Genomic DNA, 57,671 nt, shown 5'->3' with positions numbered 1-57,671 from the left:
ACGTGCTCGCAGGGCAGCGAGTATAACCATAGCGTACTTACTTTCGACTCGACCCAATAACTCGTCTAATGATGGTTTATTGATGTATATCAACCTCCTTAAACTAGGACGGACACCATTCTAGTTTTCGATGTAACCCGAGTATTTAATCAATAAACACCTCAAAAGCTATTAATTTCACTAGCCTTTCCCTAATTATTTCCATACCTATCAACCCCGACCCCACAGAATGCCCTGTGTACCTTTGAAAATGATCAGCTAGGGAAAGAAATAGAAAGCATCTAAACGGTTATCTTCTCCGGGCAATCATTTCGATTTCAACTTGTGCACCTAGAGGTAATGCCGCTACTCCAATTGTTGTACGAGCAGGATACGGTGAAGAAAAGTGTTTTGAATATACTGCGTTCATTGCTGCAAAATTACCCATATCGGTTAAAAACACATTTACTTTTTCAACATCGTCATGTGTTAAGCCTGCTGCCTCTAGTACATTGAATAGATTTTTAAAGCATTGTTCCGTTTGATTAGTGATATCACCTTCCACAAGTATCCCTGTTTCCGAATCTATAGGCGTTTGCCCTGATAAAAAAATCAAATCTCCAGACTCAACTGCATGTGAGTATGGTCCAACTGCAACAGCTCCGGCAGCACTAAAAGTCTTCCTAACCATAATGAAGATCCTCCATTTTGCTAAAATTTATCACCATTCTGAATCCATGATATCAATTAATCACCATATGTTCAAATACTCATTCCAATAAATCTGCCTGTTGAGAAACAATCTTATGTAGATACATCAGTCCTAAGTTTGGCCGCTCATCCAAGAGCGGATTTTTGATCTCCAGTTCGGTTCGGTCCCTTCCGGTTAACGGAAACATTATTAGGCAAGCAGTTAGTTAACATCTAGAAAAACCGCCCACCCTCATGGCCTTTCCCGAGACGGGAGACGAAATGGCCGTGAGAGATGAGCGATTGTACTGTTATCATATTCGATAAGACAGGGTACCGTTATTAAACCTAATTATTTCCTTGACTCGTGAAAACCGATTCTGAGTAAACAACTCTTTATCTTTTTTGTTTGTCACTATCTGATTTAGAAAACTGATGTCTCCTCGCGGGTTTTGCCAAAAGGGTAGATGGGAGTTCTGTTCGTTCGAGGGTACCATCCTGCTCTTCAAACCATAACACTGTCAACATTATCGCTCTCATTACAATCGCTATGCCCAGGATGATCAGGAAGGTATAGTAGTACCTCCAGGTATAAAGTTGAAGAATTTCAAGAGAAGAGAGTAGCGGTAGAAAAGCAAAACATAACACCGCGTTAGCGATAACCGAACATACAAGGAAGGATTTCCATGTTGAACAGTATTGGTACACCAACATAAACGTTAATGGAAACACTGTCAAATCATTGAGAAACAATGCATGACCAAGAGAGATAAGTCGAATAGCATACACAAAACCGCCAACTGATGCTCCAAAATCATCCATGATAATCCGTGAGACTGCGATGAAGGAACCAAAAAGTAGAATGTTGGATAGTCTATGCTTATCCACGTATTTCCACCAAATCGCATAGCAAATCGCAATGACGCTGGCTATTAACCACCAACGAACCGAAAAAAGATCAGCTCGCCATTGGGGGTAAATAATTCCCCATAACTGTAGTCGGAGATCACGAATCAGATCTGTGTAATACACTTATTTCCTCCATCAATAACGCGAATTGGAGAAGCATAAGGAATGTTTATATGATGACACAAAATGACTTTTTTATGACAACACTGGACTAAATATTTCCGTGGAGGTCCTTAACTCCCCCGCCCCACCTTATCAACCTGTACACTCTCACAGAAAAAACAACCGCCCCTCCCCACTGGCCTACCAATAACGTGGCTTATCAGGTAGATCGTGAAGAAGGGCGGTTTACTGTTATTCTAACCGGCAATTTACCTGGCTATTAGCTGTTCATTGCCTATTTCACCTAATTATTTCCTCCATCCTTCAAACCAGACCCCACAGAATGCCCTGTGTGCCTTTGAAAACGATCGGATATATCATTCATACGGAATTGGGGGTCTAATTGGATGTGGGGCGTTACAGCGGGTGTGGTGGGATATAGTCATTTTTAGGCGAAAATTAAAGGCGTTTTTCAGAGATTTACCGCTTCTGTCACGACGAAAATGAATAACAGCCCGTCCATTTGATGGACTGCTCGCACTCGCTATCATACAACGCTGTATATCAACGGACCATGCTCAATTAACGAAATCGTAAACCAGAAAGTCGTTCCTTTCCCAAGTTCGCTGTGTAATCCGATTGTACCGCCCATCAATTCAACAAGCCGTTTGGAAATTGATAGTCCTAAACCAGTCCCTCCATACATTCTGGATGTGGATCCATCGACTTGAGTAAATGGTTGAAATATCTGCTTTTGATCTTCTAATCTAATTCCTATGCCGGTATCTATAATCTCAAATCGAACTATTTTACCGGAGTCGATAGTTTGCTCTGTCCAGACACGAAGTAAAACTTCTCCTTCTTGAGTAAATTTAATCGCATTGCTGACTAAATTAAGGAGTACCTGACGTAATCGAAGAGGGTCTGTCATTAAGACACAGTGCTTGTCGATGTTAATAACAGTGTTTAATTTAATACCTTTTTCTATTGCTTTAAACCCCATTAAATTAACAACAGAAGATATTGTTTCTTCAAGACTTACTTCAACAAATTCCATTACTAATTTGCCCGACTCTATTTTAGAGATATCCAAAATATCGTTTATTATAGTCAATAGTGCTTCGTTCGATTCACGAATAGTTTTTGCATATTCATATTGTTCTTCTGTGAGTTGTGTATCCATCAAAAGTTCTGCCATACCGTAAATTGCGTTCATTGGAGTTCGAATTTCATGGCTCATATTAGCAAGGAATTGGCTTTTCGCTTTATTAGCAGCATCAGCAGCTTCTTTGGCTTGTTCAAGTTCTTCTATTGTTTTTTTCTGCTCTGTCACGTCTCGTTCAATACCAAAGTGCCCCAAGATTCTTCCTTCATTGTCATAAAAGCACCGATAGTCCGCCTCTACAAACATATCGGTTCCTGCATAAAATTCGTATTTGAGCTTACCCTCATCCAAAAGACGTCTCCACAATAATTTACCCAAGTCAGGGTTACTTGAAAAAATCATCCTCGGTGTCATACCTATCAAATCTTCACGGGTAGCTCGATAATGCACGAGTATTGCGTCATTCAATTTTGTTACTCGTTCATGATCGAATACATACTCCAAAGTTTCTTCTTTGTCCACTGTATCATTCCAATGAACTGGCTCATCTAACATCATATAGAAAAACCCATACATTGATTGCGAGAAGAACATCTCTAACTTTTTTTGGCTTTCCTCTAACTCGTTAATAATTAGTTTGTATTGAGTTATATCTCGAACGATCCCTATTAAGCCACAAATTTTGCCATCCTCTTCATAAAAAGGGCTCTTAATGGCTTCAAAGTATAACTTTTTTCCATCTGGATAGGTTATCGACTCTTCATTCTTTCTTGGTGCTTTTTCATTTAAAACCAAACGGTCCTGTTCACAAAAAAATTCAGCGGCATCTTTTGGAAATAAATCATAGTCAGTTTTGCCAATTACATCGGTTTTATCAAGCCCTATAAAATTACAAAATGCTTGGTTACAGTAAATCCAAACTCCATTAACATCCTTAATAAATACCAAATCTGATACAATATTAAGAATTGTATTAGTAATGTTATTTTTATTCAATTTCAAAGTGGCCTGATGTTTTAACAGTAAGTAGTTGTGCTCTTGCTTCAATAACTCTAATTCTTCAATTAATTGCTCACGACTTTTTTGTTCGACGTCTTCCATTAAAATAACCACCTTCATGACACAGCTAAACAAAATTTAACAGCTATACCACAAATATTATTGTAACATAATTTAGAATTAGGTCTATAATAAAAAAATATATTTATGTACATCACTGCCTTAGACCAACGACAACACCACTGCAATCACCGCCAAATCTTCGCATTAAAAGCTTCCACTTGACTCCCCTCCCTTTTCAATCAACACTGTCCACTGACCCAACTAAACATCGGGAAGGTGGACCTATCATGACCAAACGCACCAACGGTGAAGGCAACGTATACCAACGAAAGGACGGCCGATGGGAAGCCCGTTTCTTCCACACTGACCCCGCCACCGGCAATAAAAAACGCTACAACTATCTCGGTAAGTCCCACGAAGAAGCCTACAACAAGATGATGGCAGCGAAGGCACAGATCATTACCGGTAATTTTGTAGAACCTACGAGGATGACCGTTAAAGAATGGATGACTTACTGGTTGGCGGAATGCATCGAACCTAACGTGAAGCCCACGACATATTCGCAGTATGAAACGATGACCAGAGTCCACATCATCCCTACACTGGGCTCACTAGCCCTACAGAAAATCCAGACTTCCGATATCCAACTGATGTACAACGCTAAACTGAAACCCAGAGCTGATAACGGCAGATCCCTAGCTCCCAGGACTATCCGCCACATTCATAACGTCATTTCCGGTGCCTTCGAACAAGCAATCAAGGAAGGCAAACTGTTGAAAAACCCAGCCGATGCTGTAAAGCTCCCGAAAAAAGTAAAGCCGGAAATCCGTCCATTGAAGTTGGATGAAGTCCGGCAGTTCTTGAAGTCCATCGAGGACCACAGATTGTACGCTGCTTTCCTATTGGAGTTACGGTTGGGCTTACGGCGAGGGGAACTGTTGGGCCTCCGCTGGCAAGACATCGATTTTGAACGGCGGATACTGTACATCCGGCAGACCTTGCAGCGTGTTCAGAAGCCCGATGATAACGGCAATAGAACCCAGCTGGTTTTCCAGACGCCAAAGACCCAGCGAAGTAAACGCCCCCTACCGATACCAGCTGATTTAATGATAGACTTACATAAACATAAACTCAGTGTTGAACAGGATAAAAAAATTGCTGGTGGGAAGTACCTTAATTATGACCTCGTGTTCTGTTCAAATGATGGTCGGCCACTCGATCCCACATCGTTCACCCGGATGTTTGAGAAGCTGTTGGACAAAGCTGGTCTACCGAAGACGACTTTCCACAGCCTACGGCACACAGCCGGACTGTTTATTCTGGATGCCACGAAGTCCATGAAGGTCGTACAGGAAGTCTTGGGACATACGACCATCCAGACTACGGTTGACATCTACCTCGATCACATCGGTGTAGATGAGATGGCCAAAGCTCTCGCTCAAATGAACGGAGTTCTCTTGACTAAAAAAAGTTCTTGTGAAACTCTAGAAAAGCCGGTTTCATCATGAAAAAACCCCGAATGTTAGGTGACGCCTAAACTAGACGCCTACGGGTGACGCCACGGGAGGTTTGACGCCATGATGACGCCAGTGGGTTTAACTGGAGAAACCATTGACGGTGCGGTCTGACCGGGTTAGAATAAATGTACACCCCCCTTATAAACTCACAGTTTGGTAGCGTGCTTGGTTCGGGACCAAGAGGCCGCAGGTTCGAATCCTGTCGCCCCGACCATGGTTTAGCTGAGGTTTATAAAGTCTGACAGTGGCTATGGTTATGATTTGACGCCTGCAGTGACGCCTACGGGGGTTTGAAGAGTTAAAAGTTGAGAAATCAGTTAAGGCCAGGATGAGAAGTCCTGGCTTTTTTGCGTACGTACGGCATTTGCTTTTGAATGGAATTGCTTTACAATTAATAGCATGCAAGCTATTAACGCTGGAAGGTGCAGATATGCTTACAGAAAATCAAGGACAATATATCCGGAGTATCCGACTACGCCAAAGTGAAGTACCTACATTTTCGGAATATCCGTTTTCACTACCTGCGGTTAAAAGATTAAACGAAGTCAATCTCCATTCTAAGGTTACTTTTTTCGTAGGTGAAAACGGCACCGGTAAGTCAACACTTCTAGAGGCTATTGCCATCGCTGTTGGATTTAATCCCGAAGGCGGAACAATCAACTTTAATTTTTCAACACGGGATTCCCATTCAGAGTTGCACCGTTACCTTACAATAGTCCGTAATCACAAAAAACCCAAAGATGGGTTCTTTTTAAGAGCAGAAAGTTTTTACAACCTGTCTACAAATATTGATGAGCTAAACGTAATTAGTTCATATGGTGGCAGGTCTCTCCACAAACAATCCCACGGCGAAGCTTTTTTTGCCACTTTCATGAATCGTTTTAGTGGATGTGGAATTTACATATTGGATGAACCGGAGGCAGCCCTTTCCCCTACCCGCCAGATGGCGATGGTTTCTCGAATCCATGACTTGGTTCAACAGAATTCACAGTTCATCATCGCTACCCATTCCCCTATTATTATGGCGTATCCGGATGCGTTGATCTTTCATTTTTCAGAAAGTGGTATCGAAGTGGTTGAATACGAACAGACCGAGCATTACCGGGTGACTAGAGAGTTTCTGATGAACAGGAAAAAGATGTTGGATATTTTAATGGAGTGAGGCGACAACCCTGTGACGAAACAGTAGTAAAGAGGCCGCAGGTTCGAATCCTGTCGCCCCGACCATGAGTTAGCTGGGGTTTGTGATGTTAGCTGTTGGCTAAAGTTAGGATTTGACGCCTGCAGTGACGCCTACGGGGTTTGAACAGTTAAAGATTGAGGAAATAGTTAAGGCCAGGATGAGCAGTCCTGGCTTTTTTGCTGATAAGTCATGGTCGTCCTATAGTTTTTAAGGTAAAATATTAGTGAGGGGGCGATCGGAATGGAAGAACAACTGCTTAGGCAGATATTGACTGAGATTCAAGCGTTAAAGGCTGGTCAGGAAAAAATGGCTGGCGATATCGATGAGATTAAAACAGATGTTCATTCGCTAAAAGCAGGCCAACGAGAACTTTATGATCTGACTAAATCTCTAGAACATCGTCAGGAAGAAACCACAGCTCAGTTAACCACAATGGCTGAGGATATCAACTTTATTAAAGGCTCTGTTAGCCGACTTGAAGAAGGGCAACAAAAGACTCAAGTTGTAGTCGATGCTCTTTGCCGTCGGTCGATTGAACAGGAAGAAACGCTTCGGCGAGTTAAATAAGGTGAAGGTAACGTCGGGCCAATGGCCCGGCTTTTGTTTTGCTGTTGTAAGGCTGTTGGTGGCGACGTAATGGCTGCCGATTTAACGGTTGGGCAATTATAGCAGATATTACCGTTGGAGGAAACGTGGGCCGGTACGGCCATCGCCTGTGGCCCTCTCCCTGCTCTGCTCTGTACCGGTAGTGAAACAACAGTAAAGAGGCCGCAGGTTCGAATCCTGTCGCCCCGACCATGGTTTAGCTGGGAGTTTATACAGTCGGGCGGTTGATGCAGTTAGGATTGACGCCTAACTTGACGCCCACGGTGGTTTGAAGTGAATAAATTTAAGGCTCAGGATGAGAAGTCCTGGGCCTTTTTAGTACGGTAAGTTTATTTGTTAGAAAAGAGTGTTCCTTGATTCTTCCTATATGAAGTCATCTTTCTTATGTTTATTTTTTCATCACCATTTAGTTTACCATAAAGAAGTGGAGATTTTTTATCATGCAATAAAATATTTTTTTCTACCATTTTTGTATTAAAATTAGCGTAACAATATAAGCATAAGTGTTTACAGGTATTGTACGCTCCGATATCTATACTCTTAACACACCCACATTCTTCACGCTGCGTTGAATCCTTTTCAATATGTATTTTTTCGCCTATTACATCTGATATAATTTTATCATCAATACATTTACCATGATTTATGTTATAATCAGACAAATTTACTAACTCGGAACAAGTTTCTATAATTAAATTATATTTTGCTGCTATTGTCGATAAATTTTCAGCAATTTCGACGATATCATTCTCTTTGAAAGGAATAATGGTATGGCTTGTTAAGTTTCTCTCTGTTTTTGCATATAAATCTAAGAAACTAATGACACATTTATTAGTATAAGAACTTAGTCTCTTGGCGAGGTATTCAAACCACTTAAAATGATATTCTTTTGTAAAAACCTCAGTCAAAAAAATAGGATCGTATCTCCATATAACCTTATTCTTACCAATTTTATTTGATAACTCGATAAAGGTATTAATTAAATAAGTTTTTTTAGGTACACTCGGTTCAATTGTTTTATCATATGAATTCAGAGTAAACTGAAAATAATAGTTATAGTCCTTTAAGTTATCTAGTTTATTTATCATAGGTTTTGGGTTCTTAGTCCAGAATACGATGCAATCGATTAATTCAGGGTTGAGAATTATTTTACTTACTTGCTTAGTGTTCATGGGATTTTTTACCAAGACGAATCCTTCTCTAATTCTGTTAATAAACCAATCGGAGTAAAAAGCTGGAATATCCGTTCTTCTACTAACGCTTAAAATCATTCTTAATACTCCCCCATCATACACTTGGAATAAAAAACTTCATATTTAATATACCTTCCTCTTAGTTTTTAACTCCTCTGTATTTATCTTCAAATTATATAATGGTTATTGACTGGGGGTGCTTGGCAAAAACGTTTTTACTAGAATTTACTCGTCAAGAACTCATTAATAGATAGGTGGGATCCATTTAAGTCTTATTATGTCATATTTAATATACGAGGTTTTTTTCATAGGTCTGCGATTAAGTGATTTACAGTCATCTTCGCAAGAATTATAATTATTCCTTCGATATGTATCGCATGAACAAAGCAATTCGGATACGGCATCATAAATATCTTTTGGATATACAGCCTCTCTGTGAATATCTGAATAGTATTCTCCGTCAGGGAATTCATAATAATTACCAACAGCATCTAGTGAAGTATAATTGTGTACGTTTATAAATGTATTTACAATTGCCCTTAGCCTCGCTACATCATACTCTACACGTGTAGCTCTATAAGAACATAGAATACATATTTCCGTCTGACAAAACTCCGTATTAGAAATAGCTGTAATCAATTTTCCGAAGGTCTCATTGGAAAATTCACCAATTGATTTTGGAAACATAATAATATTGTAACGATCCCAATCAAGACTTGACCAGTTGGTGATATCTGAGATTTCTGGATAACAGCAATCGTTTCCCAAATCATCAGTATACATCCATTCTATCTTATCAAGAGGAGTATAAGACAATCGTTTTACCCGTGTACCCGTGTCTCTTAACGCAAAATGAAGACCGTAATAATCTAGCCAACAACCAGCCCCAATTGATAATACATTAATTTCTTTAGTATTAATAAAATTTAGATTTAACAGTGTCTTGTAAATATCATAATATTCGAATAGATATGCCGGAAAATAACGTAAGAGATAAAGTTGTTGTACCATCGGCAAAGAATAGTCTGGTAAGTTATAACCATCAAAACGAACTTCTTTCAGCTCACAACAATTGCCACCATTTAGTTGTAATTCTAAGTTAAGGTCTTGATAAATGCAATTCATTTTCTCCCTAATAAACTCTCTCATGCAAATCACCTCGACGGAACTTATATGTAACCAGTTCAACGCATTTTGTCCAATTCCTTCCTGAATCGTTGATTTCTTAACCTATTCCCTTAGAGTTTATAACCTAACTTGAAGCCTATATATCCTCAACCAAGTAAAATAAGAGACTATCGACAAACCTCAGAGGTAGTTTCTCTTCATGTCTTGCAAAGGTGGTATTGAAATCCTTGCAATACTTGATTGAGCGTCGCAACATATAACCCCCTTGACTTCCTCCCCCACCAGAGCGATGATGTCACTGCGGTCCTCCATAACCGCCAATCATCAGGATCGCCACTTTGAACCCGGCTTTCCTCAAAATTAAATAGCGACCAACAACGGAAGGACGGCTTGCTGCCTATCCCTTCCCGAATTGAATAGCGATCATTGTCCCATAAACGACAAAAAAGCGGAAAGGCACGTGGCCCTTCCGCAGTGGTTACAATTATCCGTTACGACGCTGTTGTTCACTTAACTCGTATCCACGCCGTAACAATGAGAGCGAATCATTGGCATCAGCTTCCTTCAACGGCACCACTGTAGTCTGCTGCTTTTCCTCTTTCTTCTCCTTCGCTTCCCTTTCCTGGTTCAATCGCTCATACCCGAGGGCCAACAGTTCCAACGAAGTCATCGGCTTCATCGCCACTTCCTCACCGTCTTCCACCATGATCTTCAATAGGTCACCGTTGGCGTTAGGCCTATACTTCCATACTTTACTCATTATTCTTCAACTCCTGTAATCGCTTATTTGCTTTAATACTATCGGATAGCAGTTCCCCGGTCTCGCCATATAATCGAATCCATGGTTGTACCTTGGCGTATTCAAACGCATTGATAATTTCCTCTTCTAATGGTGCAAAGGGAGCATCCATTCCCCCACTGTATGTGCTTAACAATGAAAAAACGGGAATATGGGGAGTTTGGCGTTTATAAGTCAGAAATGGTAATTCATCAAGGTTACAGGCATTGACTGCTTCCATGAACTGGTTATGCACTGCACGGATATCGTTTATTTTCCTTCGCATCTGGCAGTAATACAGCAATAGTTCTGCTTTCAAACGCCGAGCTTCGGGTATCGTTGCTTTATAAACTTCACTTCTCCGATCATACTCACGAAGCTTTGCCTCATTTAATTCCGGCAATCGGGATCTCAGCTTATCAAGTCGCAATTGCCGTACTGCTTCAATACGTTCATCATAATCTGCAAGCTCTTGAGATACCCGATCTAACTCTCGCTTCTTCTTTGATAAATCTGCTTGAGGCACATCGCCTAACAGCATCTCACTGTACTCTTGCTTCAATTCATCTTGACGTTGGTTAGCCTTTTCTTTATCGTGAATGAGACCATCGACCTTCGCTAGCATACGAGCTGCTTCATCTCTAAACTCCTGCATCAACAATTTAAATTCCATCTGTGAATCCTCCCTTACTCATCAAATTTAGCAAGTTCACGTTTCAATTCCTCGATTTCCCGTTCAATGGCCTCATTACTGCGATAATCTTCAGCAACTTGTGTCGCAACGATATTGTGCTGGTCCTTAAGAATGCCTAGGCTTTTGAGCACTAACTCAGCATGTTTCCCCGAGCCATCAACCGCTCTCGCCACTGTTGCGTCCATTACATCCGCCAGCATCTCATTGACACTCTGCAACACTCGCTTCTGGATCTCTTTCTGAAAGTTCTCTTCTGCCCTCCAGCGACGGAGGGTTTTTTCGTTTACGCCACAAATATCGGCAATCTCTTTCAATGTGTGGCCGCCTTTGTTGGGAAGGCTGAGTAACTCAATGGCCTGAAGCATCTCAAAGCTGAACTGCCTACGCCGAATGAGTTGATTGGGGTTTTCTGTAAACATCGTACACCTCCTCGTGATTGTTCTTTCCTATATAAGTGTGCTTAAAATTGAGCGATGACCTTTCTGTGCAACTTGAGGATTTCGTCAACAGTGTCATCGCTGATGGCCAAGGCTTTCCGGATACGCTGTTCCACTTCCGGCAGCAAACGCTTTTCCTCACGTTCAATCGAAGATACCAACGATGTACTGATACCCGATCTCCGAGCCAGTTGGCCCTGTGTAATTCCCAGATGCGTGCGTACGATGCGGATAGATTCTGGAGTTAACATAGTCAGTTGGATCACCTCCTCTCGGTGGCGTGATTTTTAGACTTGCTAGCAAAATAATAAAGAGCCAGTCGAATTGACTGACCCTCTTCGTTATTTCACACACTAGGTTAGCTCGGGGGTAAATATACAACCTTGACTGTTCCTACTTTAGGACCATTTGTGACAAGTAAATGTACGGAATTTGAACCAACATCCCACTATTACATATTGCCAATGATTATTGTATCATTACGATGGTGTATCAGCTCTTTGATAATCAAGTCAACCAAAATCAATTTAATTTAGGTTGAAGAGATAGCTACCCCGGAAATTCCGGGTTACCTCATTAGAGCCTCGTCGGTTTAACCGACTACCCTAAATTTTGATCCTAACTCGGGGTGAGGATCAAATTGCGAATTCGTAATTTCCGGAATTGCAACGTCGGTTCAAACGACGTTCCTAAGATCTGGGAAGGTAACGTCACTTAAAATGACGTTCATTATATTACCCATAGAACAAGTCGACCCCATAGATGACTTTGAACTACTTTTGCACATTACAAATTGTAAGGTGCAAAGTACGCTTCAATTGAAAGAGTCTAATCGGTTTAACCGACAAACCCTGTCCACTAATACTGGACGCCCATCGCTTATGCATTCATCCCGATTGTTCATCTGGACAAGTATATGGTTGATCGTTTGGACAATTGGCCCTGTCGCCCTGCACGTTGGCACACGTTCAATCGAACATATGTTCTAATATAATGCTCCCACCTTTCTCATCAGAAGGGCACACAGGGCAACGTGTGGCCTTACGTGGCATTTCGCATTCATGCCAGCTATTAAGGGTACTGGTATAAGCCGTACCATTGGTACCCGAATTTAATTCGACCACCACTTTATTGGGTCAAAATTAAATCGCCCCCCTTTAGGGAACAGCAACATTGTTAACCTATTACAAAAAGAAATAGGTTACACCCAACTCAGTTCCTCAACGGCCCTCGCCAAGTCATCTTCCCCTGGCATCGTATAACGGCTGGTCATCGCCAAATTCGGTGAGCCATCGCTTTTCATATGTCCCATCAACCGAGCGATCACATCCATCGGGACTTTCCTAATGGACAGCTCATGGGCAAAGGTATGCCGTAGTGTATGGCAGGTCAGATGCTCAATGCCGGTTAATCTGGAGTATTTCTTGACAATGCACTGAACGGCCTTAGTGGTCATCTTTTCCCTTCGCTGGGTATAGAACAGATAATCGCCAGTGGTTTGCCGGGTTTCAAGATAACGGGCCAGTACTCGTCGAATATCAATGTTCAACGGTATTTCCCGATACTTGCCGTGCTTTCCGGATTGGATGGTCAACGTGCCTTTCCGTTCGCTGAGCTTGAGGTCATTCATCCGAATATCACACAGTTCCTGCACACGCACACCACTATGCAGCATCAGTGTAATGATCGCCAACTCCCGGATATCGCCATGTTGCCGTACCATTCTAATGAGAGAATTCTGTTCTTGCCGGTTCAGCCATTTTGGTGCAGATTGAGGAACGGTCAGCCGATCGAGATTTTCAACTGGATTATCTGGAATGTGACCGTGCTGTACCATCCAACGAAATATCACATTTAGATGAACCATCGTCAACGCCAGCGTACTCGGCTTATACAGCTTTGAACCTTGGCGTTTAAAATTTGCTACGTCCAGTTGGGTAGCCATCTGCGGTTCCATAGGCCCCCCGTTGGGGGTGGGGTGGGGGTACTCGATGCCGAACCATGTAGCAAAGCGGTTCCAACTGGATAGATATGATTGCTGGGTCACATCGCTTTTTCCTTGGCGATGGAGGTTATCGATGAATGCTGTGATCATTGCTGTTACGCCCTTTCCACTAACAAGATGAGAGTTAAGCCGGTTAGCCCGACGAAGTTATGGGCTTCGTGGTGCACACTATAACTCTTTTCATCTCGTTATGGAAGGGAACAAGATGAGTTTTAGGTGGCCGATAATTTGACGGCAGCCTTGGTGTTTATCAGCTTTACTTTGAAGCCTTCAGATAAAGGGTACGAATTTAACTCGGACCCTTTGCTTATAGATGGGCGAGGGCGACTCATCAATTTGATGAATTGATTTCTTGTGATGGCATCATCATCGTTAACGGTGCATCACAACACAGAAGGATATGAGGATACTTCACAGCCTCGTGAAGGTCGGGGGAGAAACCTGCAAAACGTTCTAATATATATACTACTTAGAGAATTTTGCAGGTTTGCGTTATTACCGTACTCCTCCCCCGATCTTTTCTAAACGGACTCAAACGGCGGTTCTCCCCTACTTTACCATCTACGGGACCACGGGCTTCATCAGCATACTAACCGCAACACATATGGCATCGTTATTATTTTTTGGATGTTGTACCAACGAAATCATCAACTAATCGGTGTTGTCCGCTGGAGGGAAATATTTGAACGAACAGAAAACACAGCAATCATTGAATACCGTTGATTTCTTAAAGTTATTCCACGACCCCGGCGAGATCGTCCATGCCTTCGTCCGCCAAGAAAACGGTGGTGATGCTGTACGGGATATTCCGTTTGAATATTCACCTACCGCTATCGCTGAAGCCATGACCCAACTGGAGGATTACAACCGCAGAGGCTTTGGCGTTTATTTCGTGGTCAACACTGGCGGTACGAAGGACAGCGAAATTACCGGTATTCGTGCACACTTTATGGAAATGGATGACGTCTCTCTCGATGAGCAGCGGAAACTTATCGACAATTTTCCATTGGATCCAAGTCTGTTGGTCTACAGTGGCGGAAAGTCCTATCACGCCTATTGGTTTGTTCAAGATGCCAAGGTGAGTATGTTTCGCCATATCCAGGAAAGGCTTATAAAAAGCTTCAACAGTGACCCATCGCTAGTGAATTCTGCCCAAAAGATGAGGTTGCCGGGTTTCAACAACTGCAAGCCTAACGGTCACACCTGCGAAGTTATCCATTATAGTGGAAAGGTTTATCGACAGGAAGATATTGTTGCGGCCACGCCTGATGTTTATAGTCCAGTGAAAGTTACCCGCCAGTTTGATTGTGACCAGTCCGAATACGCCGAGTTTCGGGATATGGTAGTGAGTGAGTTAGATAAGGCAAAGGACTATGACAATAAGACATCTTGCCGATGCATCTACCCCGACCACAAAGATCGTAATGCTTCCACTGTGTTCTTTTGGGATAGCGGGAATTATTACTGTCATGTTTGCGGGAACCGGAATATCTTAGATGCGTTGGAATACAGTGGTGACTTCGATGATGCCGTCGACTTCGCAAAAATAAACGGCTTATATCGGTATGGAGATGAAGCCGAGGTCATTCAATCTGTCGGCCAGTCCTTTGAAGAGTACGTGGAAGACGTATGGGACTACGCCCATGTGATGACGGACATTCCAGTGATCAATATCGGTGATCTTCCGGAAATATCTGATCCATTGGCACAGGAAATCGCACGGCTATCTGCTAAAAATACTATCCGCACCATGTCAAAACGAAATAAAGTGGTGCAACTCAGTCATGCCAGGGATGTTGAAAACTTGGCCAGGCTGTTTGGCCATCCGGAACCACTGGGTAAAATTACGGCCATCGCAGGTCAACCTGGATTTAGCAAGACAACATTGATGAAGCAGTTTGGCAGAACGGCCTCAGCTCTAGACCATTCTTTTGGAGCAATTTTTGTCTGCCGAACCAAGAATGATATGCATGATTTAGCCAGTTATCTTAACGGCGTGGCGGATATCGACGGGCATGAGAAAGATAAATTACTTCTGTTAGATGAAGTTATAGAGCAGAAAGCCTTCATCATGGAATCTTGGAACCCGAAATTATGTTCACAGGGCCATAAAGAGTACACTTTCGGTATGTGCTATGGTGCTAACTGCGATAAACAAAGAAATTGTCCGTTGATTAAGCAGTATGGGTTACAGAAAAGATACCCCATTGTCATCATGACGCATGAACGGCTAATGATGGACAACGAACGGGACGGGTATTTTGTTAGCCAATATGGTCAGTGGGAGGATTATCTCGGCAAACGTCACCGGCGGCGAGTTATGATTATTGACGAAAAGCCCGAACTAATTCGCAGCACGATTCTTGATTCTAATTCAATGAAGCTTCTGGTGAAAAAAGTTCAGGATGTTGTAAGTGAACTGAATGACGATGGGAAAAAGTATTATCGTAAGGTTAAGGATATCAATGAGATCGCCAAAGCAATTAACCTAATCGCCCAATGGCAGATATCTGATTCGAACTTGGTTAATGTTTCTTTGGATGAGGAATCGATGAAACAATTGAAGAAGTCTATGCCCGGACTGCGATCTTTTCTGCGAAAGCACATAGGCATGGACGAGTTCAAGCTTTTTTACGATATCGAACATTTGTTCATGAATCGATTTGCAGTAATCACCACGCATCACGGCATAAAAGATGAATCAAAGAATTGGCAGATTAGTTTCGCCCGTTGGAGACCAATAGCCAGCGATTCAATGAACGTGTTCATCCTCGACGGTACATCAGATATTTCTGCTGATTACGCTGACCCAAGAAGATTTCAACGCTATGACTGTGCCGATATCCGTTCATACAAAAACTGGACCATCTACCAAGCCAAGATATCTATCAGTAAAACAAAGCTTTCACAGCCCCAAGATATCGTTGCTGAAATTAACCAGAATGTGGTTGATGTGGTTCGGCGGGATATCCTTCCTAGGCACAAGCGGACCCTTGTCGTCACCTTGAAGAACAACGCCACTTCCCTATCTCGGCTCTTTGCGAACGAAATCTCTGAGGAAAAAGTGACTGTCGCCTATGACGGAAATTTAATTGGCACCAATGAATATCAAGACTACACTTGTGTGGTCTTTACCAGCCGAATCGAATATCCTCCAGCGTTGATTGAAGCGAATCATGCGTTAGTGGAACAGAGCATTCTTGGACGAAGTATGGATGAATTAGGTTACTTCGGAACCTACGGGACATTCCGCTACAGAAATCGAGTTTACTATACATCAGCAAGTATGGAAGCTGTCCGGTTGCTAAAAACGGCAGAAAACATGGTTCAGGGATCGCTACGGATTGACCGAGATCCGAACAGTTCTCAGAAGGTTGAAATGTGGCTATTTGACAAGAACCCATATTTGGCCCAGTTCATCCAACAGAAAAAACTGAAGGGTTGCCTACTAGAAACCGTGGCGTTTGAAGAGTTCAAACAGAAAAAATCTGATGCTGCAACGTACAAACTAGCGGATATTGCTGTTGAAGCGTTACAACAACGAGCCGATGATAAGCTACCGAAGAAAGAATTGGCTAAACTTGCGGGTATTAAGGAACGGGCTTTGGCATGGAACCTATCGAGAGAAGATGTTCAGAAAGCTTTTGAGCAAAAGGGATTAAAAATTTCTCATCGTTATGTGGAGCGGAGTTAGCTGTAAATACTCTGCTCCAGACACCTTTTTATTAAGTCTCGACCTTACAAAATGTAATGTTGTTGATTGTTCCGATGAAGTCAGTTGAATTGACGCTATCTATACTCTGTGAGGGTACCCGAAAATTCCGGATAGCCTTAAGGAGTCAATGAACTACACGCAATTCGCAGATGGTATAACACAGTGTTTGAAACTCAGTTAAACCGAGGTTCAAAGTCGGCCTAAAGATGAACTTATGTCGAGAGTAAACAGCATAGGAAAAACCGATATTGTTATAGAAGGTTTGCGAGTTGAGATGGGTAAAGGTATTTGCGATGGCTATCTTTTTGCGAAGGAAAAAAGTTCACCCACAAATCATCTATAGAAGGCATTACTTTGTGCTCCCGAAATTCGTGAATGCAAAAATAATGCAATTACCGAAGAGGGTATTTTCAGTGTATATACCCTATTGATGACTGGCTAATCTGACGATCTAAATTGATTTTAGGTCGTGCATCTATGTGATCAATTTTTTCGAACTAAAAGGGAGTCCTTATTATCGAACATCCTTCATTATCATAGCCGTAGACCTATGATCGTCAGTTCAACTGACAAAGCTTTTACCATGATTAAATTTGATGAGAGTTGAATGACCCTAAGTTCAATTTAGAGTCATTCTTTAGTGTTTTCGAGTAATCCACCTTATTGACGAGGTTATCGTCTATCAAGCCAGAATGACTGTCAGTTTAACTTACAGTCATTCTAGTCCTGCATCAAAAGAAAAACAGCCCGATAACTTACCGGACTGTGAGTTTTCACCTAATTATTTCCTCCACCCTTCAAACCCGACCCCACAGAATGCCCTGTGTGGCTTCGAAAAAGAGTGGCTATACCATTCATGCCAGTATGGGGGTTGAATTAAACGTGGGGCGTTACAGCGGTCGTGGTGGGAGATGGGGGATTTTAGGTGATTATTCGAGTTCAGTTTTGTAAATAGGGCATATTATCGGTGTACCCTCTGCTCCCACCCAGGAAAACTACCGGAATCACTTCTCTGATTTGCGATAAGGAGCTGACTAAGTGAAACAGCATCAAAAAATTACGACATTCTTAATGTTCTCCGGTAACGCTGAAGAAGCTATGAACTTTTACTGCTCTCTATTCGACCAATCGGAAATTCTAAGTATTACTCGTTACGGATCTAACGATGCCGGTACAGAGGGATCTGTGGTGCTCGCTTCCTTTTCATTAAAAGGCCAAGTATTTATGGCCATAGACAGCAGCATTAATCATGAATTTACGTTTACTCCAGCAATATCGTTATACGTCACATGCGATAGTGAGGAGGAAGTTATTCATTATTATGAAAAGCTTTCTGACGGTGGCACAGTTTTAATGCCGTTAGCTGCTTACCCATTTAGCGAAAAGTACGGTTGGATTCAAGATAAATATGGTGTCTCATGGCAACTCAGTCTTGAAAAGTCTTAGTACGATAAAAACCGCCCCTCCCCACTGGCCTCCCAATAACGGGCTTATCGGTAAGGCTCCGAGGACGGGCGGTTTACTAATATAGTGACCGGCAATCGAGCGATATAAAACACTGACTACCGCTATCTCACCTAATAATTTCCTCCACCATTCAGATCCGACCCCACAGAATGCCCTGTGTACCTTTGAAAACGGACATCTATACCATTCATACCAGAATGGGGGTCGAATTGGACGTGGGGCGTTATAACGGTTGTGGTGGGGGATGGGATTCTTAAGAAATAATTTAATACTAAAAATAGCTTAACCGAGCTATGCGGCCGTATTATTACTTAGATAAACTCATAATTGATGAAATGACTCTTCTAATTCTATTGCTTCGTAACGTTCTTTCCAAAATATTGAAAAACTCTTCTTCGTCGTTTACTTTAATCCATACCGAAGTATCAGTTCCATTAAGTTCTTCATATATGCCACTATCGAGCAGAATTTTAATTGGATAAATTAAGACGTCATGAGTAATAATAAAAACCCGAAATGAATAATCTTCAATAAATTTTCCCTTAATTAAAAATTCGTATTTGAACGGATCGGTAATACTTTTCGCGTTAGCGAGATATTTACCCACCTCTTCAACTTCTGCATGTACTAAATCTCCAGTTAATTTAGGTAAAAAGGACGCTTGTTGCTCCAATGTCTCTTTTGGTGTCGTAATTTTTTCAAAAGTAAATTGTTCTGGCCATAGATTTCTTAAATTCATTCAGGTCACACTCCTAAACTATTGTAAAAAACAAAGGCAAATGATCGCTTATATTAGGAATTCCTCTTTTGTTAACTAGTGACTCTTCTTCAACAAAATTAATAATATCTATACTCTCTAACGGTAATCTATTGATTAAAGAGGGGCGTATTAGCACTTGATCAAATATATGCCAAAAATAGTTAACTTGATTTGAGTTACTGTAATAATACGTTCCAGGTGGGTTGTTTTTATCCCCAAATAGATTCCACATAGGGTTATAGAACATTGAATGATTTAATCCAGAAACTTTTCTTGATTTTCTATTTGCTACATCTCTTGTTGGAACTGCGTGGAAAGCAGATGCAGCAACCATTGCGTCCTCAAATGGATTCATATTAAAATCTCCAACTATTACTGTATTTTTATTATTTACTACTAATTCAATCTGATCAATATCGTTCTTTAATAGTTGTGAATAGAATAAAAAATCTGTTCTTTCCCGATACATCTTACTCGAAAAATGCACAAAAGAAACAATATGATATTTTAATGTTTCATGTGGAAATTGTAAGATGGTGTAATAATCAGTATCCTTAAGAAATTTTATTCTGGCGGGCTTGATATTAGCAATGACTTTTATTCTATCACAACCTATGGACGGTATCTGATAATATCTTGTTTTCTCATCGCTTATGTCATTAATCAAAGATGTTACATTATCTGTATATTCCGCTAAAGCAATGATATCACATTTGCGTCTTCTTATAATTTTACTCAATACACTGTTAACAGGGGTTTTTTTGGTATTCCAAAACAAATAATTCAAATTAATCACTTCAAGTCTGTTTTTACTCTTGATATACGACGCCTTCGATCTTTTTCCTCTATTTCTTTATTTTTATTTCCAACTAGATACCTTTTTTCTTGACTCCCCTCCCCTTTTCAATCAACACTGTCCACTGACCCAACTAAACATCGGGAAGGTGGACCTTATCATGACCAAACGCACCAACGGCGAAGGCAACGTATACCAACGAAAAGACGGCCGATGGGAAGCCCGTTTCTTTCACACTGATCCCGCCACCGGCAATAAAAAACGCTACAACTACCTCGGCAAGTCCCATGAGGAAGCCTACAACAAGATGATAGCAGCGAAGGCACAAATCATCACCGGTAATTTCGTAGAGCCTACGAGGATGACCGTCAAGGAATGGATGACTTACTGGTTGGCTGAGTGCATCGAGCCAAACGTGAAGCCTACGACGTATGCACAGTACGAGACGATGGCCCGAGTACACATCATCCCCACGCTGGGATCGCTGGCCTTGCAGAAAATCCAGACCTCTGATATCCAACTGATGTACAACGCTAAACTGAAACCCAGAGCTGACAACGGTAGATCCCTAGCCCCCAGGACTATCCGTCATATCCATAACGTCATATCCGGTGCCTTCGAACAAGCCATCAAGGAAGGCAAGCTGCTGAAGAACCCTGCGGACGCTGTGAAACTACCGAAAAAAGTTAAGCCAGACATCCGTCCATTGAAGTTGGAGGAAGTCCGGCAGTTCTTGAAGTCCATTGAGGACCACAGATTGTATGCTGCTTTTTTATTGGAGTTACGGTTAGGATTACGACGAGGGGAACTATTGGGCCTCCGCTGGCAAGATATTGATTTTGATCGGCGGATACTGTACGTCCGGCAGACCTTGCAGCGTATTCAGAAACCTGATTATAAAGGAAAGAGAACACATCTTATCTTCCAAACGCCAAAGACCCAGCGGAGCAAACGGCCCCTGCCGATACCAGCTGATTTAATGATAGACATACATAAACACAAACTTAGCGTGGATCAGGACAAAGAAATTGCGGGCGAAAAATACCTTAATTATGACTTAGTGTTCTGTTCAAATGATGGACGGCCACTTGATCCCACATCGTTCACCCGGATGTTTGAGAAGCTGTTGGACAAGGCTGGTCTGCCGAAGACGACCTTCCACAGCTTACGGCATACGGCTGGGCTCTTTATTCTGGATGCCACGAAATCCATGAAGGTCGTACAGGAAGTCTTGGGACATACGACCATCCAGACTACGGTCGACATCTACCTCGATCACATCGGTGTTGAAGAAATGGCCAAAGCCCTAGCCCAAATGAACGGAGTTCTCTTGACTAAAAAAAGTTCTTGTGAAACTCTAGAAAAGCCGGTTTTACCATGAAAAAACCCCGAAATACGGCTGACGCCTCAAACCGACGCCTACGGGTGACGCGATGGCCAACTTGATGCCATGATGACGCTTTTAGGTCTAAATGGAGAAACCATTGACGGTGCAGGGTAGCGGGATTAGAATAGGTGTACAAGCCTCTATGAATCCCTAACCTTTGGTAGCGTGCTTGGTTCGGGACCAAGAGGCCGCAGGTTCGAATCCTCTCGCCCCGACCATGAGTTAGGTGGGGTTTTGTGATGGTAGGCGGTTGATACGGTTGGGATATGACGCCTGAAGTGACGCCTACGGGGGTTTGAAATGATAAAGTGAAGGCCTAGACTGAGAAGTCCTGGGCCTTTTTAATGTGGTTACAGAGATTTTTCGATGATAAGCGATGGAGAGAACTGACGAATTAGGTGAAGCCACTGGGATTTGAAGATATGAGGTGTTGATGACGTCATGCCTATGGCCCGGCTTTGAGACTGAGGGTGCGTGATACACAAAAAAGAACCGCCATAAACATCTGTTTGTAGCGGTCCAATGTTCCAAGGTGATTTGATGGGAACTTTTATTGTGGTTGGGGAGCATCTACGGGACAAACATTAAAACAAGCTCCACAGTCAATACACTTATCAGGATCAATGATAAAAACGTCTCTACCCGATGAAATACATTCAACAGGGCACTCGTTTTCACATACTCCACAATTGATGCATGCCGAGGTAATAAAAAAAGCCATACTTAATTTCATCTCCTCTCCGTTTATTAATTAGGGGGTATTTCAATTTATTTCAGTAAAATGACAAAAATTCCTTCTTTCACTTTTTGCGAAAGGAAAAATATTTGTAACAATATTTGAAGCAACATGATATGGGCCTAGGATAACGTCGGGCCATTGGCCCGGCTTTTGTTTTGCCGGTAAAGGGCCACTGTTTGGCGTGGGATTAACAGTAGGTCAGTTATAGCAGATATTGGCGTTGGAGGGAACGGTGGGGCGATGTGGGTGTCGTGTGGGCCTCTTCCCCACCCCGTTATGTACCGGTAATGAAACAACAGTAATGAGGCCGCAGGTTCGAATCCTGTCGCCCCGACCATGAGTTAGCTGGGGTTTTGCGATGGTAGGCAGTGGTTACAACGGGGTTCTGACGCCTGACGTGACGCCTACGGGGGTTTGAAGTGGATAAAGTTAAGGCTCAGGATGAGAAGTCCTGGGCCTTTTTGTGTTGATATTATATTTTCCTCGATATTCTGTGGAGGAATCTACGTATCACACCAATCGAATTCGGCATAATGGGGCAACCTTATTCCCCTACCCTACCGGAATAAGAAAAAGCGTCAGGCAGTTAGAGGGCCAAACGCTTACTCAATATCCCTTATCGAATTTCAAACACTTCGTTCAACCGAGTGAGATTGAAAATCTCCCGAATAAAACTTCTAGGCTTTATTATAAAAACATTCCCGCCATATTCTTTAGTTCTCCTCAAAATGGACACCAAAGCCCCCAATGCAATGCCGTCAATGAAATCGACCTCGGTCATATCAATGTGGATAAAGTATTGACCATGATCAATAAAGTCTAAAAGTTCTTCTCTTAACCGTCTTGAATTTAACACTGTAATGTGGCCTCTTAACCTAAGGTAAATATCTCTTCCGTCAAACTCTAGTTTGTAAGTCAACTACCTCACCTTTATGTCAAAATTGTCAGAGAATATTTTACCATACTAGTAATGTAAAAACTTGTCGAAACCAGTCGTTCAAAGCCCATCCAAATTTACAATTTTAAACACGTTAAGGAAACAAAGCTACTCCCCTGTCCTGCTGTTATGCAGTGAGACCGCTGTTTGGCGACGTGATGGCGGTGGGATTGCAGGTTGGGCAGTTATAGCAGATATTGGCGTTGAAGGGAATGTTGGGGAACCGAAATAATTAACCACTAAATCGAGCAGACTACCCTACTGATTATAGTTTCAAGGATGTAGTCTAAAATCAGTAATGTATCAAAAAATATTCATCAAAATTATATTGATAGTTACTTCGTAATCACCAGGCTAATCATTATTGATTTGCATAAATTGGGATACTAATTCTTCATATGATATTTTTCCCAATACGAAATCCATACTTTTAATATATATCTTTTCTGTTTTAGTATATGTTCTGGCATGATTTAGAATTAGCAGCTCATTTTCATTAATTAATGGCTTCAATACATGTTGCCTATTAGCAAAGGCTTCAAAATATCGTAAACCAAATTTTCTTTGAGAAATTGCATCAATATGAATACCATCAGGATTAGAAGTTAAACCTGAGGCAGTGACAAAGTAACAATTATCTTGTTCAAAAGAAAATTTTTCCAACTCCTGATTGATGAGATTATATTCGATACAGTTTTTTCCAAATCCTTCTTTGCCTAAAAAATCTCCTAAACCACCAATAATAATAGGAATATCTGGAGCATCCAACTCCTTTCTGAGAGCCTCAATAATTAAAAGTAACTTTTTATAATATACTTTGTAGTTACCATTAACACTATCACTTTCTCCTTGATGCCATAGAATTCCTTTTAACTCACTACTTTGCATTGCAAATTTAGCTTCAGCTATCGCATGTCTAAAAAGCACTTCGTCTACAGCCCACTCATCTAGTGTACTTCCACCTTCAGCACAAGGAATTAAGCCAATAATATCTTTTGCATTTTGACGACACCATGCATCTGCGAATGAACCAGCCAGACTTATTCCCGAAACAGGACGGTCATAATTGATGGGCTCAGTCATCATTTGCCATCTACCATTCCGCAACATTTGTATTCTTTCATTGTAAATCGGGGGTACTTCATGAATAAAGCCCCGTCCAGCCATATTTGACTGTCCTAACATTAAAAACGATTTAACCATTTTTTCTCATCCTTTCTTTTCATTTAATACTTACGAAAGAAACTGTCCTTAACGCCGACCTAACGGATGACACGAGTGTCTATCCTGTCGTAATCTATCTTTCATTCAGTGGCTACCACGTTCTCAAACTTTTTGGAGAATGTTTGGGTAATCGTTTTTTTGGAATGGTATCGCAGCATTAATAGAGTACGTTCACTTTATAACCGGACATATCTTTTATACGGGATGGTTGCACCTTGGATGGTCGTACTTTTCGGATTGGCCACTGTTTTGGATGTTCTATCAATATCACAAGATATTCAAGTTGAAAAAATCAGCAAAATAGAAACAAACGTTCGGCACTGGTGAACAGGACTCTTTCGTTTAAGCCCAATTACTGTTTAGGTAACATCGAACCAAGATTAATTCCGACCCCGATGGCCGCCGACAACATCACAGCGTGAAAAACAAACCACGCCCATTTACCATACCGAAAAGCTTCATCTGGAATAGGTAGACGAGATTCCGGTGGGACTATCTTTCCACCAATCACTTCAAACAAGAGAAAGAATAGCCACCAAGCAGTGTAAGAATCCCAGAAGTCCCAAGCCCACTGATATTTAATTAGATTTGTTTTGGTCTCCAAAATAGACTCTATAAAAATGCCAATATTAATTATCGTCCAATAGAATGGAATCTTGTAAGCCCATTTAGTCGGGCTGAAACGAACCCCGATCAAAACATAAAAAGAAAATACTGTAAGAATAGCGAAGAAGGGGAACTTAAATAATGATGGAAACAACCGAAATGGAAAAGAATAAAACCCAACGGTTACAAAAAAATAACAAACTAATGTGCCCACTACTGAACTGATTAAGAACAAAAGCCCGTATTTTTTCAAATTATAACGAGCGATAAGATAACTTCCTACTGTGGCTATTACGATGGATATAAGCGAAATTACCGTTTCGACATTATTTTGGATATTTATGAGGAAAAGACTTCTCATAATGACGTTCCCAACTTAGAAATTATCTGTTCGCGAAATTAATCTTCAAATTTAAGGCTTCCCAGATAATCTCCCACCCATACCTCGTCAGCCCCCACTCCCCACAGATATAGTCATCGCCATACTTCTTCCGCCACTTCGGGAGCAGTTGGACATGCTGTTCGTACTTCATCCGGTCGAATACGTCAAATGAAACCAAGTCATCTAACGGTGAGTATGTGATCAACGGCCCTGGCCGACGGCAGTTACGCTTGGCCTTCCCCGACATCCGGTCGGATGGCATGACCATGCTGCCGACACGGCCCAGTCGGGAGGCACGACCACGGATGCCGGAGGCTGTGGTTTTCTTTTGTTTTACGTCGGTGAAAAATAGACGTTCGATTCGGTGTCAACTGAGGGCATCTCTTCTCCCCCTTCCGGACGTATTGACTTATCCGTACTCTATTTTGCCCGATGGTGAACAGATTGAAGCGTGAGCCTTTCGATATGGGGCCACGCTTTCCCTTTTCTAAAGCATATTCCTGGTGTATTGGTGGATGTATGGTCTTCGGTTTAACTGCTCTTCAAACTTTAACCGGCAATACTCTTCCCGTAGCCGGTCGACTTCACGGGATACCAGGATTGCTTGATTAATCCTACGGGTCAGTAGGAGTCGGGACGCTTCGTGGCGTTTTTTGTGGATTAATTTCAGAAGTTTATCTGCTTCGCTTTTCATCGTCAGGAACCACTCTCTTCCAACATTTGGTGAGTGATTATTCGATGTGGCGAGACTGATTTCCTTCTTTTTACATAAAAACAAAAGAAAAAGCGTTCGGCAGTGGTCGGGCCGGACGCTTCAACATTTGCAATTAGCTCTTTCCAAAATCTCATTTATTTAAGGTTTAATCTTATCTAATCGGTGTATTAGCTGCATAAAAACACTGTGCTGGCATTATATTAGTTCCACTTTTGGGGTGGTAGTGATAGAAATAAAACGGAATATTTCCATGAATTTCAGGATTTGTATATCCACCACCAGCTAAATTCGCTATAACCATAGCATAACTTTGCGTTTGTCCGAATACGTCTTTTCCCAGTTTAACACGTTCTAATGCTTCGTTGGTGGTAAGACCCGGACCAATATAAGTATGTCCATTATGAACTATGGCACAGTAATAAAACTTAGAATCATATCGATTTAGTACAGCCATCACCCATGGAGTATCTAGGTACATTATGCCATCAGACACAATAATCTGTCGATTGTATTGTTCATCTATAAAAAGGTAAGTAAGCACGGCTTTAATAGCCTCATCACTAATAGGTAAAACTATATCTGATTGTCCAATAACATGTACTTCATTAGTTTCAAGATCGATTAAAGACCCTGATAAAACACCATCAAGAAAGGTCTCTATATTTACCTTGTATTTTTTCTCTATTTTCATGCTATCTACAGTGCTTAATGAAACTTGATAAGCAACAGTATTTAGCTCAGCATAGATTTCGACATTATTGCACACCGTACTAATTTGCCTAATGTTCCCGTCATCTTTTAATACCTTAAATTCGTGGGTTGGGCATGCAAATGCTGAAGTATTAACGGAAAACAGAAAGACCAAACACATTAATAACACAATTGTTTTTTTACTTAAATTCATTTTTTATATCTCCTTTATTTATTAAACATAAGTAACTCACATTGATTTAGGTTTTTATTCCTCCTTTCATAACATCTATTTGTTGAACTCCGATATCAACTCCCCGTTCTGTTAAACATTTATTAGAACCATTTTATTCTATTAGTTTAAATGGGTATACGCAAGCTAAAGTTAAATTTAAGGGATTTAACCTGTTTCATTGTCAACAATATTGGACGGATTTACAACAAGATTCAATCTCCTGCCTACCAAGGTCTGAAAATACTTTGACGCATTTTTCCCTTTACTCAATCTTCTCTTTCATATTCACCCATTGACTTCCTTCCCCACTAGAGCGATGATGTCACTGCGGCGACCGCCCATCAAGGAGGAATGAATATCGAGGAATAACCGGCCCCAACAAAAAATTAAAAATTTAATTTCGCATAAGATTTTTACCGTTGAAATCAACGACAAGCATTGGCTTCATATAAATTCATCTTGGTCTAGTGCATGATGGACCGGATTATAAGGAGGCGTTCGATCAGATATTAGCTGGCTATCTACATAAATAGAGAACCCCGCCAGAAACGAAACTGACGGGGCTGGGTATCAAAGGTTTACCGGAAAAAGAGTTTAAGCTCAGCGAATAAAGTTTTCAGATTGAGGGTGAGATGTCCGATAATAAACGCAACCATCCCGAATCCTAGCCAGATGTGCAGATCTTTCATAACAGGTACGTTCATTCCAAGGAACGTCCAACCTTGAGAAGCTGCGGGGCCATGAGGAGCGACCATGAGGCCCAGCCCGGTCACAGTGACAATCAATCCAAGAAATGCTAACGAAACTGAAACGATGCCTTTTATTTTGCCGACCGAGGACCGGCTAGCTGCCTTACTGTTACTATTCAGATTTACGGGGATTTGATTGGTTACGGAACTCATTTTGATAACCTCCCAGATGATATTTAGTTTTTCTCTGTGTTTATAGATTACAGAGACTAACTGAAAGAGATCTGAAAGGTCTGTGAACATCATGTGAACTTGGCTGTTAAGAAGACTTAATCGACAATATAGAAGGCCAGTTAGCTCATACGATCAACAGCGAAGTCCACCCAGCTATACCAGAGTCTACGTCCAACCACATATCAAGCGAGGGTTCTCTAATCTCACGACCGTCGCCTATTTGGCGTGGGCTTTTTTAGTTATCAAAGAGCGAAACAGCCCCCGTTGCCGGGGGACTGTTGTTGGCGTTACTCAGCTTTTTCTGGTTTACTCATGTTCTCATTGAGCTTCTCGATGTTCTGGTTCAACCGGGTCAGTTGCTCGGCGATGGTGGACAGGGATTCGGCAATTTTCGGAATATCCCGTTCGTAAAACTTCCTGCCCAGGCCGGTCTGATAAAACTCTGTCATTCTGTAATCCTCCCTGCTGTTGTTGCGAGGCAGGTACAGCTTATCTAGGACTAATTCAATAGTAAAGTTAAGTTTGGAGAGGACCGCCGTTAACCGATCCCCTACCCTTCCTGTCATTGAAGTGAAACGAGATAAGCCCCAACCATTAGAAACAGTCCCCCTATCCATCTGACCGTTGGCACATACTCCGAAAACACCAGCCACCCAACGATAATTCCAAGGAAATGAATGAGCCCTTGTGCCGGGAATGCTGTGCTGAATGGGACCATTGTTAGCAACTTGAACCACACCGGCAAAGCGAGAGTAAGTAACACCACACCACCAAGAATACCGGGAGACGTGGCGGCTTTGAGTAAGTTTGAAAACTCAAAACCGCCCATTCGGTCTAGCTCCAATCGGATAAGGGTCTGTCCTGCTAAAATTAGGGAGATGTTCAATAACAGCAGCAACCATGCTTTTAGACTCATTGATCCACCTGTTTCTGAGGAGCCCCCTCGAATATCGTTAAGATATCCGTTCCCTGATTTAACAGAGTGTAATCATGCGGTTCTTCTACACTTATCGCGATGCTTAAACCTAACCCCAACCCGCTTTGTTTCAACGGAAAAATTGCCGACTTGCTCCAACGGTATCTCTCTATTCGAGCGAACCTTCCATTGAGTTTCATTGAGTTCTGGATACTCGGTTTTACTCACTTTATCCGGCTGGTTTTTGGAATCTCGAAGGATGTAGTTTGTTAGCCGTTCTAGTTGACGCTCGTTGGGCACCTCCCCCACCTGTTTTACATACGCCTCAATCAGATCATCAACAGCCTTAACCCGCCATTGAACCGGCATGTGTTGGGTAGTTAAGAGGTCTACTGCTTTAGCGAATGATGCTTTATAATTCGACTCTGTAGAGAACACCATCATGCCACCTCTTTCTCTTCATTGACCTGAGCGATCCGCTGAATGGCCGAGCGAACATGCTCACTGACGGCCTGTTGTGAGATGTTCATCCAATGGGCAGCGTCCTTTTGAATGAAGTCGTGTATGAAGACCAGTCTCAACGCTTGCTTCTGGCGATGGGTAAGATTTGCTTCTGCGACGGATTGTGCTAAGTCCATCAATAACAAACTAGCATCATAATCACCTCTAAGAAAGCGGGATTCCCGGACATGGTGAAGTTGAGTGAGCAAAGCGTAGATTCCTCGTTCGCTATCTAATGGATAGGCATCATCCAATCGCCGTTCCTTTGCGGAGAAATCAATGACTTTCCCCAGTTAAGCCGCCTCCTCTTTGATATGAAGTAAAGCGTTGTCGATTAAGCAGTACAATTCTTTCAATGTTCCCTCGTTTGTAATCTCGAAATCGGCATCAATCTGCTCAACGAACTTTTCCGTCTCATGGTTAAATTGAGCCAGTTGAATCTGTTCACCCAGTCGCTTCATACGCTGTATCCGTGTGGTTGCTGAGGAATTGATTTTTACTACATCAAAACCAGCTTCAAGTAATGAGAAATATTCGTTCCATTGGCGGAGGTCGGTGATTACGATATCATCATCTGGGCCAGTTTCTCTTTCGATTTGCCGTAGTACATAGTTCACCCATACATCGGGGTCTACATCACGTAAGGCTTGACCGACATTTTGATAAAGCGCACGGGGCTTGCCGTCTTCATCAGCGTTGGGGAACAGATCTTTACAGAGGTTGCGAATGGCATCACCGAAGGCGAACTTCCTAAACCCGTAATGATCAGCCAAATAATCGGCAGCGGCATCTTTACCGGAACGCATTTTCCCTGTCAGAGCGATTTTCATTATGCAATCTTCCTTTCAGAATGTTGTTGTTCAACAGCTTCCCATTGCTTGAGAAGGTTAAGTCTTTTTGTCAAACGTTGATAATACTCGATATCTAGTTCTGAAAAACTGTGAGACTTTCGTAATCTGGCCATGCCGTTCACGAAGGTGATGAACAACCGGGCCTCCCCTTCTGCCAACGTAAGAGCCTTACGGTAATCAATCACTTTTGCCATCAGCACGCCCTCGCTCTTGCCACTTCTGCGTAGTCTCCTTCGCGTTCAATTAAGATGAAGTCAAATCCATTTTTCCGGGCTGCGACCGCAGTGCTACCACTACCTCCGAACGGGTCAAGAACGATACCGCCGGGTGGAGTAATGAGTTTTATCAGCCATGCCATGAGGTCGACTGGTTTTACGGTCGGGTGATGGTTACGGCTTTTTACCGGCTTACGCTCACGGCCGTCCATGGTGTACTTGCTGTTAATGACGCCACGGCCTGTGCCGGGATATGTGCGCCGTTCTTGGAGGTCAATGACGTTACCTTGCCAGTCGCTGTTGCGATCTTTCTTACTAGACTTCTTGGAGATTTCTTTGGGCGAGATATTGAAGAATTGGCTGTACCACTCATCATCATTGGTGGTCACGCAGTTGGCTGGAAATCGGCCTTCTTCGGATTGATCTGATGGTACTCGGCAGTCTCGGATGTTAACAGCGCCAGTACCGTATAGCTCAACATTCTCGCAAGTATTTCCCTCCATGGGCTTCCTCGCCATTATTATCGGCTCATGTGCGGGTTTGATCGATGTACCCCATCCATCCCATTGCTTGGCTAGGTCGGTCGCTGGTTCGGTAATGTAATGAACGATTTTCCCTGTCTGTTCCCCGGCGAACAGCGATGAACCATACGCCCTACCATGACCATTACGCTTATCTGGTACTTCTCGTTCTCCGATGATATGCCGTTCAACCCCCGCTCGTTTATCGAAGGCTTTGCTGACGTCCATGCTTTTGGGGAATCCGCTGGTGTACAGCCATTCGATGACATCTCTGATTTCAAAACCGGCCATCCGAAGGGCGACGGTCATGAGGTCTTGGGTTCGTGTGCCAGAGAAGCAAAGGATGTGGCCGCCAGGTTTCAAGACGCGATAAACCTCTCGCCAGATGGCGGGTCCCGGGACGAATGAGTCCCAGGACTTACCCATGAATCCTTTGGCCTGGTGGGTGTAATCCTCGCCAGCCATCCACTTTGAGAGGACTTCTCGGATGTTTGGCTCTTTGGAAAGACCGTAAGGTGGGTCTGTTACGCAGGAATCGATAGAATTGTCGGGCAGGGATTTGAGCACATCTAGACAGTCGCCAACTAGCACCCGATTCTTACCTGATTGATTTGTCAAAAAGCTACCCCCTACATCTTTATAGCTAATGTCTGTTATAATTAGGAAACATAATGGAGGTGTTGTTCGATGTTAGAGGCGCTTAACCTTAGTCCTCTTTTTATTACAGTCATGCTTCTATTCATGGCGATTCCGTTTGTAATTATCGTATTTTCCTATAAAAGATACTCTTCACCACATAAAATCGCGGCAAGACGATATGCCAAAGGGGAGATCAGTTTTGAAGAGTATCAGTTAATACATAAAAATCTGAGCCATATCCGTCATGAAAAATGAGTAACTAGCTTGCTTTATCCCACATCGTTTTCGGCAACTTCCCCACAGTGTCCATCAGCAACTCATACACGTCCAGGTCCATCACGTCGGCCTGGGCGTTTTTATTTTTGGCTACTAATTGCCGTAGGGTAGGCCGCTGTTCCCGTAGCTTCCGCATCGCTCGATTATGACCCTCGATATGGGGACCGTGGTATTCCTGTAATGTTTCCCATTTCTCGGGGTCAAGTGAACGGACAGTTTCGAACATGGAGTTGACGATATCGCGGGTTTCACCTTGAGCACCCTGTTCCCAGATACGTTGCTTGAACACGTTCTTCACCAGAGCTTCCTCAGAAAAGTCCAGCATGAACGGTGGCATCATCACGCCTATGGGATAAAGTGAGCGAATGGCTTGCAGCGATTCTTCGGGGTGGTCTTTTCGAAGCTGTTCACATCGAGCTAGTTGCTCTTCCAACATCCGATGGTATAGCCATGGGTCCTTTGCTTCATACGGAACCACAAATCCCCAAGGTTTATTTGCTCGAAAGCCACCGGCTATTCGGCGGTTACGGATGGTGTAGGTGATCAGGTGATCGTAGACAGTCTTACTCACGCCAATAAAAAGGAAGGTTACTGTCTCTCCACGGATAGGCTCATAGGAGTGACCGGCCTTGACCATGCCGTTAATGAAACGGTCGGTATTGCCCATGTCATCGTATTTGCCAAGGTATAGGGCCGAGGCAAAGGCACTGGATTTGCGGCCTTTGTCGGTGGCTCTCAATGCGATGACTCGGCCATGTTGGACCGGCGTGAATCCCTGTTTAACGAAGTTTTCGTTGATGAAATCCTCTAGGTTACAAATGTCGTTAAGCCGTTCCGGTTCCAAGTGGACACGCTCATTCCAACAGATTGGATTGCGATCAATATTAAACCGACTCACTTTTTCTGCTCCACTCTCTTTCTTCCCGAATTGATTCGAGGTTAGCGTCAATCGCGTATTGAACTCTTTCGGCAACCCATGCCAGCACAGCCGCCTTTACCAAAGCGTTTGAATCCGGCTTGTCGTTAAATACCTTGTTTCGAAGAAGTTCTTCAGCAAATAAAAACTCATCTCGCAGAGCAAACAAAGTCGCAAAATCTGTAGCCATTTTCAACTGCCTCCTAAATTCGCTTATCCTGCTTGTTGTAGTTCATTGAACTTCCGCTTCGGATACTCGTAATTCTTCCGAACATCGCCCCAGGAAGATACCTTCGTGAAATATCCAATCACTCGGGTCATGTAATCCACTATGGGCTGTCCGCAGATAGGGCAGTTGTTACCGGTCCCCACTATGGACGTATGACCACTGGCGCAAACCCCGAATCCATAGTTGATGGCAAAGTGTTCAACTCCCTCTGATAAGGAAATCAAGATGAGTTTCTTCATTATAGTTGGGTCGGTAATCCGTTCCTGAACATTAAGGTGCAAGATACCTCCGCCGCTAACGTGCTTCATGAAGCGACCAGTTAGGTGAATGCGATCGGTGGTCCCCATATCCGCGATTAAGGGAACATACTGGTTTGAGTACAATTCAAAGGGCTGTAGCTTGCGATAGATTAAGCGGTCCTTTTTCGCCAATGTCACTGCTGTGCTCTCCGCAGGGATTTCCTCTGTGTTGAAGGAGTGTCCCGTTTCTTGGCTGAAATCTATAGCATATTCCTCCGTTTTCTTTAGCACTTTCTCGGTGAACGATTGCCCTTCTTCACTCTCCATCGGCATCCCCATAAACTCGCACATCTCATACTGACCGTGAATGCCGATAGTGGAGAACAGCATGTCCAGTGAAAACCAACCAAGCGGCTTAAAGAATTTTAGGAATCCCTTCTCTACCCGTCGGCGAAGGATCTCTTCCCGGTGAACCAACAGCAAATCCTTAGCCATCTGTGCTCGCCGTTCCAATAGAGTGAAGAAGTGCTTTTCATCACTGGCATCTAACGCTAATCTTGGGAAGTTGATGGTGACTACCCGGTGAGAGCCAATATTGAGACCGCCGTTACCAAAGCTGTCGGCCCGGTAGCTCATGCGTTCGGTATCGTTTACATAACGGCAGCACATTGCAATCTTGGATCCTTCATTGGCGTAAATGTTCAGCACGCCGAGTTTGACGTTGATTTGGCTAATAAACTCCAGGAAATCCTCGTCTAACGGCTGCCGGTTTTCGTCGACACAAAGGTTGGCAGTCATGACCGGGAATCGGTACGGCAAGCCGGTTGCCGGATCACCGTTGGCAAAGAACTCCGCAATGATTTTCTGAATTTGCATGACGTACTCTACGTCCACTTCCGAGCCATCGGGGTAGCGATATTCGGAAAATAGTTTCTTCAGGTTTTCACGGTCAAAGATAGAAACGTTAGAGAACGGTGACTGCCCACTCGTACGAAACTTGTTATTGGCTACGTGCACAAACTTCTGCCAGAGGTTGACGATATAATCCCGGTCCTCTTCCCTTTCCGGATTACGTGCTTCCTGTTTCAGATACCATGCAAGGTTGACGATGAGATCCCCGGGAGCCACCGCACCTGCAAACTCCTGACTTAAGTCCATCACGACTTCGGTCACTTGAGCCATGAAGCTATCCGACCTTTTTGGTGGTAGGCTTTGCAGTTGACCATAAGGCCGCCCTTCAACCATCAAGTTCGCCGTGGAAAATGCGAAGCAGTACGGAATCTGAATCCCCTGCCCAGAGCTATCGTGGAAATACAGTTCACCACGCCAGATTGCGGATATCAGCTTATTAGCCCGGTGAAGTCCAAATCGTTTTTTGCTGTACCGCCACAAGAGATAATAACCTTCGAGCTTCAAGATTCCTTTGGTGACTTCGGCTTGATAGTTGTTGGCCGACAGTTCCTCATTGGAGTTGGCGTTTTGGTCGACGCTGGCATCGGCCAGCCGCTTGGTGAAGTAATCGTGAGACATTTGCCCCACATCGACCTTATTGGGGCTAATACCTTCCAGTTCCAACATCTTCAGTCCAATGGGGTCTTTCGAAAACTTCTGATAGAGCGTATCGAAACCCGGTTCAAAAGTAAGGGATATCTTCAAGCTACCTTCTCCTTCCGTCGGTCCACAATGATTTGATTGGAACTGGCCGGGAATCCGCCAGTGTGTAATTCCTGACGGTATTCCCCGGCAATGATAACGTCACATAGGTCGATAATGTCGTCGGAAATCGAGAAGATGTTGTGGCCCGTGTACAGCCATGTGCTCAACCCAATGGATTTTACCGCTGCCAACAATACCTTCAACGCATCGGGCTGGTCCATCGGCTCTCCGCCCACAAAGACCACAGCATCATAGAATCGCTGATTCGCTTGAATTCGCCGAGCAATCTCATCGGTATCCATCTCTTCCCCACCGTCAAAAAACTGCAATTCGGGATTATGGCAGCCAGGACACCTCCGTCGGCATCCTTGAAAAAAGATGCTGAAGGCGATACCGTCGGCATCTGATATATTCAGGTCGTTGAATCCAGCAATCCGAACTGTGGCCATCACGCCACCTCCGATACGCTATCAATGGTCACCTTCCACTTTCGGAACCCCTGTCGGTCCACCCACACCCAGAACTCAAAATCAATTACTTCATCAATGTTGTGTTCTTTAATGGTCGCTTGGATACCGGCAATCTCTTTTCGATATGCCGCCATAGAGAACCGCTTGGTTCGTTTGGACTGTACGGCCAAGATGCGTCTTCGGCTAATACCGAGCACATCCACCTTGGAATGGGAACCAGCAGACCTCACCACCAGGAATCCTCGTCCTGTCAACTCATGAACAATCTTCCGTTCAATCTCATAGCCTCGTTGATAATTTGTGCGCCCCATTACGCCGCCACCTGTGCGTTCATCTGATGGCAGTGAGGCTTATACAAACAGAAGAAGCATTTCTCCACCATAGCCCGAGGTAGTTTATTGGCGTAGCACATACCAGCCACGTCTGCGAATTTATCCAACAGTCGATTGCGATCTTCATCCGTTACATTCATATAAAAGGCTCGCATGTCTGGCTTCGCCTCCGCACCTTTGGTCCAGCTGTCCTTGGCGAGGGATTCATACACAATGAGGAACTCATCAAGGTCAAATAACAGCGAGTAAGCCACGCATTGATCTTTGTGATCCGCTTGAGCATCCTTCATCTTGTACTCGCCGATAACTCCAAGAGTGGTAGACTTGGTCTTAAACTCCAGCCCGATCTTGCTGCCATCCGGTTGATATTGAAGGACTCCGTCCATCATGCCGTATAGCTGGAACCGTTGGCCGTTACGCTCAAACTGCCTAACCTGCCGGATGTTCTTTTCCCATGCCGGTCGGTTGGTGGTTTTTGTTCGTACCACCGTAAATTGCGGTGCATCCAGATGAGTCTCGGCGTACAGTAAATCTCGCTGCATCGCCCGGTGTACTGCTGAACCGTTACGGGACCATCGTCGTTGGTAAGGAAAGCGGTCAACAAAAGAGGCTTCAACCTTTTTAACTTTGAAATAAAGTTCCCGTTCACATTTGTAGGCCGATGAAGGCGAGAAAGTAATAACTCCTTTTTTGAACCCTAACTTGCTCGTATCGCTGTTCAAACCATCCAACTCATCCATGAGCAGATACTTTTCAATCTCGTTATCGTTCGGTTCCTCAATGGAATGAATTGCATCAAAGTGTTTAAGGATAGCCTTGGTCAACTCTTGGCCGCGATCGTTAGCATCCGATAAAACTTCCTGCCGGAGTTCCTTTGCTCCAACCCGATTAACTAAGCTGCCGATGCGAACCACTCCTCTTTCTTTACTCCTTCTCCCCATCGTTGCATGATTTCGGTATCGACGACGAGAGGTACATCCAAAGAAGCCGCCGATGTCATGCACTCCTCAATTTCCTTCACATCACCATTAGTAACGCTATCATCCACCATCATCAACGCCTCGTCATGAACTGTTCCGCACAGGGACCAGCCTCTCGCTAAGCAATACTGTTGTAAATTCAGCATGGCTCGCTTCATGATATCGGCGGCCGTTCCTTGGATAACAGCGTTGACACTCTGCCGCCGAGCCGATTCTACATCTCCCTTGACATCGTAAAATTTTCGCTTGAGGTCACGAGGGATATCATTGTTTCGCCAGACGTTTAGTGGCAGTTCTTCGACACCGAGAATCTCGCAGATTTGTTTCGCTAATGAATCATAAACCTTCGCCTTCTGTCGATGTCCAGGAAATCGGCGTTTTCTTCCGTACAAGGTTTCCACGTACTCATTTTCTTTAACAAACTCATGAGTATATTTAATGAAGGAATGCACTTGTGGGTAGGTTCTAAAGAAGTCGCAAATGAACTGGTGGGCCTCATCAACCGTGATCTCCAGTTGGGTTGATAGCGTGTGCATACTCGTACCGTACATCACAGCGAGAAGCCCAACCTTCATCATTTTCCGGTACTTCGACCCATCGCCGCACTCTTCGATGGGCTTCTTGAATACCCGGCTGGCCAACGTGGAATACAAATCCTGACCGTTCAAGTATGGTTCTTGGAGATGACGGTCGCCGCTGATATGGGCCAGCACCCGTGGTTCGATCTGCGAGAAGTCACTCCCAATAATCAGCTTGCCCGGTGGAGCGATGATCAGCTTCCTTGCCTTGGGCGGCAGGTTTTGCAGGTTCGGTTCGTTGCTAGAGAACCGGCCAGTCACGGTGGCCACCTGATTAAAAGATCCATGAATTCGGCCATCGGACTTAATTCGTTCCGGTAAGGCCTCGACGTAGGTGCTGAGAAGTTTCGTAAGTTCCCGGTATTTTAACAGATGCTCAATACCAGGATGCTTGTCCTTTAAGGCTTTTAGCGTTTTCACATCGGTGGACCGGGCATTGACCTCTGGTAATTTCAGCTCATCGTACAACTTCCGGGCTAACTGGATGGGCGAGTTGCAGTTGATATCTCCGAAGTGATCGGTTAGGGATAGCTCCAGTTGATGAATCTCACTCCGAAGTTCCTCACCGTACTCCTGGGCATAGTTCCGGTCGATAAGGAACCCGCACTGTTCCATTTCGACACAGACATCAATCAGCGGATTCTCCAGTTCCCGATACAACTCTTCCAGTTTACCCAGTCGCTGAAGGTGCTGCCGTTGCCACTCATAGAGCTTCCATGTGAGATGGGTATCCTTGGCGGCATAGACTAAAGCAACATCTAACGGAACTTCGTCAAAGCAGGTTTTTCCAAAGAGATCTTCAAATGTGAGGCTGGTATCTTCAAATCCAAAGTGTTTGCCGTATTTTGTTGCCAGATTCTTTAAGGCATAGGACGTCTCATTTTCATTCAGCAGAGCCATTGCCACCCGAGTGTCATGGGCCAATCCTCGCATCCGAACTCCGTGGCGAATCAACATGTGCATGTCGTACTTGGCGTTGTGAAGCACCTTGCCTACCTTTGGGTTAGTGAGCATCGGCATAAGTGCGTCCATGACAACCGAGCGTTTCAACTGTTTCCCGACCTTATGAGCCACCGGGATATAGACGTGGTAATCCGCTTTGGGCAAGGTTAGGGACATGCCAACGATTACATCGTTGTACACGTCTAAACCCGTTGTTTCTGTATCGAATGATATAATAGGTTCGCTTTGCAGAGCGACGACCAACTGTTCCAACTGAGATTCCGTTTGTATCAGCCGGTAATTATCCGGTGTCTGGGCGACCATGTCTTTAAGGACCGTTTCTTTTCGCTGTTCTTGCAAGTCGCGCCACAACCGCATGGCATGGGCCTTGGTAAACTTCTTAAGGCTATCTACGCCAAGGCCGATTTCACCGGCATCAATGGCGGACTTGACCATCTGGAGTCGTTTCTTATCCAATCCCCCCAGCTTTGATGATAAAATGGCCGCCTGTAATTTGCCGGATGGTCTCATCCAACCGGTGTACCAAACTTCCTCCCAGGTAGGTTCCCGCATCATCAGTTCCTTTTTCTTTTGGGCTTCTCGGACTCGATCGGTTGACTGGTGATCTACTATCGCAAGTCCGGTGATTCTTAGTTCGACGAATATCACCTCTTCTTTGCCTGGGTTAAGGAAGGCGGAGAGCCGCCTCTATCAAAAAATGTTTTCGGGATTGGTGCTTTCTTCAATAGGCTTTACGGCTTCATCCACGAGTTCACCCGCAAAGGTTCGTTCAACCAGGAATCCTGCTTTCTGAAGTTCCTCAATCTGTTGTTGTCGGCTCCGTGGTTGCAGGACTGTTTCGTAGAAATCTTCTTCCACTGTGGTTCCGTCAAACCGGCTAAACTTCTCACGGTCATCGGGTTTCAGTTTAATAATGGGGTTTAAAGAATATGTCGTATCCGTCTTAGTTCCAGTTCGTTTGAATACGAAGGCCAACTCGTGGAGATCCTCGGCGTATTGCTCAATGGTGTTAATGAGTCCCTGTGTTTGTCCTCTGCTGCCGTCAAAGACTCGAACGATTCCTTCGTCGATATCTGCAAAGGCGAACAGGTACCGCTTTTTTGCCCGGAGTCCTTGGTACTCTTCTATACCCGCACTTGCCGCTTCACAGTGAGCACACTTTTGACCCGCCGGTTGAATACAGGGTTGCGTGTATATCTCATGCTGGAAGGAACCATGTGCTCGGTATTCCACATAATCCTCTGGAGTTAGTAACCGAACCCGAACAGATTCTCCATCTTTTAAGCGGATGTAAACCTTTTTGAAGTCGATATTTGAGTTCTTCTTATTCACCGATTCTTTGGCATCCTTGCCTTTCGCTGTAATCACACCCATGAATTACGTCCCCCTTAGTAATTGAGTTTTATTATCGTTATGGTTATAATCGAAACAGAACTTCTTTTTAGGCCGACGGTTCTTTGATACTTAGGCTGCATTGTCTAGGTACTCTTTGAATTTTTGTTTGGCCCGTTGCACCCCCTTTCGCGGTCGATCCCCGTATTCGTTCTCTCCGAATACGATGGACGCGATTTCTTTGTTGGTGCATCCGAAGTGAATAAGCTTAATGATTTTACCTTGCTGCTCGTTGGTTCTCGCAAAACCATCGAGCAGTTCTTTTATATAGAGGTTTTCTTCTACCGTTTGTTCTACCGCCGAATTTTCGACGAGCCATAATGGGCTCGCTGAGGATTCGGTTTCTTCGTTTCCATCATTCGCTAAATAGATTAATGGTTTAATCGGGAACCGCTTTTGGGCACGATAATGGCGACACAAGTCGATGAATTTTCGATACATGATGTGCATACACCGTTGAATAAAGGTTTTCTCTCCGTTAAAGTCCAGGGCAGCTTCCCAGACAGTCTCTTGAAACATAAGGTAGAGTTCATCGTAGTGAATGTACTCATTTTCTCTTTTTCGAGCCTCGTATTTCAGAATCGGATCCATGATTCGGAGTAGTTCTTCGAATGCATGACCATCTCCCGTTCGGGCAAATTCCAGTGCGTAACCGTCGAGCTTATCTCGATCTTTCAACGTTCGCGTCCCCTTTCCGTCTTCTTGACGTATGTCTTTACTTTTTTTAATCTTTATCCTCTTAATCTGTATAGTTTAACTGAGGACAGGCTTAATGTTCGCACGATTCGACATATAAAGCTAGATGTAGATTATTGGGAACTATTGAATCCCAGTTTTGTTGCACCGTTTTTAGGGGACGTTATGAAAGGGGTCCAAGAATATGGCGAAGCGAATGACGGGGCGTGAGAAAGCCGCTTACTGGCAACGTGTTGCAGATACCGGCGATTTTTTGAGGGATCTACGGATAAAACAAGGCTCTACGCTTGCTGAAGTTAGTGAAAATGTTGGCGTTTCTGTAAATTTCCTTTCAGAAATCGAACGTGGTTTAAAAGCACCCAGCGATAACTTAATTGTTGAGTTGGCGAAGTATTATCAGATTGATATCAACGAGCTGTACCAACGGTTGGGGAAAATTCCAGAATCGGTTACCGATGAACTTGAAAAAAGCCCTCAATTCCAAAAATTACTCCTTGAGATTAATAGCAATCCCAAATTGTCCAAAAAACGAAAACAAGAACTCTACGAGGAAATTTACGACACTTACCTCTCATTCATTGAGGAAATGGAATCCGAAAAAATGGATGGGGTGACTGAAGAATGAAAAACCATAAACCTCAAATTACTCTTTTTCAGCATTTTCTTGGTGCGCTTTCGTTACTAGTTTCTGGTGCAATTTTGGGTTTATCGTTCGGAGCATGGTTGTTTCTTCAGATCCGTCTTTCCCGTGGCATGAAAAAGTTAATTATGATGCGAGTCAATTATGAGGGAAAGGAAGTACTTCTTACTAACCCCTCTAGCATTGGCGAAGTATACGATGCCATCGTCCGCTTCTTTACGATGAAAGTATATCCGACTGAAAAAACCGAAAAGAATGAAACACGAGTGCAGATTATTATGGGTTTTATATCTGCAATAGCGATACTCACCACCCTTTATGGGATTTGGATTTCGATTAAGGAAGCAATTAACCTAATAAGACGGCGTTAGGATTTGGCTAGAATATACGAACACTAATGTCTCGGAGCGAGTGACAAATTTGAAGTAATGCCTCTTGTGACAGTACATTCACGTCTTTAGCGTAACTCGGTAAGACCAGGGTCTTTAGGGACAGTTGTCCGCCAAGTTGTTCTATTAGGCTGTCCGCAAGTCGTTTTCCGGGCAGGTCGTTGTCCGTAGCGATAACTAATTCTTTGATAGGTAACCGGATCAACAGATCCCTCTGTCGAGTCGACAAGTGAGCTCCCCCTAACGCCACTGCCCCGAAACCCGCTTGCCATAGAGTGAGAGCATCAATCTCGCTTTCAACAATAAATACCTGTTCTTTTCTTGAGCGGACAACGTAATTCAGGCCATAAATGTGGTCGCGAATCGGTTGTCCGCCTTCGTAATACCAGAAGATTTTGTCTCGGACACTTCGAAACTTGATATTGACCAGATTTCCCGCACGGTCAAACCAAGGAAAGGTGATCGCTTTTCGTTTTCGGTCGTATCCAATTTGGAAGGTTCTCTGCATGTTTTCAGATATACCACGTTGATCACCTAGATAAGGATGTCGGTATTGAAAAGGGATGAGTACATTAGAATGTAACGGTGTCCGGCTTTCTGCCTCCAAAGTAAGCAGGCGTATTTTTAATTGAAGAGAATCGGCATCGGCCGTTTGGACTCCATAGTGCTCGATTAGATATTCAACGGTTTCCTCGTAGGTCTCATTTCGCAACCATGAAAGCAGCCGTGGAAAATTTCCTTTCTTCCATTCTGCGTCATCGCTACCGGAATCGATCCATACTCCCGTGTCCAGACGGATGGCAAAAGATGGGTGACGTTCGGGTCGAAAGGGTGAGCAGGCGAGGAATTTGTTTTCTGTCCAACGAGGGCGGTTCCAGTCGTATAGCCGGAGTTCAGATGCAATATCGACGTCGATATCCTGATTATGAAGCGCGATCATGCGACGTCCTGAATCACCGTTTCCATAATGGCGACCGCTTCGGGTAGGTAACCTGCTTGTTCTACTAAAGTGATTTTATTGACCTTATTGCCTTCTTGGACTTGGTATGCTTCTAACACATCAAATCCTGTGGTCTTTGCTAACTTCGCATAGACTCGACCATAACAGACAGTTGGTTTTCCGCTCCAAGACGCCAGTTGGTGGATGTATTTTCTAAGGTTATGACTGGGCATTTTATCCCGCAGTTCATGGATACGACTTTCCAAATCAACGATATTTGCATACGGTTTATTGGTAGGTTTCACTGTTTCGGGATGAGCTGGTTCTAATGTCTTGATTAATTGGTGGACTGTAGTCATAACGTTGTTTGTAGTGTCCATCGTCTTGGTAACCATATCGTTTGTGGCATTCATGCTCGTTGAAACAATGCTGGTCATAGTCTCCATCGCCCGTGTTACGGTATCCACGAGTTTTTCCATCTGTTCATTTGTAACTTCGGATTCGTTGACGGCATAGCGACCTGTTTTTCGGATGCTAGGAATGACCTCATGAGTGACCCAACGCTTAAACGTTTTAGCTTGTGGTTTGCGACTCGTGAGTATAAGTGAATATAATCCAGGTTCATTGACGAGGGTTACCATGGGTATCATTGCACCCTTACTAATAGTAAGGATGGTTTCTCTGTCGGTAAGTGTCATTTTTTCATCATCGTCAAGGCGATATAGGGCTTTTGTTGGATTACCAATATCGAGTGCCTCACAAACATCTTTAGCGACCCACCAAATTTCCTCATCTATTTCTGCAGTTCGTAAGGATTGACCCTGAAAGTTAAAAACTTGGATTTGTTGAGGTTGCACAGTTAACGCCCTTTCATAACTCAAAATTTTGCTGTTTACTTTTTCATCTAAGCATGATTGACGATAACTAGATACTGCTAGTCGGATTATCTTCTTCTTTAGTTCGTTCGCTTTCGCTTTGCGACTGGTCAGTAAAAGTTGGTATATCCCTGATTCGTTAATCATTAATAAGTTCTGCAAACCTCCGGAAGTTTCTATAGGATGAAGTATTCTATCGTTGCAGTCGATTCGCGTCAGAGCATATGAGGGATTTCCGATACCGACGGCATCACAAATATCTTTTGCAACAAACCAAAGCTTATTTTCAATAATTGAAGTTCGAATATCAGCACCATCGAATTCAATAATTTGAGGAAGACGGGTTAGTTTTGAATTGATTTCTTTTACCGAGTTCATATTAGTCATTTGCTTTGTCCTCCTTTAATTAAATTGTATTTTCGCGCTAACCTAAATATCAGATCTTGTCCTTTTGGGGTTACGAAGGTTCGGGACGAGTTGAGGCTAACACCGTTTTTCCAGAAGGTTTTTGTTTTTACGGTAAAACATCCGGCTTTAATGAAATGCTGATACGGAATGTTGTATCCCTCCTGGTTCTTGAACATGAGCTTCCAATCTCTCATCAGGTTAAACAGGGTATTCGGTCCCAGTTCCATCGACTTTGCAATCTCATTCACGGGCAAAACATTTACTGCGGACATAAAGGTTTGATAGGCGTTAACCTTTGGGGCTTGCTCTTCAATCTTTTCTCGCAGTCTCTGATTTTCTTCCACGCTATCGGCCAATTGCCGTAAGGCTTCTGCGAAGTTGCTCGGAAGTTCATATTGAGGTTCGCTCTGCGGTAGCTGTTCCTTCATCCGGTAATACTCGTCCACCAGCATCTCGTAAGCTTCCCAAGCTCGGTCCGTATTTAGTGACTTGGCGTGAAGCCAGGCTCCTTTTTCAGTCCAGAGGTACAGCACAGGAGCAAATTTGAGGTTCCCCGAAATTTTCGGGTAAGCTCTTTTGAATTCTTTTAAGTCATCTCCTGTGAGTGCATAATAGTGTTTCTCTTTGGTATAACGGTCCTTATTGTTCTGGAAATTGTCGTTTATCTTTTTCATATCCGCCTCGTACGCATCCGCTAGTTGGGCTGTCGTGAGCAACCGTTGTCCGTTCATCTCAAGGACTTGTAGCGATTTCATGTTGTGAATTCCTCCTCAGTTTTTTTGTAGGACTGTTTTGTCCTTACATACTCTTAATGCGTTTTTTCGATCCCGATTGTGACAAAAAACGTCCTGACAATACATCCCAGTCAAAACAAATCGGTCACATCCGTCTCCCGAATAAGGCCCACATTGAAATCACAAACCAACTCAATGACCTTTCCCACGTTCGGTTCCCGGGCTTTTTCGATGCTGATTTTGCCGATACCATCACCGGCATCGAACGTCAGCGCAGTCGCTGCGTCCTGAATGACGGCCACTGTTTCGGAGTAGTCGGTCAGCTTCGGCGGCTTTACCATTCGGCAGCCGTCTTCATCCGATTTTCGCTTTTCTTTTTCGGCTGCCCCCGGTGTTTGATGCACAACCAGTCCAGCTACCTCATACCGTCCAAACAATTGGCGGAGTCTTCGTGAGGTGTAGGACATTGAATCCCTCATCTTTCCTTTGCCATGATTCATTAAATTAAAGCCGTCGATAATGACCATTTTTATATTCGGATTCATCTGTAAGTCGGCTTCTATCACTTCAACGGACAAACCATCGGGCAAGTCTTCCATGGTTTTGATCACATAGGGAGCCATGGACATTTCCGGTGTGAAGGCTTCCAGATAGTCGAAATACTGCGATTCATTCGCTAACAATCCCCGGCGTAATTTGACGTTATCGAACTTCCCCATCAACGTATCCAACCGTAGAGCCTGTTGACGTTTGGAAAGCTCTGGTGAATAATGAAGAACCCCAAACTGGTTCTCCCAAGCTGACAGCCCGATATGCGAGGCCAGCCAAGACTTTCCCCGGTTTGTAAAGGCCATGAGCAGGATATAGTCCCCAATCTCGAATCCACCACCCAATGCTTCAGTCAGCGATGGATACGGCGCGGGAATATATGATCGAGATCGACTTTCCTTTGCTTGTTCATACCACGATTTCCGTTCTTCCCCGTTGACCGCATAGTTGGTGCCCACATCAAAGCGAACCAACGTGGTGGCTTCAATCCGTAACGTCTCCTCTTTTAACCACTGAATAAACTTGTCCCCGGAAAGCTCACTAAACTTCTTGGCCGCTTGATGTTGGAGCAATTCAAAGGCTCGCCGTTTGGCCGATAGGGCCTTGAGACGGGTGCAGAGATATTTGAATGAATCCTGCACGTCCGGGATGTACTCGAACTGCTCAAACTGCCCTACAACCGTTCGGTAATCCGGCGATTGTTTGTTTTCCCGTACATACTCCCGGACGAACAGATAGACCTCGCCCAACGTAGGAAAGTCGGTTACATCGACGTTGAAACGATTTAGTACCGAGAAAGCGTCTTCATCAATCACTTTGGAAAGTAGTTGCGCCTCCTGCATTTAATCCACCCTCTCTCATGGATTGCCAAAACATAGTGGTTACGCCACTCCCTTTCTGCTTTTGAGGATTTGCCGAATCAACTCTACACCTTTGGGTGACACCAATGTTCGTCCTTTGGTCATCCATTGGCCATTTGCGAAGAAGGTGTACTCTTTCACCATGAAATGACCGCTTTCAATGTACTTTTGAAGGGGTAAATTTTTGTCCATTCCACTCTTGATTAAAATCCCTTCCTCCCGAAGTGCCTCATAAGTGCCATTGCGACCTTCATCCATCGACTTGGCAACTTCCGACATGGTTTGCCATCCATGGGATTCGATAAAGATATCAAACGCTTCCACCTTCGGTGCATCGGCTTCGACCTTAGCGACGAGTTCTAGTCGCATTTTTTCCGTCTGGACAAGCGCATCCAAGGCTTCTATATAGTTTTTGGGAATTATCCGGCCTTCGAAAGTCGGACGTTCAAGTTCCTGTTTCATTCGGTAATATTCATCAACTAGCATTTCATACGCTTTCCACGCCTGATCAGTCTGAAGGCTTTTTGCGTTGAGGCAGGCACCTTTTTCAGTCCAGAGGTAAACAATTTTGGCTTTTTTCAGACTGGTATCAAATTGATGATAGTTCATAAAATCACGTTTTTCTTTGCCTTCCAGTGTAAAATAATGTTTACCCTCGGTATAACGCTCTTTGTTGCGGTTAAAATTGTTACTGATAATTACAGCTTCCGTTCCGAACGCCTCAGCTAGTTGAGCCGTAGTGAGCACCCGTTGGCCTTGTTGTTCAATTACCTGAAAAGAAAAGTCCGTCATTGATGTCGTCCTCCTAATTATTTTTGAATGATTTGGGTTGGTTTGTTGGGACATAAACTACGAAGCCAGTTTTCTATGCTTCAGAACATTCCGGATGAACTCTATCCCGGTGGGAGAAACCAGTGTGCGGCTTTTCGTCATCCATTGTCCGTTTTTCCAGAAGGTGTACTCTTTGACCGAAAAGTACCCACGTTCGATGTATTTTTGCAGTGGAAGATTTCTGTCCATTCCGCTTTTGATGAGAATTCCTTCTTCACGCAGGATCTGATAGATACGATTACGACCGTAATTTAGTGACTTGGCGACTTCTGCGATGGTCTGCCAAGCATGAGATTCGATGAAGTTATTGAACGCCTCCACTTTTGGCGCATCCGTCTCAATTTGATCGGTGAGAGTATTTATTTTTTCTGTTAAGCGACCATTTTCTTCGAGTGCTTCGGCGTATTTATGCAATGCTTCCGGGAGTGTTTTAGGGATGAGGTCATAGAAAATTGAGTACGCTCCGGTCTGACGGATACTTGGAAGAACCTCATGAGTAACCCACCGTTTGAACGCTTTAGCCTCGGGTTTACGACTAGTAAGGACAAGGGAATATAGTCCTGGTTCATTGATGATGACCATTTCTTGTTCTCCCCCAGGGGTCCGAACAATGTTCGTACCCTTTTCATCATTATCTAATCGTGAAACGGCTTTACTCGTATCAGAATGTTCCAGCACATTGCACACATCTTTTGCTACAAACCATGGCTCTCCATCGATCATCACTGTCCGCACCTGAGCACCCTCATAGTTGAATACTTTCTGCATGTTCATCATTGATTTACATCCTCCTAAAAATTTTTGTGTTCAATCTTTGTTTAGTTGCCAACTCGTCATCAACGCATCTGTTTTGTGCGCTGATCTTCACCTTCGAAAGAGATCGGAATCGCCATCCCTTCGATTCGACTGGCAATCCGTGGGTCCAGTAATTTACCCAGACGCTCCAATGGTTCATTGGACGTAAATATCGTCGCCTTCCGTTCGGTACACCGTTCATCGATGACCTCATAGAACTCATTCTTGTATGCCTCTGTCGCTTCACGTACGCCAACGTCATCGAGGACGAGTAGCTCTGCTTGTAACATATCGGACTTACATTGGTAAAAAGCGACAGAGGCCTTTTCTTGCATCTCACGGGGTCCACGGAATTGGGCATTGAACCGGTTCTGAAACTTGGAGGCGTTGATGAATAACGTCGGTAGCTGGATGATGGGTTTTATTTGCTTCACGTGCTGTATGATTCGAGCGACCAGATACTCATGAAGGATGACTACCGCTGCCGTGGTCTTGCCTGTGCCGGTTCCCTTAGGATTGATGGCGTTAGGTACGGAGTACAGATACAAACCAACCCCCTCGCCCACTTGATGAAGCACATTCCGACAGTACGTGGTGACCATCCGAAACGCTTCGGGATTGTCCGACTGGAACGGCAACGTATGAGCCGTTACTTGACGATAGGCCACAGAAATGCCTGTTTGCCCCCACAAGCCGCCGGTACCGCTTTCCCCGTGTAGTTTTAGGTAGGCATAGCAGTGGCCATGGCACAGGGCAACGTCGCCAGCCTTTTTGCATTGGGTAGAGAGCAGACATTCGATCGCACTCACTCCTTCCCACTTCCTCGTTCCAGACGCGCCATAATGGCCTCAACGCTATAGCCACCATGTCGCTTCACCTGCGTAAAGTCCGTCCGCTGTTCTTCCTCTGCAACAGCCAAAGCTTCATTAGATAACCACGTCGCGAGCTGTCCAATGGATGGCCGGGGGTAGGTGTCCTTCTTCCATCGGGTATCGTACTCGGCAAATACGGTGTCGATGATCGAACGGATTTGAACAGGCTCATAAACGGTCATCAGCTTGTTCTTTACCAGTCCCACGTCACGTTTCCAATTCGGGTTGTAGTTCACGGTGTATCTCTGACGGTATTTCTCACAGAAGTATTCAATGATCTTCTTTGGATGGGTCAGGTCTGTTGGGTCTATATCTGTATTCCCAACGGTCCCTGCCTTGGCTATCTGGTTACTATGGTTCTTGTTACTATGGTTCTTGTTATAGTGGTTATAGTTTGTGTCAAAGACCTTTGACATCGTGACGTCGGGCTCTTTTACATCGGACGTCGTGGACTTTGACATCGTGACGTCCAGGTCTTTGACGTCCAATTCTTTGAAGTCGTGGGATTGGACATCGCCTGTTGGTTCGACTTCCCCATTAAAGATGGCTAGCTGAGATAATGGCAAAATCGTGTAGTAGGACAGTCCATTTCGTCTTCGATTCTTCACCCGTTCAATCACTGGGCGATTATTCCAGCGAAACGCAAGTAAGGAGTTAATCCATCGGAGGGCCGTCTGTCGCGTACATCCGAATCCCTTGGCGATGGCACTTTGAGATGGAAAGCAATTCCCCTGTTCATCCATATAGCTGGCGATAATACACAGAACCGTCCACCGTTCGGGTCCCAGTTTGGCGATGAGTCCGCTAGTGACGGCCGAACGATACATCTTGACATAGATGTCGTTGTCCCACTTCTTATCAATCACATCAAAGGAACGTTCCATTGCGATGCTAATCATTTTCCCAGTCATTTTTCCTCCTCCTTCGGCTATAAACGAGAAATGGCCCCACCGGCCGCTGTACGCAGCCAGTGGGTAAAGTTTGCTATTCAATTTTTCTGTGTAATGTTTTTGTAACGTCAAACAATCCGTTGGCGGAAAGCCCGACGATAACGCCATTGAGTATGCCAACCTGAATGGTTTCTGCGGGAATGTACGCCACCCCAGCGACCAATCCAAGGACCAGCGTAATCAGCGGGATATACTTGCTGTCGATGTACAGCTTGGCGAATTGACCGATGGCGATGAGTACCGCGACGACCACTGCCGGTTCGAACATGTCTAATCACCTCCCCTCACAACCCTTACATCTCTTAATGCGAGAAATGGAGGTTGATCGTGACAAAAAGGAGCCGGAAGTTTTTTCCGACTCTACGAAGCGATCAATTTGAGGCGATCAAGAATGGCAACAAGCCGATAGAATGTGGTATCTCCAACGGGATCCGTCAGAATCTCTTTATCGATTAATTTTTTAACACCATCCCTCGCCCAATCGGGGACCGTTGCGAGTTTTTCCGCGAGTTCGCGTTCTTTTTGCCGCTTTGCTATCGAAGCGATAAAGGCATCCCATCGCGGCAGGATGAGATGGGGACAATCCTTACCGGTCCAGTGCTTGTGGGGAACCACATTCGTGATCGGGATGTTAAACTGCTTCATCAAGTCAATGATGAGGTCAATGGCGTTGGCCTCTGCTTGCGCCAGATTGCCGTCACTGTTCTCGCAAATCTCTACGCCGATACTGGTCCGGTTGCCAGGCCCGTTTGCCCCATCGCCAGCATGCCAAGCGTTCTCGTTCGTCGGGATGTGCTGGATGATTTGGTGATCATCCACCGAGAAGTGCCAACTGGTTGTCCCGGCACCGGGAGACTTGATAAAGGCAGCATGACCAGCGGCATCCGCACCAGGAGCACTGTTGCCCGTGTTATGAACGGTGATGAACATGGGTGTCATGGGATAGCCGGGACGATTTTTTGCGCCTTGAGGTACGATGTCCTGAATGATGTTTGCCATGATTAATTGCCCCTTTCTCGAATTTCGGATTTGATAATTTGCACATCGTCACTGAGCCGTTCATACTGCTTCGCAAGAATCTCAAACTGCTTGGAAATGTCTCGGAGAAAGTCAGTCAATTTATCCTCCCTTCCCCGTGCTTCGGTTTGCAGGCGACGACTTTCTTGCAATTGATACAAATACAAGGATACAAACAGCGTCGCCCACAACCCTTGGGAAAGGGCTTCCGCCAACAGTCCGTCCATGACTCACCCCCTTTCTCACGTTTTTCGGGAATAAAAAAAAGACGCGGTTTGCGTCTTAAGCATTGGATTTTATTAGCAACTCAATCATTAAGTCTAGCTTTTCGTTTACGCTGTCCAAGGAAGGTTTTTCGCCTTTGTTTTTTTTCGCAGTATAGTCTGCAATTTTTGCAGTGATCCGTTCAGAGGCTGACTGCTTCTGGGATTTCGGTATCACCAAGGTGGGTTTACCCATGTTTACTGCACCTCCACACAAAACACTCCCGGTTCATGGGTTACTTCATCGACAACCGCTTGCACCAAAAACGTTCCCGCCGAATTACTCATAAAATCAAACTCCGCTTTTCCTCCCACCGCTTCAAGGGCGATTACAACGGGATCACCTTCCTCATGTGCAACACTCACGGTTATTTTTTGACTCCGATCCGGAATGGGTGTGTCCTGCCAGTCTCGAAGTTCTACGTGAAGGGAAAGGGTTTCTCCGATTCCCATTGAACTTTTTCCCCCGGTAATGACAAGTTTCATAGCTGCACATTTGAAACATTTGCATATAACTTCATCACCGTCTTTATGCAGTTCGTAAACAGAGCCGTTCTCGATGATAATTTCTGTATTCATTCGTGTCCCCTTCTCTTAGCGGATATAGTAAACACCCCACCGAGTATTTACTGGCCCGTTTCCACTGCTTGAAGTATTAAACATCAACCGGCACCGTTGTTCCACATAAAACGGTGATGGGAAAGTAAAAATCGCATTGGAGGAAAAGGTTTCGTAGTTGTAGCTCGTTGTACCGGTATATTTAAACAGATAAGGGTCTGGCAACACAAAGGCGTAGGATTTTTGGTTCCCGCCATTGACCGCAACGTCCCTCCATACATACATGCCGCCACTCCCCCCGAAGGAACTTCCGTAAACACCGTTAAACCAATAGGTCCCATCCGTCTCTAAGGTATAACGAACATAACTACTGGAACCGAACTCAATATATCCGCCAATAATCAGCAATGGGCCAGTGATGTTAAATAAGTCGGTATCCGGCGTACTCGATGCCGCATTGTTATAATTCTGCCCATACACGGCATAGGTTTTTTTCCCTGCTGCCCATGGGTTCCGGGCCAGGGCTGAGTTTATCGTACTAAAATTCGCATTGGACGTGTCTTTCATATCCCCTAACTTGGCATGAACACTGCCTATCGCGCTGGATGCGTCGGTTCGTAAACCCACCTGCCGCCGAAGGAACGATAACAGGGTTTCATTCAATCCGAAAATGGTTATAGCCCTCCTCGTTTCAAATACTCACCGTTCCAGGTATAGGTCAGCACATCCCGAATTCCGCCTTGCGTTGTTCCGGCGGGTGGTAAATATCGGTACATCTTGCTGATCATTTCGCCGCTGTATTCCACGGTGGTATAACCGTTTCCATACATGCCATGCTTCAGTTCACCGTTTTCACCGGAAAAAATCTTAAAATGAATGGCGTTTGTGGGAGCCCATGTGCCGGTTCCGCTCCGGTAATAACAAAGGTGATTCGAATCGGCATTGGTTTCTCCGTGAACGTGAAAGTGGTTGGTCGCATCACCCTTTTTTCGGATGACCAACCAATATCTCGCCCCACTGGTGAGACCCGTTACGTCTACAGGAACGCTCATATAGGATTTTGCCGCAGGCAGAAATTCTGTAGGTAACACCATTTTCTTTACCAGCGTTCCTTCGGTGCTGCCATCGATACTTAACCCCGAACGAATTTCTACGGTCACGTCGGCCCCAGTGCCGTCTTTCACCAGTTCCAGTTCAATCCGAGAAATCTCGGTGACACCGCTTGCTATAAAGGAAATCAGATAGTCATAGCTCGCACAATCGAATTGGACCACTCCAGCGCCCGTTTTGGCATCTACTTGTGTTCCGTCATAAATCAGTGAAAAGGGTTGTAACGAAAGAATGGAATTCATGGTGGCTTCATCGATTACACTTGTTCCCGCTTTGAATGCGTTGATCATGGTATCGGTGGCACTCCTTTACGACGACGTAATCGTGAGCCGGGTCTCTACGGTCAGGACCACATTGGATGACTTTGACCAAGGTTGGGTCAGCAGGTTGAGCATCGTTCCGGTTCCTGCCACGTCTGTCCCCCCAACAAAGATGGAGGCTTTTCGGTGCTCCCCGTTCGCTTCACCCGAAAGAAACTGAGTGCGAAACCGCACCTGATTTCTCGATACGATAATGCTAGACACCGGTTTTCGGAACACTTCGACGATGGTTTCACCGGGATTCGTGTCATCACCCACCACCAAATAGGGACTGGGTAAATCAGCGATGCTTTGCGACAAAATTTCCAGACCTGCCGAAGAAATAGAATTAAAAAGAGGTCCGATGACTCGGCCTCCTTCCAGTTCAAAAAACCATTCACCCTTGATTTCTAGGGATGATTTCATTACGAAACGACCACCTCACCGCAAATATTACTTGTTTCATCAAAGGGCTTTTTAAAGTTGTAATATTTGATATCTGCCCCAAAGTTGGCAAGTTTGATAAAGCCTGTATAGGGAACTGTGATCACAAGGTCCAGGTCTACCGTCTGCCAGGGCGTGTAATTCAGTCCATCGATGCTGGTTTTAATTTTTGCTGAGGGCGATTGCCATGCGTTACGAGCAAAAACAATGAGACAGGAACCACAAGTGGGAATCGCCGGACGATCTTCGCCGTCCCCGACGAGAATGGGTGGGAATACGCCTTCCCGACTTTCCTCATTCTTGTACAGCGTTTGGCCAGCCATTAGCGTCATTTGATCGCCAACGTGTAACCCCTCGGTTCCATACACGAATTTATTGAGCAGTGCGGTTTCATTACCCTCGGTTTTTTGGGCACTGACTAATGCTTGCAAAAAATCAGGAATACCAATAAGCCGTCCTCCATATTCCACCGAAAACGTCCACGTATCCGGGGTTAAAGGGGAAAGCATGACTTTCTGTACCAGGAAGGTGTTTACGATTCCCCTATCAGGCAATTGGATGGTCACGAGTTGACCAGGAACCCAGCCGGGGATTTCGGTCTCAAAACTTCCTCGCACCCGTGGATTCGCAAACTGTCTCAAGTCGGCTAGTCCAGCGGCCTCTGCGGCTTCAATGGTGGTTAACGAATTTTCATGAATGACATGTTCATACACCCCGTCTCCCCCCTGAACTTGGGCGATCGCCATTTGAGAGTCGAAATCGTCCACCATTGTAATGACGTCGATATCGTAACAATAGGTAAACGTTACAGTTGCCCCATTGGCCGGTGTTAGGGTTCGGGAAGAAGCCCTGATATATTTCTCCTGAAAATTTAAGAGGAAATCCACAGCGGCTTCATCATCTACGTTTTCTATCCCTACACGTTTCGGGATTCCCGAGATAGCCATGGTGACGTTGTGTGGCTTATGCGGTAATGTCCAAACTCTTGCTTTGCCGTCCGCCATGATTTCATAAACAAACGGGTCAGAAAGTGTCGTCCCGCCCCGTACATACACCCGGTTTCGAAGCCCTTGGGTGTCAATGGTGTGCTTCAGGTTTCGTAACGGAAATAAGGAATCTACCAATGACGGCTCAACGGAGGCATCTATAGTCGCATTAAAAAACCATACGTCCCGGTAGTAATCAACGTACCAGTCCCATCCACAGTAATCAGCCAGCTTTTTGAAACAATCAGAAGGCCGCAAGTAATCGAACACGATGTACTGTACCGTAGGCGCACCTGGACGGATGTGATCTCCGGTAAACCCTTGGCCGTATTTGAGCAGAATGTCCTTTACAATCTGGTCTGCCGTCATATTCTCGTAGGTTTCTACGACCAATTTGCGATCGAGTTGATAGGTATAGTCCTGGCAGTCGACATCCCAGATATGGATACCCGTCGTCTTGGAGAGTTTGACGATATCTACAATCCCACCAAAGACCCTTACTCCATCGATTTCAACGATGACTTCATCACCTTCAGAGGGCTTAACGCTCTTAATCGAAAAAGAGCAGATGTCCACTGCCGAAGTCAACACTTGCTCGATTGAAATCCGATCCAGCAATATATTCGAGGTCTGATTTACGCCTGCGATGAGAAATACATCAGCCACTCAGTCTCACCCCTCGGCGCACAAGTTGTCGCTCTAACTGCTCCCAAATCTCCTGTCCGTTGCTGCCGTGGATCGTAATGTGAAAGGTTTGGCTCCCTGCAGCGATTGTGTTACCGCTTGTAAGCAAGGAATTCGTTGAAACTCCTGGTAAAGCCACAGAGGCTACTCCGGCCATTTTTGCCGAGGCCGTCGCCAGGTACGGCAAACTGTTCGTAATGCCGTCGGCAAATACTTTTACTAGTCCCGGTCCGGTTTCACCCAGACGGGACAACGGCCCTACCTTTGCCGGTGAATGGGGCATGTAGGAATCCACTAGGCTGGTCATATTCCACAAGACATCTTCTAAGTGCCCGAATTGACTCTGAATCCCATGAATAAATGTGGACATCAAGCTGACGCCCCAGTGATTCGCTTTGGTTATAAGATCCTCAAACTTTAGAGAGACCTCTTTGATGACATCAAAAACTGTATTTTTCATGGATGCCCACGTCGTGGTGACGTCAGCGAGAAGTTTAGCCCATAGGGAAGATAAAGCCGTTTGTACAGATTTCCATAGGGAAAGGGTGCTCTCTTTCATTTGTGTTTGTTGGTTCATCATTTGTGTAGATGCATCGGACCATGTTTGAATGACGGTCACTGTCGTCTCCAGGTTGGCTTGAATGACCCCGGCTTTTTGCTCAGTCGCAGCCTGCAACACGCCGTTCTTTTGGTCTTGGGCCGCCTTCGTTGGATCGCTATTCATCTGCGGCACTCTCGGATCGAACCCTTGTAGAGCAGCCGCAAGTTCTGGGGATGCCTTGGAAATCACAGCGGCCAATCGGGTCACCATCAATGCCCCCATCTTTTCGGCGTCATCGACCATCCCCTTTAACTCCTTGAGGGCATTCTCTTTAATTTCGGCCGTCTTTTGCTTCCATTCCAGCCGATATTGTTCCAGTTGCTGTGCTGCATCTGCCCGAAGTTGGGTAATCTTTTGGGATGTCTGAGCTGCCAGATCCTGCAGCTCATTCACGGCTTCAGACTTCGCAAGGGATGATCGTTGTTTCCAAAGGGAGACATATTGATGGAGTTGTTCGTCGGTCATTTCGGTCAGGGCTTCTACTTCGTCCGCCGCTTTGGGTCCTAATTTTTGAAGTTCGCCAAGTAGGCCGTCGCTTACCCCTCGCCCACGAAGGACGGATAGGTTGCTTTCCCAAGTGCGTAATGTGTTTACCTGATCTCCGAGGTTGTTTAGAAGATCCGCGCCAGACACTTTTTTGTGTTCCACCGTTGAAAACAATCCCACAAAGTCGGCGATCGCTTCGGCCCGGTTTTGCAGTTCTTTCTGGAAATCTGCCGTGGCTTTTTGTTCATCTTCCCGGAGCTTATGGTTGACTTCTGTCACCTTGGAGCGGTAGTCTTCCTGGGCTTTGGTGAGGTCCTCTTTATATTTCCTGGCTAACTCGACCACTTTGTCAGAGAGTTGGCTGAACTGCTTTTCCTGCTGGTTAAGTTCGTCGGTCAGATCGGAGACTTCTTTTTTCATTTTGGCCATCTCGGCTTCCGCCTTGGCCATATCGAGGTACGTCTTCCGGGTGGCTTCGTCATCTTCCCCTTTTTCCTGAACGAGCCGGGCGTATTCCCCCTGAAGATCTCGAATCATCTCGGCCTGAACACTCATCTTTTGGTTGAGAAAATCTGTTTTGACCGCGACTTCTTGTATCTTTTGTGCGTGGCTTCCGAGTTGAGCGATCGCTTTTTCTTCCTCGGCGTCCAACACACTGAGTTTAAAGTTCATGGAGTCGATGGCGACTTGCCAAGCCGATTTGACGTCCTCGGCGTGCGTTTTTAGCTGCTTTGCCTTTTCCGAAGTATCGCTCATTCCCGAACCGGCGTCTTTCCAACCAGTTTTGATGGAACGTAAGGCATCTTGCAGGGTTCTCGACGCATCCACAGTTTGGTTCGCCGATTCTTCGATTTTCTCCCCCGGCGTATCCCAAGATTGAAAGGCCGCCGAAACATTGTCACTGGCTCGGTCAATTGCCGCAGACGCTTCCTCGGCAGTAGTTTGCAACGATTCGATATTGAGGTTGATGTCTGAAACCGTACTGGATACGGAAGCCCGTATTTGCTGAAATCCTTCCTCAAAGCCGGGGGCGAGTTTGCCAATTAAGCCCACCACCGGGCTGAGCGCGTTTAGTACTGAATCCAAGACGGAATAAACAAATCTCCGAAACTGGTTAAAGCCGATTTCGGCATGGGTGAGCATCGCGGTAATATAAGCAGAAATCAGGTTGACCACCGAATAGGTCTTTTCCCGAATCCCGCCCCAATCTTCTGTCCAAGCTTTATAGAGCACATAACAGGCCGCCACGACGACAGCGATGATGCCTGCGGTTAGATATAAAAGTCCGTTCGTGGTGGCCAGAATGGCGTTTACGATTCCTTGAGCCTCCATTACGGTGACAACCACCGCTTTATAGGCACCCCATAAGGCAGTGACGAACGAAAGGATTCGAAATGCGGCAAATCCGGTGGCCACAGCGAGAATGATCGTACTAATGAGTCCCCAATGATCGGCAATTTCTTTCGCGAGCGAAAGCATGACGCCCCCAAACCAAACTAGCGTTTCGTAAGCCGTATCAATTCCGCTTTGAATTTTCTGCACCCATGCATCCAAGCTGCCCTCTTTTTTCAGTTGCTGAATGGTTTTCAGAAGGTTATCCAATGCGTCGGTTAGCTTGGTAAACAGCGGTTTCGTCAGTTCCCCGAGCGTTGATGAAATAAAATCTTTTAGGGTTGACGTCATTCCGGTGAAGGACTTGCCTAACTTATCAGTAGCCCCAGCGTACTTCTCCCCCATTCCCTGAATCAGCAGGGGAAGCACCTGGCTAGCCATGATTTTCCCTTGTTCAGACTGTTTGCGAAGCTCTTCCGTTGATATTCCCATTTTGTTGGCGAGAATGTCCCATGCTGCAATTCCCCGCGAAGTTAACTGCATCATGTCCTGGGCATTAAGCTTGCCGCTGGTGTTGATTTGTCCCAAGGCCATCGACACACCTTCGAGGGCTTCTTCTCCGCCGCCAACCGCTGCTACTGCATTTCCGACGGCTTGGATGTCGGGGATGACCTGTTCTGCCGAGATGCCCATGGCAAGCAATGACTTTGCTGA

General features: G+C 44.6%; 62 protein-coding genes (1 of these 62 running past the window's edge). 9 read left to right on the top strand and 53 right to left on the bottom strand.

Going from position 1 to position 57,671, the window contains the following annotated elements; translation table 11 throughout:
* The 4 genes from rpoZ to GJ688_RS13875 all read right to left on the bottom strand — a co-directional run.
* On the bottom strand, positions 1 to 93 hold the start of the coding sequence (gene rpoZ / locus GJ688_RS13890) for a DNA-directed RNA polymerase subunit omega (RefSeq protein WP_155477155.1). The gene continues 162 nt to the left of window position 1, outside the view; only the first 93 of its 255 coding nucleotides appear in the window; its start codon is at positions 91 to 93; its stop codon lies off the left edge, out of view.
* Between the two features lie 196 nt (positions 94 to 289).
* Entirely contained in the window at positions 290 to 670 is a 381-nt protein-coding gene (locus GJ688_RS13885; RefSeq protein WP_155477154.1) for a RidA family protein, read from the bottom strand.
* 395 nt (positions 671 to 1,065) lie between these two features.
* Complete coding sequence (locus GJ688_RS13880; protein WP_155477153.1) at positions 1,066 to 1,701, bottom strand: CBO0543 family protein; 636 nt, start codon at positions 1,699 to 1,701, stop codon at positions 1,066 to 1,068.
* Between the two features lie 526 nt (positions 1,702 to 2,227).
* Entirely contained in the window at positions 2,228 to 3,886 is a 1,659-nt protein-coding gene (locus GJ688_RS13875) for a PAS domain-containing hybrid sensor histidine kinase/response regulator (RefSeq protein ID WP_170291990.1), read from the bottom strand.
* Between the two features lie 248 nt (positions 3,887 to 4,134).
* Between GJ688_RS13875 and GJ688_RS13870 the strand changes: the two genes are divergently transcribed.
* The 3 genes from GJ688_RS13870 to GJ688_RS13860 all read left to right on the top strand — a co-directional run bounded on the left by GJ688_RS13870 (position 4,135) and on the right by GJ688_RS13860 (position 7,114).
* Positions 4,135 to 5,355, top strand: coding sequence for a tyrosine-type recombinase/integrase (locus GJ688_RS13870; protein WP_155477151.1), 1,221 nt, complete (start codon positions 4,135 to 4,137; stop codon positions 5,353 to 5,355).
* A 439-nt stretch (positions 5,356 to 5,794) separates the two neighbouring features.
* Positions 5,795 to 6,526, top strand: coding sequence for an AAA family ATPase (locus GJ688_RS13865; RefSeq protein ID WP_155477182.1), 732 nt, complete (start codon positions 5,795 to 5,797; stop codon positions 6,524 to 6,526).
* A 261-nt stretch (positions 6,527 to 6,787) separates the two neighbouring features.
* Entirely contained in the window at positions 6,788 to 7,114 is a 327-nt protein-coding gene (locus GJ688_RS13860; RefSeq protein ID WP_155477150.1) for a hypothetical protein, read from the top strand.
* A 368-nt stretch (positions 7,115 to 7,482) separates the two neighbouring features.
* Here GJ688_RS13860 and GJ688_RS13855 read toward each other — a convergent pair whose 3' ends face one another.
* From GJ688_RS13855 to GJ688_RS13825, 7 genes are all read right to left on the bottom strand, one after another.
* Positions 7,483 to 8,424 (bottom strand): DUF1848 domain-containing protein, encoded by a 942-nt coding sequence (locus GJ688_RS13855; protein WP_155477149.1) that lies wholly within the window; start codon positions 8,422 to 8,424, stop codon positions 7,483 to 7,485.
* 165 nt (positions 8,425 to 8,589) lie between these two features.
* The gene (locus tag GJ688_RS13850; RefSeq protein WP_155477148.1) at positions 8,590 to 9,495 is read right to left on the bottom strand and encodes a hypothetical protein; all 906 of its coding nucleotides are present in this window, start codon (positions 9,493 to 9,495) and stop codon (positions 8,590 to 8,592) included.
* Between the two features lie 463 nt (positions 9,496 to 9,958).
* Positions 9,959 to 10,234, bottom strand: a complete 276-nt coding sequence (locus GJ688_RS13845) for a hypothetical protein (protein WP_155477147.1) — start codon at positions 10,232 to 10,234, stop codon at positions 9,959 to 9,961.
* Positions 10,227 to 10,925: a hypothetical protein gene (locus GJ688_RS13840; protein WP_155477146.1), complete on the bottom strand. Its 699-nt coding sequence runs from the start codon at positions 10,923 to 10,925 to the stop codon at positions 10,227 to 10,229. Before GJ688_RS13840 ends, GJ688_RS13845 begins: the two co-directional genes overlap by 8 nt.
* 14 nt (positions 10,926 to 10,939) lie before the next feature.
* The gene (locus GJ688_RS13835; RefSeq protein WP_155477145.1) at positions 10,940 to 11,365 is read right to left on the bottom strand and encodes a phBC6A51 family helix-turn-helix protein; all 426 of its coding nucleotides are present in this window, start codon (positions 11,363 to 11,365) and stop codon (positions 10,940 to 10,942) included.
* A 41-nt stretch (positions 11,366 to 11,406) separates the two neighbouring features.
* Positions 11,407 to 11,634, bottom strand: coding sequence for a helix-turn-helix domain-containing protein (locus tag GJ688_RS13830; protein WP_155477144.1), 228 nt, complete (start codon positions 11,632 to 11,634; stop codon positions 11,407 to 11,409).
* 950 nt (positions 11,635 to 12,584) lie between these two features.
* Positions 12,585 to 13,478, bottom strand: coding sequence for a tyrosine-type recombinase/integrase (locus GJ688_RS13825; protein WP_155477143.1), 894 nt, complete (start codon positions 13,476 to 13,478; stop codon positions 12,585 to 12,587).
* 592 nt (positions 13,479 to 14,070) lie between these two features.
* Here GJ688_RS13825 and GJ688_RS13820 point away from each other — a divergent pair.
* The gene (locus GJ688_RS13820) at positions 14,071 to 17,082 is read left to right on the top strand and encodes a DNA-primase RepB domain-containing protein (RefSeq protein ID WP_170291989.1); all 3,012 of its coding nucleotides are present in this window, start codon (positions 14,071 to 14,073) and stop codon (positions 17,080 to 17,082) included.
* A gap of 1,059 nt (positions 17,083 to 18,141) precedes the next feature.
* Positions 18,142 to 18,549, top strand: a complete 408-nt coding sequence (locus tag GJ688_RS13815; RefSeq protein WP_328597374.1) for a VOC family protein — start codon at positions 18,142 to 18,144, stop codon at positions 18,547 to 18,549.
* 328 nt (positions 18,550 to 18,877) lie between these two features.
* Here GJ688_RS13815 and GJ688_RS13810 read toward each other — a convergent pair whose 3' ends face one another.
* Entirely contained in the window at positions 18,878 to 19,309 is a 432-nt protein-coding gene (locus GJ688_RS13810) for a hypothetical protein (RefSeq protein ID WP_155477141.1), read from the bottom strand.
* A 13-nt stretch (positions 19,310 to 19,322) separates the two neighbouring features.
* Entirely contained in the window at positions 19,323 to 20,117 is a 795-nt protein-coding gene (locus tag GJ688_RS13805) for an endonuclease/exonuclease/phosphatase family protein (protein ID WP_170291988.1), read from the bottom strand.
* Positions 20,118 to 20,286: 169 nt separating this feature from the next.
* Between GJ688_RS13805 and GJ688_RS13800 the strand changes: the two genes are divergently transcribed.
* Positions 20,287 to 21,507, top strand: coding sequence for a tyrosine-type recombinase/integrase (locus GJ688_RS13800; protein WP_155477139.1), 1,221 nt, complete (start codon positions 20,287 to 20,289; stop codon positions 21,505 to 21,507).
* A gap of 556 nt (positions 21,508 to 22,063) precedes the next feature.
* Here GJ688_RS13800 and GJ688_RS13795 read toward each other — a convergent pair.
* From GJ688_RS13795 to GJ688_RS13730, 13 genes are all read right to left on the bottom strand, one after another.
* The gene (locus tag GJ688_RS13795; RefSeq protein WP_155477138.1) at positions 22,064 to 22,234 is read right to left on the bottom strand and encodes a 4Fe-4S binding protein; all 171 of its coding nucleotides are present in this window, start codon (positions 22,232 to 22,234) and stop codon (positions 22,064 to 22,066) included.
* A 634-nt stretch (positions 22,235 to 22,868) separates the two neighbouring features.
* Positions 22,869 to 23,171 carry an STAS domain-containing protein gene (locus tag GJ688_RS21590; RefSeq protein ID WP_155477137.1) on the bottom strand — a complete coding sequence of 101 codons (303 nt, stop codon included), beginning with the start codon at positions 23,169 to 23,171 and terminating at the stop codon, positions 22,869 to 22,871.
* Between the two features lie 372 nt (positions 23,172 to 23,543).
* Positions 23,544 to 24,392, bottom strand: a complete 849-nt coding sequence (locus tag GJ688_RS13785; RefSeq protein ID WP_155477136.1) for a sialate O-acetylesterase — start codon at positions 24,390 to 24,392, stop codon at positions 23,544 to 23,546.
* A 373-nt stretch (positions 24,393 to 24,765) separates the two neighbouring features.
* A complete protein-coding gene (locus GJ688_RS13780) occupies positions 24,766 to 25,380 on the bottom strand; it encodes a CBO0543 family protein (RefSeq protein WP_155477135.1) in 615 nt (204 codons plus the stop codon).
* An 887-nt stretch (positions 25,381 to 26,267) separates the two neighbouring features.
* Positions 26,268 to 27,020 (bottom strand): hypothetical protein, encoded by a 753-nt coding sequence (locus GJ688_RS13770; protein WP_155477133.1) that lies wholly within the window; start codon positions 27,018 to 27,020, stop codon positions 26,268 to 26,270.
* A 599-nt stretch (positions 27,021 to 27,619) separates the two neighbouring features.
* Positions 27,620 to 27,943, bottom strand: a complete 324-nt coding sequence (locus GJ688_RS13765; RefSeq protein WP_170291987.1) for a DUF4405 domain-containing protein — start codon at positions 27,941 to 27,943, stop codon at positions 27,620 to 27,622.
* 308 nt (positions 27,944 to 28,251) lie between these two features.
* Complete coding sequence (locus GJ688_RS13760) at positions 28,252 to 28,413, bottom strand: hypothetical protein (protein WP_155477131.1); 162 nt, start codon at positions 28,411 to 28,413, stop codon at positions 28,252 to 28,254.
* A gap of 113 nt (positions 28,414 to 28,526) precedes the next feature.
* Positions 28,527 to 28,880, bottom strand: a complete 354-nt coding sequence (locus GJ688_RS13755; protein WP_155477130.1) for a hypothetical protein — start codon at positions 28,878 to 28,880, stop codon at positions 28,527 to 28,529.
* Between the two features lie 72 nt (positions 28,881 to 28,952).
* Entirely contained in the window at positions 28,953 to 29,318 is a 366-nt protein-coding gene (locus GJ688_RS13750; RefSeq protein ID WP_207708817.1) for a hypothetical protein, read from the bottom strand.
* Between the two features lie 2 nt (positions 29,319 to 29,320).
* Positions 29,321 to 29,635, bottom strand: a complete 315-nt coding sequence (locus tag GJ688_RS13745; RefSeq protein WP_235910990.1) for a sigma factor-like helix-turn-helix DNA-binding protein — start codon at positions 29,633 to 29,635, stop codon at positions 29,321 to 29,323.
* 39 nt (positions 29,636 to 29,674) lie between these two features.
* Positions 29,675 to 30,211 carry an AAA family ATPase gene (locus GJ688_RS13740; protein WP_155477128.1) on the bottom strand — a complete coding sequence of 179 codons (537 nt, stop codon included), beginning with the start codon at positions 30,209 to 30,211 and terminating at the stop codon, positions 29,675 to 29,677.
* On the bottom strand, positions 30,211 to 30,426 hold the full coding sequence (locus tag GJ688_RS13735; protein WP_155477127.1) for a hypothetical protein: 216 nt from the start codon (positions 30,424 to 30,426) through the stop codon (positions 30,211 to 30,213). The genes GJ688_RS13740 and GJ688_RS13735 overlap by 1 nt, the downstream gene beginning before the upstream one ends.
* Entirely contained in the window at positions 30,426 to 31,586 is a 1,161-nt protein-coding gene (locus tag GJ688_RS13730) for a DNA-methyltransferase (protein WP_155477126.1), read from the bottom strand. The genes GJ688_RS13735 and GJ688_RS13730 overlap by 1 nt, the downstream gene beginning before the upstream one ends.
* A 69-nt stretch (positions 31,587 to 31,655) precedes the next feature.
* On the opposite strand from GJ688_RS13730, the gene GJ688_RS13725 reads away from it, so the two are divergent.
* Complete coding sequence (locus tag GJ688_RS13725) at positions 31,656 to 31,862, top strand: SHOCT domain-containing protein (protein ID WP_155477125.1); 207 nt, start codon at positions 31,656 to 31,658, stop codon at positions 31,860 to 31,862.
* Between the two features lie 4 nt (positions 31,863 to 31,866).
* Here GJ688_RS13725 and GJ688_RS13720 read toward each other — a convergent pair whose 3' ends face one another.
* The 9 genes from GJ688_RS13720 to GJ688_RS13680 form a co-directional block, all read right to left on the bottom strand.
* Positions 31,867 to 32,781: an FAD-dependent thymidylate synthase gene (locus GJ688_RS13720; RefSeq protein ID WP_170291986.1), complete on the bottom strand. Its 915-nt coding sequence runs from the start codon at positions 32,779 to 32,781 to the stop codon at positions 31,867 to 31,869.
* Complete coding sequence (locus GJ688_RS13715) at positions 32,768 to 32,989, bottom strand: hypothetical protein (RefSeq protein WP_155477123.1); 222 nt, start codon at positions 32,987 to 32,989, stop codon at positions 32,768 to 32,770. The genes GJ688_RS13720 and GJ688_RS13715 overlap by 14 nt, the downstream gene beginning before the upstream one ends.
* A 23-nt stretch (positions 32,990 to 33,012) precedes the next feature.
* Entirely contained in the window at positions 33,013 to 34,923 is a 1,911-nt protein-coding gene (locus GJ688_RS13710) for an anaerobic ribonucleoside-triphosphate reductase (protein WP_155477122.1), read from the bottom strand.
* Positions 34,920 to 35,372: a 4Fe-4S single cluster domain-containing protein gene (locus GJ688_RS13705; protein ID WP_155477121.1), complete on the bottom strand. Its 453-nt coding sequence runs from the start codon at positions 35,370 to 35,372 to the stop codon at positions 34,920 to 34,922. The genes GJ688_RS13710 and GJ688_RS13705 overlap by 4 nt, the downstream gene beginning before the upstream one ends.
* The gene (locus GJ688_RS13700; protein WP_155477120.1) at positions 35,372 to 35,704 is read right to left on the bottom strand and encodes a PDDEXK family nuclease; all 333 of its coding nucleotides are present in this window, start codon (positions 35,702 to 35,704) and stop codon (positions 35,372 to 35,374) included. Before GJ688_RS13700 ends, GJ688_RS13705 begins: the two co-directional genes overlap by 1 nt.
* On the bottom strand, positions 35,704 to 36,639 hold the full coding sequence (locus tag GJ688_RS13695) for a hypothetical protein (RefSeq protein WP_155477119.1): 936 nt from the start codon (positions 36,637 to 36,639) through the stop codon (positions 35,704 to 35,706). Before GJ688_RS13695 ends, GJ688_RS13700 begins: the two co-directional genes overlap by 1 nt.
* Complete coding sequence (locus GJ688_RS13690; RefSeq protein ID WP_328597373.1) at positions 36,618 to 38,894, bottom strand: DNA polymerase; 2,277 nt, start codon at positions 38,892 to 38,894, stop codon at positions 36,618 to 36,620. Before GJ688_RS13690 ends, GJ688_RS13695 begins: the two co-directional genes overlap by 22 nt.
* Positions 38,895 to 38,936: 42 nt before the next feature.
* A complete protein-coding gene (locus tag GJ688_RS13685; protein ID WP_155477118.1) occupies positions 38,937 to 39,620 on the bottom strand; it encodes a hypothetical protein in 684 nt (227 codons plus the stop codon).
* A 90-nt stretch (positions 39,621 to 39,710) separates the two neighbouring features.
* Entirely contained in the window at positions 39,711 to 40,316 is a 606-nt protein-coding gene (locus GJ688_RS13680; protein ID WP_155477117.1) for an RNA polymerase sigma factor, read from the bottom strand.
* Positions 40,317 to 40,518: 202 nt separating this feature from the next.
* On the opposite strand from GJ688_RS13680, the gene GJ688_RS13675 reads away from it, so the two are divergent.
* Both GJ688_RS13675 and GJ688_RS13670 read left to right on the top strand, forming a co-directional pair.
* Complete coding sequence (locus GJ688_RS13675; RefSeq protein ID WP_155477116.1) at positions 40,519 to 40,959, top strand: helix-turn-helix domain-containing protein; 441 nt, start codon at positions 40,519 to 40,521, stop codon at positions 40,957 to 40,959.
* Positions 40,956 to 41,345 carry a hypothetical protein gene (locus tag GJ688_RS13670; protein WP_155477115.1) on the top strand — a complete coding sequence of 130 codons (390 nt, stop codon included), beginning with the start codon at positions 40,956 to 40,958 and terminating at the stop codon, positions 41,343 to 41,345. Before GJ688_RS13675 ends, GJ688_RS13670 begins: the two co-directional genes overlap by 4 nt.
* A gap of 7 nt (positions 41,346 to 41,352) precedes the next feature.
* Here the strand turns inward: GJ688_RS13670 and GJ688_RS13665 are convergent, their stop codons facing one another.
* The 18 genes from GJ688_RS13665 to GJ688_RS13580 all read right to left on the bottom strand — a co-directional run.
* Positions 41,353 to 42,303, bottom strand: coding sequence for a toprim domain-containing protein (locus GJ688_RS13665; protein ID WP_155477114.1), 951 nt, complete (start codon positions 42,301 to 42,303; stop codon positions 41,353 to 41,355).
* On the bottom strand, positions 42,300 to 43,565 hold the full coding sequence (locus GJ688_RS13660; protein ID WP_155477113.1) for a BRO-N domain-containing protein: 1,266 nt from the start codon (positions 43,563 to 43,565) through the stop codon (positions 42,300 to 42,302). Before GJ688_RS13660 ends, GJ688_RS13665 begins: the two co-directional genes overlap by 4 nt.
* Entirely contained in the window at positions 43,562 to 44,341 is a 780-nt protein-coding gene (locus tag GJ688_RS13655; RefSeq protein ID WP_155477112.1) for a phage antirepressor KilAC domain-containing protein, read from the bottom strand. The genes GJ688_RS13660 and GJ688_RS13655 overlap by 4 nt, the downstream gene beginning before the upstream one ends.
* A gap of 110 nt (positions 44,342 to 44,451) precedes the next feature.
* Positions 44,452 to 45,711: a DnaB-like helicase C-terminal domain-containing protein gene (locus GJ688_RS13650; RefSeq protein WP_155477111.1), complete on the bottom strand. Its 1,260-nt coding sequence runs from the start codon at positions 45,709 to 45,711 to the stop codon at positions 44,452 to 44,454.
* A gap of 39 nt (positions 45,712 to 45,750) precedes the next feature.
* Positions 45,751 to 46,521 carry a phage antirepressor KilAC domain-containing protein gene (locus GJ688_RS20315; protein WP_170291985.1) on the bottom strand — a complete coding sequence of 257 codons (771 nt, stop codon included), beginning with the start codon at positions 46,519 to 46,521 and terminating at the stop codon, positions 45,751 to 45,753.
* Positions 46,522 to 46,578: 57 nt separating this feature from the next.
* Positions 46,579 to 47,337 carry a BRO family protein gene (locus GJ688_RS13640; RefSeq protein ID WP_155477110.1) on the bottom strand — a complete coding sequence of 253 codons (759 nt, stop codon included), beginning with the start codon at positions 47,335 to 47,337 and terminating at the stop codon, positions 46,579 to 46,581.
* Between the two features lie 59 nt (positions 47,338 to 47,396).
* Positions 47,397 to 48,164: an ATP-binding protein gene (locus GJ688_RS13635; protein ID WP_328597372.1), complete on the bottom strand. Its 768-nt coding sequence runs from the start codon at positions 48,162 to 48,164 to the stop codon at positions 47,397 to 47,399.
* Positions 48,161 to 49,138, bottom strand: a complete 978-nt coding sequence (locus GJ688_RS13630) for a helix-turn-helix domain-containing protein (RefSeq protein WP_170291984.1) — start codon at positions 49,136 to 49,138, stop codon at positions 48,161 to 48,163. Before GJ688_RS13630 ends, GJ688_RS13635 begins: the two co-directional genes overlap by 4 nt.
* A gap of 73 nt (positions 49,139 to 49,211) precedes the next feature.
* Positions 49,212 to 49,445 (bottom strand): phage holin family protein, encoded by a 234-nt coding sequence (locus GJ688_RS13625; protein ID WP_155477108.1) that lies wholly within the window; start codon positions 49,443 to 49,445, stop codon positions 49,212 to 49,214.
* Positions 49,446 to 49,537: 92 nt separating this feature from the next.
* Complete coding sequence (locus GJ688_RS13620; protein WP_155477107.1) at positions 49,538 to 50,176, bottom strand: peptidoglycan recognition protein family protein; 639 nt, start codon at positions 50,174 to 50,176, stop codon at positions 49,538 to 49,540.
* Between the two features lie 2 nt (positions 50,177 to 50,178).
* Positions 50,179 to 50,421, bottom strand: a complete 243-nt coding sequence (locus tag GJ688_RS13615) for a BhlA/UviB family holin-like peptide (RefSeq protein WP_155477106.1) — start codon at positions 50,419 to 50,421, stop codon at positions 50,179 to 50,181.
* A 55-nt stretch (positions 50,422 to 50,476) separates the two neighbouring features.
* Positions 50,477 to 50,653 carry a hypothetical protein gene (locus GJ688_RS13610; RefSeq protein WP_155477105.1) on the bottom strand — a complete coding sequence of 59 codons (177 nt, stop codon included), beginning with the start codon at positions 50,651 to 50,653 and terminating at the stop codon, positions 50,477 to 50,479.
* Between the two features lie 2 nt (positions 50,654 to 50,655).
* On the bottom strand, positions 50,656 to 51,036 hold the full coding sequence (locus tag GJ688_RS13605) for a hypothetical protein (protein ID WP_155477104.1): 381 nt from the start codon (positions 51,034 to 51,036) through the stop codon (positions 50,656 to 50,658).
* Positions 51,037 to 51,051: 15 nt separating this feature from the next.
* On the bottom strand, positions 51,052 to 51,582 hold the full coding sequence (locus GJ688_RS13600; protein WP_170291983.1) for a hypothetical protein: 531 nt from the start codon (positions 51,580 to 51,582) through the stop codon (positions 51,052 to 51,054).
* A gap of 107 nt (positions 51,583 to 51,689) precedes the next feature.
* A complete protein-coding gene (locus tag GJ688_RS13595) occupies positions 51,690 to 52,415 on the bottom strand; it encodes a hypothetical protein (protein WP_155477102.1) in 726 nt (241 codons plus the stop codon).
* 18 nt (positions 52,416 to 52,433) lie between these two features.
* Positions 52,434 to 52,850, bottom strand: coding sequence for a hypothetical protein (locus GJ688_RS13590; protein WP_155477101.1), 417 nt, complete (start codon positions 52,848 to 52,850; stop codon positions 52,434 to 52,436).
* Positions 52,850 to 54,520 (bottom strand): hypothetical protein, encoded by a 1,671-nt coding sequence (locus GJ688_RS13585; RefSeq protein ID WP_155477100.1) that lies wholly within the window; start codon positions 54,518 to 54,520, stop codon positions 52,850 to 52,852. The genes GJ688_RS13590 and GJ688_RS13585 overlap by 1 nt, the downstream gene beginning before the upstream one ends.
* The coding region (locus GJ688_RS13580; RefSeq protein WP_155477099.1) for a tape measure protein at positions 54,513 to 57,671 on the bottom strand (3,159 nt) is incomplete at its 5' end. The genes GJ688_RS13580 and GJ688_RS13585, both read right to left, overlap by 8 nt.

Origin of the sequence: Heliobacterium mobile (genome assembly GCF_009720735.1) — a bacterium.
GTDB classification, from domain to species: domain Bacteria; phylum Bacillota; class Desulfitobacteriia; order Heliobacteriales; family Heliobacteriaceae; genus Heliobacterium; species Heliobacterium mobile.
This window is presented reverse-complemented; position numbering and strand designations above follow the sequence as displayed.

Bases quoted from the DNA above. Each gene is read 5' to 3' on its own strand.
- GJ688_RS13885 (WP_155477154.1), bottom strand. From the start codon at position 670: ATGGTTAGGAAGACTTTTAGTGCTGCCGGAGCTGTTGCAGTTGGACCA.
- GJ688_RS13875 (WP_170291990.1), bottom strand. From the start codon at position 3,886: ATGGAAGACGTCGAACAAAAAAGTCGTGAGCAATTAATTGAAGAATTA.
- GJ688_RS13870 (WP_155477151.1), top strand. From the start codon at position 4,135: ATGACCAAACGCACCAACGGTGAAGGCAACGTATACCAACGAAAGGAC.
- GJ688_RS13865 (WP_155477182.1), top strand. From the start codon at position 5,795: ATGCTTACAGAAAATCAAGGACAATATATCCGGAGTATCCGACTACGC.
- GJ688_RS13860 (WP_155477150.1), top strand. From the start codon at position 6,788: ATGGAAGAACAACTGCTTAGGCAGATATTGACTGAGATTCAAGCGTTA.
- GJ688_RS13855 (WP_155477149.1), bottom strand. From the start codon at position 8,424: ATGATTTTAAGCGTTAGTAGAAGAACGGATATTCCAGCTTTTTACTCC.
- GJ688_RS13850 (WP_155477148.1), bottom strand. From the start codon at position 9,495: ATGAGAGAGTTTATTAGGGAGAAAATGAATTGCATTTATCAAGACCTT.
- GJ688_RS13845 (WP_155477147.1), bottom strand. From the start codon at position 10,234: ATGAGTAAAGTATGGAAGTATAGGCCTAACGCCAACGGTGACCTATTG.
- GJ688_RS13840 (WP_155477146.1), bottom strand. From the start codon at position 10,925: ATGGAATTTAAATTGTTGATGCAGGAGTTTAGAGATGAAGCAGCTCGT.
- GJ688_RS13835 (WP_155477145.1), bottom strand. From the start codon at position 11,365: ATGTTTACAGAAAACCCCAATCAACTCATTCGGCGTAGGCAGTTCAGC.
- GJ688_RS13830 (WP_155477144.1), bottom strand. From the start codon at position 11,634: ATGTTAACTCCAGAATCTATCCGCATCGTACGCACGCATCTGGGAATT.
- GJ688_RS13825 (WP_155477143.1), bottom strand. From the start codon at position 13,478: ATGATCACAGCATTCATCGATAACCTCCATCGCCAAGGAAAAAGCGAT.
- GJ688_RS13810 (WP_155477141.1), bottom strand. From the start codon at position 19,309: ATGAATTTAAGAAATCTATGGCCAGAACAATTTACTTTTGAAAAAATT.
- GJ688_RS13800 (WP_155477139.1), top strand. From the start codon at position 20,287: ATGACCAAACGCACCAACGGCGAAGGCAACGTATACCAACGAAAAGAC.
- GJ688_RS13795 (WP_155477138.1), bottom strand. From the start codon at position 22,234: ATGGCTTTTTTTATTACCTCGGCATGCATCAATTGTGGAGTATGTGAA.
- GJ688_RS13785 (WP_155477136.1), bottom strand. From the start codon at position 24,392: ATGGTTAAATCGTTTTTAATGTTAGGACAGTCAAATATGGCTGGACGG.
- GJ688_RS13780 (WP_155477135.1), bottom strand. From the start codon at position 25,380: ATGAGAAGTCTTTTCCTCATAAATATCCAAAATAATGTCGAAACGGTA.
- GJ688_RS13770 (WP_155477133.1), bottom strand. From the start codon at position 27,020: ATGAATTTAAGTAAAAAAACAATTGTGTTATTAATGTGTTTGGTCTTT.
- GJ688_RS13765 (WP_170291987.1), bottom strand. From the start codon at position 27,943: ATGAGTTCCGTAACCAATCAAATCCCCGTAAATCTGAATAGTAACAGT.
- GJ688_RS13760 (WP_155477131.1), bottom strand. From the start codon at position 28,413: ATGACAGAGTTTTATCAGACCGGCCTGGGCAGGAAGTTTTACGAACGG.
- GJ688_RS13755 (WP_155477130.1), bottom strand. From the start codon at position 28,880: ATGAGTCTAAAAGCATGGTTGCTGCTGTTATTGAACATCTCCCTAATT.
- GJ688_RS13740 (WP_155477128.1), bottom strand. From the start codon at position 30,211: ATGAAAATCGCTCTGACAGGGAAAATGCGTTCCGGTAAAGATGCCGCT.
- GJ688_RS13735 (WP_155477127.1), bottom strand. From the start codon at position 30,426: ATGGCAAAAGTGATTGATTACCGTAAGGCTCTTACGTTGGCAGAAGGG.
- GJ688_RS13725 (WP_155477125.1), top strand. From the start codon at position 31,656: ATGTTAGAGGCGCTTAACCTTAGTCCTCTTTTTATTACAGTCATGCTT.
- GJ688_RS13715 (WP_155477123.1), bottom strand. From the start codon at position 32,989: ATGGCTACAGATTTTGCGACTTTGTTTGCTCTGCGAGATGAGTTTTTA.
- GJ688_RS13705 (WP_155477121.1), bottom strand. From the start codon at position 35,372: ATGGCCACAGTTCGGATTGCTGGATTCAACGACCTGAATATATCAGAT.
- GJ688_RS13700 (WP_155477120.1), bottom strand. From the start codon at position 35,704: ATGGGGCGCACAAATTATCAACGAGGCTATGAGATTGAACGGAAGATT.
- GJ688_RS13685 (WP_155477118.1), bottom strand. From the start codon at position 39,620: ATGGGTGTGATTACAGCGAAAGGCAAGGATGCCAAAGAATCGGTGAAT.
- GJ688_RS13675 (WP_155477116.1), top strand. From the start codon at position 40,519: ATGGCGAAGCGAATGACGGGGCGTGAGAAAGCCGCTTACTGGCAACGT.
- GJ688_RS13670 (WP_155477115.1), top strand. From the start codon at position 40,956: ATGAAAAACCATAAACCTCAAATTACTCTTTTTCAGCATTTTCTTGGT.
- GJ688_RS13665 (WP_155477114.1), bottom strand. From the start codon at position 42,303: ATGATCGCGCTTCATAATCAGGATATCGACGTCGATATTGCATCTGAA.
- GJ688_RS13660 (WP_155477113.1), bottom strand. From the start codon at position 43,565: ATGACTAATATGAACTCGGTAAAAGAAATCAATTCAAAACTAACCCGT.
- GJ688_RS13655 (WP_155477112.1), bottom strand. From the start codon at position 44,341: ATGAAATCGCTACAAGTCCTTGAGATGAACGGACAACGGTTGCTCACG.
- GJ688_RS13650 (WP_155477111.1), bottom strand. From the start codon at position 45,711: ATGCAGGAGGCGCAACTACTTTCCAAAGTGATTGATGAAGACGCTTTC.
- GJ688_RS20315 (WP_170291985.1), bottom strand. From the start codon at position 46,521: ATGACGGACTTTTCTTTTCAGGTAATTGAACAACAAGGCCAACGGGTG.
- GJ688_RS13640 (WP_155477110.1), bottom strand. From the start codon at position 47,337: ATGATGAACATGCAGAAAGTATTCAACTATGAGGGTGCTCAGGTGCGG.
- GJ688_RS13630 (WP_170291984.1), bottom strand. From the start codon at position 49,138: ATGACTGGGAAAATGATTAGCATCGCAATGGAACGTTCCTTTGATGTG.
- GJ688_RS13625 (WP_155477108.1), bottom strand. From the start codon at position 49,445: ATGTTCGAACCGGCAGTGGTCGTCGCGGTACTCATCGCCATCGGTCAA.
- GJ688_RS13620 (WP_155477107.1), bottom strand. From the start codon at position 50,176: ATGGCAAACATCATTCAGGACATCGTACCTCAAGGCGCAAAAAATCGT.
- GJ688_RS13615 (WP_155477106.1), bottom strand. From the start codon at position 50,421: ATGGACGGACTGTTGGCGGAAGCCCTTTCCCAAGGGTTGTGGGCGACG.
- GJ688_RS13610 (WP_155477105.1), bottom strand. From the start codon at position 50,653: ATGGGTAAACCCACCTTGGTGATACCGAAATCCCAGAAGCAGTCAGCC.
- GJ688_RS13605 (WP_155477104.1), bottom strand. From the start codon at position 51,036: ATGAATACAGAAATTATCATCGAGAACGGCTCTGTTTACGAACTGCAT.
- GJ688_RS13600 (WP_170291983.1), bottom strand. From the start codon at position 51,582: ATGAAAGACACGTCCAATGCGAATTTTAGTACGATAAACTCAGCCCTG.
- GJ688_RS13595 (WP_155477102.1), bottom strand. From the start codon at position 52,415: ATGATCAACGCATTCAAAGCGGGAACAAGTGTAATCGATGAAGCCACC.
- GJ688_RS13590 (WP_155477101.1), bottom strand. From the start codon at position 52,850: ATGAAATCATCCCTAGAAATCAAGGGTGAATGGTTTTTTGAACTGGAA.